55 protein-coding genes (2 of these 55 only partly in view) are annotated in these 57132 nt (G+C 64.1%); 32 read left to right on the top strand and 23 right to left on the bottom strand.

The genetic code is table 11. The features are described 5' to 3' along the window. From OSH05_RS04385 to OSH05_RS04350, 8 genes are all read left to right on the top strand, one after another. Positions 1-371, top strand: the 3' portion of a protein-coding gene (locus OSH05_RS04385) for a glycoside hydrolase family 10 protein (protein ID WP_104217399.1). 814 nt of this gene lie to the left of the window's left edge; only the last 371 of its 1185 coding nucleotides appear in the window; the start codon falls outside the window, past its left edge; the stop codon is at positions 369-371. 210 nt (positions 372-581) lie between these two features. Then, a complete protein-coding gene (locus tag OSH05_RS04380) occupies positions 582-1586 on the top strand; it encodes an ABC transporter substrate-binding protein (protein ID WP_104217400.1) in 1005 nt (334 codons plus the stop codon). 2 nt (positions 1587-1588) lie between these two features. Continuing rightward, complete coding sequence (locus OSH05_RS04375) at positions 1589-3142, top strand: sugar ABC transporter ATP-binding protein (RefSeq protein WP_104217401.1); 1554 nt, start codon at positions 1589-1591, stop codon at positions 3140-3142. After that, a complete protein-coding gene (locus OSH05_RS04370; protein WP_104217402.1) occupies positions 3132-4076 on the top strand; it encodes an ABC transporter permease in 945 nt (314 codons plus the stop codon). Before OSH05_RS04375 ends, OSH05_RS04370 begins: the two co-directional genes overlap by 11 nt. Beyond that, entirely contained in the window at positions 4073-5032 is a 960-nt protein-coding gene (locus OSH05_RS04365; RefSeq protein ID WP_104217403.1) for an ABC transporter permease, read from the top strand. The genes OSH05_RS04370 and OSH05_RS04365 overlap by 4 nt, the downstream gene beginning before the upstream one ends. Then, complete coding sequence (locus OSH05_RS04360; protein WP_104217404.1) at positions 5029-6000, top strand: phosphotriesterase family protein; 972 nt, start codon at positions 5029-5031, stop codon at positions 5998-6000. The genes OSH05_RS04365 and OSH05_RS04360 overlap by 4 nt, the downstream gene beginning before the upstream one ends. An 8-nt stretch (positions 6001-6008) precedes the next feature. Beyond that, on the top strand, positions 6009-6770 hold the full coding sequence (locus OSH05_RS04355) for a creatininase family protein (protein ID WP_207778684.1): 762 nt from the start codon (positions 6009-6011) through the stop codon (positions 6768-6770). Positions 6771-6785: 15 nt separating this feature from the next. Continuing rightward, positions 6786-7580 carry a GntR family transcriptional regulator gene (locus tag OSH05_RS04350; protein ID WP_104217405.1) on the top strand — a complete coding sequence of 265 codons (795 nt, stop codon included), beginning with the start codon at positions 6786-6788 and terminating at the stop codon, positions 7578-7580. 56 nt (positions 7581-7636) lie between these two features. Here the strand turns inward: OSH05_RS04350 and OSH05_RS04345 are convergent, their stop codons facing one another. Next, complete coding sequence (locus tag OSH05_RS04345) at positions 7637-9157, bottom strand: FGGY-family carbohydrate kinase (RefSeq protein WP_165801445.1); 1521 nt, start codon at positions 9155-9157, stop codon at positions 7637-7639. Between the two features lie 226 nt (positions 9158-9383). Here OSH05_RS04345 and OSH05_RS04340 point away from each other — a divergent pair, with 226 nt between their 5' ends. The 9 genes from OSH05_RS04340 (at position 9384) to OSH05_RS04300 (ending at position 18450) form a co-directional block, all read left to right on the top strand. Further along, positions 9384-10109, top strand: coding sequence for a class II aldolase/adducin family protein (locus tag OSH05_RS04340; protein WP_207778685.1), 726 nt, complete (start codon positions 9384-9386; stop codon positions 10107-10109). Positions 10110-10119: 10 nt separating this feature from the next. After that, positions 10120-11070 (top strand): NAD(P)-dependent oxidoreductase, encoded by a 951-nt coding sequence (locus OSH05_RS04335; protein WP_165801446.1) that lies wholly within the window; start codon positions 10120-10122, stop codon positions 11068-11070. 49 nt (positions 11071-11119) lie between these two features. Continuing rightward, on the top strand, positions 11120-11833 hold the full coding sequence (locus tag OSH05_RS04330; protein ID WP_165801447.1) for a GntR family transcriptional regulator: 714 nt from the start codon (positions 11120-11122) through the stop codon (positions 11831-11833). Positions 11834-12071: 238 nt separating this feature from the next. Continuing rightward, the gene (locus OSH05_RS04325) at positions 12072-13175 is read left to right on the top strand and encodes an ABC transporter substrate-binding protein (RefSeq protein ID WP_104217408.1); all 1104 of its coding nucleotides are present in this window, start codon (positions 12072-12074) and stop codon (positions 13173-13175) included. A gap of 63 nt (positions 13176-13238) precedes the next feature. Continuing rightward, on the top strand, positions 13239-14078 hold the full coding sequence (locus tag OSH05_RS04320; RefSeq protein WP_104217409.1) for an ABC transporter permease: 840 nt from the start codon (positions 13239-13241) through the stop codon (positions 14076-14078). Further along, the gene (locus OSH05_RS04315; RefSeq protein ID WP_104217410.1) at positions 14075-14881 is read left to right on the top strand and encodes an ABC transporter permease; all 807 of its coding nucleotides are present in this window, start codon (positions 14075-14077) and stop codon (positions 14879-14881) included. The genes OSH05_RS04320 and OSH05_RS04315 overlap by 4 nt, the downstream gene beginning before the upstream one ends. Positions 14882-14914: 33 nt before the next feature. Then, positions 14915-15955 (top strand): dimethylarginine dimethylaminohydrolase family protein, encoded by a 1041-nt coding sequence (locus OSH05_RS04310; protein WP_266352053.1) that lies wholly within the window; start codon positions 14915-14917, stop codon positions 15953-15955. A gap of 2 nt (positions 15956-15957) precedes the next feature. Continuing rightward, complete coding sequence (locus tag OSH05_RS04305) at positions 15958-17025, top strand: ABC transporter ATP-binding protein (protein WP_104217688.1); 1068 nt, start codon at positions 15958-15960, stop codon at positions 17023-17025. Between the two features lie 69 nt (positions 17026-17094). Next, positions 17095-18450: a M24 family metallopeptidase gene (locus OSH05_RS04300; protein ID WP_104217411.1), complete on the top strand. Its 1356-nt coding sequence runs from the start codon at positions 17095-17097 to the stop codon at positions 18448-18450. On the opposite strand, the gene OSH05_RS04295 is transcribed toward OSH05_RS04300, so the two are convergent. The 3 genes from OSH05_RS04295 to OSH05_RS04285 all read right to left on the bottom strand — a co-directional run bounded on the left by OSH05_RS04295 (position 18429) and on the right by OSH05_RS04285 (position 22058). Further along, positions 18429-19934: a xylulokinase gene (locus OSH05_RS04295; RefSeq protein WP_165801448.1), complete on the bottom strand. Its 1506-nt coding sequence runs from the start codon at positions 19932-19934 to the stop codon at positions 18429-18431. The genes OSH05_RS04300 and OSH05_RS04295 overlap by 22 nt on opposite strands. Positions 19935-20052: 118 nt before the next feature. Next, a complete protein-coding gene (locus tag OSH05_RS04290) occupies positions 20053-20271 on the bottom strand; it encodes a DUF4287 domain-containing protein (protein ID WP_104217413.1) in 219 nt (72 codons plus the stop codon). 1121 nt (positions 20272-21392) lie between these two features. Continuing rightward, positions 21393-22058, bottom strand: a complete 666-nt coding sequence (locus OSH05_RS04285) for a uracil-DNA glycosylase family protein (protein WP_165801449.1) — start codon at positions 22056-22058, stop codon at positions 21393-21395. Positions 22059-22151: 93 nt separating this feature from the next. Here OSH05_RS04285 and OSH05_RS04280 point away from each other — a divergent pair, with 93 nt between their 5' ends. Next, entirely contained in the window at positions 22152-22781 is a 630-nt protein-coding gene (locus tag OSH05_RS04280; RefSeq protein WP_165801450.1) for a hypothetical protein, read from the top strand. A gap of 660 nt (positions 22782-23441) precedes the next feature. Here OSH05_RS04280 and OSH05_RS04275 read toward each other — a convergent pair. The 6 genes from OSH05_RS04275 to OSH05_RS04250 all read right to left on the bottom strand — a co-directional run bounded on the left by OSH05_RS04275 (position 23442) and on the right by OSH05_RS04250 (position 28642). Next, positions 23442-23882: a lipid-binding SYLF domain-containing protein gene (locus OSH05_RS04275; RefSeq protein ID WP_104217689.1), complete on the bottom strand. Its 441-nt coding sequence runs from the start codon at positions 23880-23882 to the stop codon at positions 23442-23444. A 195-nt stretch (positions 23883-24077) separates the two neighbouring features. Further along, positions 24078-24905: a carbohydrate ABC transporter permease gene (locus tag OSH05_RS04270; protein ID WP_104217416.1), complete on the bottom strand. Its 828-nt coding sequence runs from the start codon at positions 24903-24905 to the stop codon at positions 24078-24080. Next, a complete protein-coding gene (locus OSH05_RS04265; RefSeq protein WP_104217417.1) occupies positions 24902-25798 on the bottom strand; it encodes a carbohydrate ABC transporter permease in 897 nt (298 codons plus the stop codon). Before OSH05_RS04265 ends, OSH05_RS04270 begins: the two co-directional genes overlap by 4 nt. A gap of 68 nt (positions 25799-25866) precedes the next feature. Next, positions 25867-27150, bottom strand: coding sequence for an ABC transporter substrate-binding protein (locus tag OSH05_RS04260; protein ID WP_104217418.1), 1284 nt, complete (start codon positions 27148-27150; stop codon positions 25867-25869). 26 nt (positions 27151-27176) lie between these two features. After that, the gene (locus OSH05_RS04255) at positions 27177-27905 is read right to left on the bottom strand and encodes an SIS domain-containing protein (RefSeq protein ID WP_104217419.1); all 729 of its coding nucleotides are present in this window, start codon (positions 27903-27905) and stop codon (positions 27177-27179) included. Further along, positions 27902-28642, bottom strand: a complete 741-nt coding sequence (locus OSH05_RS04250; protein WP_104217420.1) for a GntR family transcriptional regulator — start codon at positions 28640-28642, stop codon at positions 27902-27904. The genes OSH05_RS04255 and OSH05_RS04250 overlap by 4 nt, the downstream gene beginning before the upstream one ends. Before the next feature lie 110 nt (positions 28643-28752). Here OSH05_RS04250 and OSH05_RS04245 point away from each other — a divergent pair, with 110 nt between their 5' ends. After that, a complete protein-coding gene (locus OSH05_RS04245; RefSeq protein WP_104217421.1) occupies positions 28753-29739 on the top strand; it encodes a nitrilase family protein in 987 nt (328 codons plus the stop codon). Positions 29740-29744: 5 nt separating this feature from the next. Here OSH05_RS04245 and ccoS read toward each other — a convergent pair whose 3' ends face one another. The 8 genes from ccoS to ccoN form a co-directional block, all read right to left on the bottom strand. Next, positions 29745-29906 (bottom strand): cbb3-type cytochrome oxidase assembly protein CcoS, encoded by a 162-nt coding sequence (gene ccoS / locus OSH05_RS04240; RefSeq protein ID WP_104217422.1) that lies wholly within the window; start codon positions 29904-29906, stop codon positions 29745-29747. Further along, positions 29903-32209: a heavy metal translocating P-type ATPase gene (locus OSH05_RS04235; RefSeq protein ID WP_165801451.1), complete on the bottom strand. Its 2307-nt coding sequence runs from the start codon at positions 32207-32209 to the stop codon at positions 29903-29905. Before OSH05_RS04235 ends, ccoS begins: the two co-directional genes overlap by 4 nt. Positions 32210-32219: 10 nt before the next feature. After that, positions 32220-32714 carry a FixH family protein gene (locus tag OSH05_RS04230; RefSeq protein WP_104217424.1) on the bottom strand — a complete coding sequence of 165 codons (495 nt, stop codon included), beginning with the start codon at positions 32712-32714 and terminating at the stop codon, positions 32220-32222. Continuing rightward, a complete protein-coding gene (gene ccoG, locus OSH05_RS04225) occupies positions 32711-34270 on the bottom strand; it encodes a cytochrome c oxidase accessory protein CcoG (RefSeq protein WP_104217425.1) in 1560 nt (519 codons plus the stop codon). Before ccoG ends, OSH05_RS04230 begins: the two co-directional genes overlap by 4 nt. A gap of 144 nt (positions 34271-34414) precedes the next feature. Beyond that, positions 34415-35314, bottom strand: a complete 900-nt coding sequence (gene ccoP / locus OSH05_RS04220; protein ID WP_104217426.1) for a cytochrome-c oxidase, cbb3-type subunit III — start codon at positions 35312-35314, stop codon at positions 34415-34417. After that, positions 35304-35471, bottom strand: coding sequence for a cbb3-type cytochrome oxidase subunit 3 (locus OSH05_RS04215; protein WP_104217427.1), 168 nt, complete (start codon positions 35469-35471; stop codon positions 35304-35306). Before OSH05_RS04215 ends, ccoP begins: the two co-directional genes overlap by 11 nt. After that, positions 35468-36232, bottom strand: coding sequence for a cytochrome-c oxidase, cbb3-type subunit II (gene ccoO, locus OSH05_RS04210; protein WP_104217428.1), 765 nt, complete (start codon positions 36230-36232; stop codon positions 35468-35470). The genes OSH05_RS04215 and ccoO overlap by 4 nt, the downstream gene beginning before the upstream one ends. 10 nt (positions 36233-36242) lie before the next feature. Continuing rightward, positions 36243-37853, bottom strand: a complete 1611-nt coding sequence (ccoN, locus tag OSH05_RS04205) for a cytochrome-c oxidase, cbb3-type subunit I (RefSeq protein WP_104217429.1) — start codon at positions 37851-37853, stop codon at positions 36243-36245. A 267-nt stretch (positions 37854-38120) separates the two neighbouring features. Between ccoN and OSH05_RS04200 the strand changes: the two genes are divergently transcribed. The 6 genes from OSH05_RS04200 to OSH05_RS04175 all read left to right on the top strand — a co-directional run bounded on the left by OSH05_RS04200 (position 38121) and on the right by OSH05_RS04175 (position 43333). Then, positions 38121-40511, top strand: coding sequence for a phosphoketolase family protein (locus OSH05_RS04200; RefSeq protein WP_104217430.1), 2391 nt, complete (start codon positions 38121-38123; stop codon positions 40509-40511). A gap of 99 nt (positions 40512-40610) precedes the next feature. Next, complete coding sequence (locus OSH05_RS04195; protein ID WP_133163047.1) at positions 40611-41186, top strand: hypothetical protein; 576 nt, start codon at positions 40611-40613, stop codon at positions 41184-41186. A 316-nt stretch (positions 41187-41502) separates the two neighbouring features. Beyond that, on the top strand, positions 41503-41847 hold the full coding sequence (locus OSH05_RS04190) for an ArsR/SmtB family transcription factor (protein ID WP_104217432.1): 345 nt from the start codon (positions 41503-41505) through the stop codon (positions 41845-41847). 60 nt (positions 41848-41907) lie between these two features. Further along, entirely contained in the window at positions 41908-42390 is a 483-nt protein-coding gene (locus tag OSH05_RS04185; protein WP_104217433.1) for an SRPBCC family protein, read from the top strand. A gap of 36 nt (positions 42391-42426) precedes the next feature. Continuing rightward, positions 42427-42861, top strand: a complete 435-nt coding sequence (locus OSH05_RS04180; RefSeq protein ID WP_266352051.1) for a VOC family protein — start codon at positions 42427-42429, stop codon at positions 42859-42861. Positions 42862-42865: 4 nt separating this feature from the next. Further along, positions 42866-43333 carry an SRPBCC family protein gene (locus OSH05_RS04175; protein ID WP_104217690.1) on the top strand — a complete coding sequence of 156 codons (468 nt, stop codon included), beginning with the start codon at positions 42866-42868 and terminating at the stop codon, positions 43331-43333. A 526-nt stretch (positions 43334-43859) separates the two neighbouring features. Here OSH05_RS04175 and OSH05_RS04170 read toward each other — a convergent pair. Both OSH05_RS04170 and OSH05_RS04165 read right to left on the bottom strand, forming a co-directional pair. Continuing rightward, the gene (locus OSH05_RS04170; protein WP_407660345.1) at positions 43860-45029 is read right to left on the bottom strand and encodes a CaiB/BaiF CoA transferase family protein; all 1170 of its coding nucleotides are present in this window, start codon (positions 45027-45029) and stop codon (positions 43860-43862) included. Positions 45030-45041: 12 nt separating this feature from the next. Then, on the bottom strand, positions 45042-46157 hold the full coding sequence (locus OSH05_RS04165) for an acyl-CoA dehydrogenase (protein ID WP_407660344.1): 1116 nt from the start codon (positions 46155-46157) through the stop codon (positions 45042-45044). 593 nt (positions 46158-46750) lie between these two features. On the opposite strand from OSH05_RS04165, the gene OSH05_RS04160 reads away from it, so the two are divergent. From OSH05_RS04160 to OSH05_RS04140, 6 genes are all read left to right on the top strand, one after another. Beyond that, on the top strand, positions 46751-47965 hold the full coding sequence (locus OSH05_RS04160; protein WP_104217438.1) for an aminotransferase class I/II-fold pyridoxal phosphate-dependent enzyme: 1215 nt from the start codon (positions 46751-46753) through the stop codon (positions 47963-47965). Positions 47966-47974: 9 nt separating this feature from the next. Then, positions 47975-49219 carry a glycosyltransferase gene (locus OSH05_RS04155; protein ID WP_104217439.1) on the top strand — a complete coding sequence of 415 codons (1245 nt, stop codon included), beginning with the start codon at positions 47975-47977 and terminating at the stop codon, positions 49217-49219. A gap of 88 nt (positions 49220-49307) precedes the next feature. Further along, positions 49308-50462: a methyltransferase domain-containing protein gene (locus OSH05_RS04150; RefSeq protein ID WP_165801452.1), complete on the top strand. Its 1155-nt coding sequence runs from the start codon at positions 49308-49310 to the stop codon at positions 50460-50462. 5 nt (positions 50463-50467) lie between these two features. Then, complete coding sequence (locus OSH05_RS04145; protein WP_266352343.1) at positions 50468-51898, top strand: glycosyltransferase; 1431 nt, start codon at positions 50468-50470, stop codon at positions 51896-51898. A 78-nt stretch (positions 51899-51976) separates the two neighbouring features. Beyond that, positions 51977-52585, top strand: a complete 609-nt coding sequence (gene purN / locus OSH05_RS25170) for a phosphoribosylglycinamide formyltransferase (protein ID WP_407660378.1) — start codon at positions 51977-51979, stop codon at positions 52583-52585. 152 nt (positions 52586-52737) lie between these two features. Next, complete coding sequence (locus OSH05_RS04140) at positions 52738-53670, top strand: hypothetical protein (RefSeq protein ID WP_104217443.1); 933 nt, start codon at positions 52738-52740, stop codon at positions 53668-53670. Here OSH05_RS04140 and OSH05_RS04135 read toward each other — a convergent pair. The 3 genes from OSH05_RS04135 to OSH05_RS04125 form a co-directional block, all read right to left on the bottom strand. Further along, positions 53661-54911, bottom strand: a complete 1251-nt coding sequence (locus OSH05_RS04135) for an NAD(P)/FAD-dependent oxidoreductase (protein WP_104217444.1) — start codon at positions 54909-54911, stop codon at positions 53661-53663. The two genes, OSH05_RS04140 and OSH05_RS04135, sit on opposite strands and share 10 nt — an antisense overlap. Before the next feature lie 34 nt (positions 54912-54945). After that, the gene (locus tag OSH05_RS04130) at positions 54946-55275 is read right to left on the bottom strand and encodes a MocE family 2Fe-2S type ferredoxin (protein WP_104217445.1); all 330 of its coding nucleotides are present in this window, start codon (positions 55273-55275) and stop codon (positions 54946-54948) included. A gap of 65 nt (positions 55276-55340) precedes the next feature. After that, on the bottom strand, positions 55341-56420 hold the full coding sequence (locus OSH05_RS04125) for a fatty acid desaturase family protein (RefSeq protein WP_104217446.1): 1080 nt from the start codon (positions 56418-56420) through the stop codon (positions 55341-55343). Positions 56421-56575: 155 nt separating this feature from the next. Between OSH05_RS04125 and OSH05_RS04120 the strand changes: the two genes are divergently transcribed. Beyond that, positions 56576-57132: the 5' portion of a LacI family DNA-binding transcriptional regulator gene (locus tag OSH05_RS04120; protein WP_104217447.1), read on the top strand. The gene runs 481 nt beyond the window's last position; the window shows 557 of its 1038 coding nt (coding positions 1-557); its start codon is at positions 56576-56578; its stop codon lies off the right edge, out of view.

Raw genomic sequence — 57132 nt, 5'->3', positions numbered from 1 at the left:
AACTGCGCGAGTCGGCCGATCCGGCGACGAAGGTCTATCTCATCGATCTGAAGGATGGCTGGCTCGGCGGCTGCGATATCGCCGCGATCGGCAAGGTCTGCGACGGCGCGATCCTCTGCTCCTATTTCATGGAAGCGGCGGCGACCGGCGCGCTGATGCGCGAGGGCAGGGCGGCGCTCGGCCCCGACAAGTTTCTAGGCGCGGGCTTCCGCGTCTTCTATCCCGAAATGTCGGGCCCGGAGGAACTGGCGAAGCGCAGCCGCGCGGCGATCGAGGGCGGCGCCAGTGGCATCAACTACTACAATTACGGCCTGATCCCGCAAAAGCGCCTCGCTTGGGTGCGCAGCGCGGTCGAGGACTTGAGGGGCTGAACGCCCGCCGTCGCGGAGCCGGCCTCTTCTCCAACCCGCCCCTGGAGGGCGGGTTAAGGGAAGTCCGCTCCTCCTTGCCCAACAAGCAGACGCTTTCCACAACGCCCACAAATCAAGCACTGCCAACTTGACTCCTTGTATGGACAAGTTAGCATCTCGGGTGCTGAAGGCTGCCATAGGGCCGCGCGCAAACAGCTAGAGGGTTTGAAGATGAACAAGGGAATTCGGACACTCGTCTCCGCCGCCGTGCTGACGGCCGGACTGACGAGCGCGGCCTTCGCGGCCGAGAAGAAATATACGATCGGCTACGATAACTATTTCATGGGCAACAGCTGGTCGGTCCAGCTCGCGGCCGAGTTCAAGGCCGAAGCCGAGAAGCACAAGGACCAGGTCGACGTCGTCTATGTCGAATCGGCTGGCGACACGCAGAAGCAGATCGCCAATATCGAAGACCTGATCACCAAGAAGGTCGACGCGATCATCACGACGCCGACTTCGCCGACCGCGCTGATCCCGGCGCTGAAGAAGGCGCGGGCGGCCGGCATCAAGGTCATCCTGCTCGCCTCAACCATCAAGTCGCAGGACTATGACGCGCTCGTCACCGTCGACGACGTCGCCTTCGGCCGCGCCGGCGCCGAGTGGCTGGTCAAGCAGCTGAACGGCAAGGGCGACATCATCGTCCTGAACGGCATCGCTGGCCTCTCGACCAGCGACGACCGCTTCAAGGGCGCGAAGGAAGTCTTCGACAAATATCCGGACATCAAGATCGTCGCGGCCGTCAACGCGTCGTGGGATTATGCGCAGGGCAAGCAGGCCGTCTCGAACCTCCTCGCCGCCAACCCAAAGATCGACGGCGTCTGGTCGCAGGGCGGCGCGATGACGCTCGGCGCGATCGATGCCTTCGAGGCGGCGCAGCGTCCGCTCGTGCCGATGACCGGCGAGGACAATAACGGCTATCTGAAGCGCTGGAAGGCGCTCGAGGGCAAGGGTTTCGATTCGATCGGCACGTCCAAGCCGACCTGGCTCGGCTCCGAGGCGCTGATCGTCACGATCAAGCTCCTGAACGGCGAGAAGGTCGAAAAGGACATGATCCTGCCGGTTCCGACCATCACCGCGGCCGACCTCGACAAGTTCGTGAAGCCGGAACTGTCGGATTCCTTCTGGGCCGGCACGCGCCTCACCGACGACCAGGTCAAGGCGATCTTCGCCAACTGACCATGATGAAGTCCACGTCCCCGCAATCGCCGAATTCCGCCGCCGCGCTGCCGCGGCTCGCTGTCTCCGGCGTGTCGAAGTCCTTCGGCAGCAATCTGGTGCTGCGGGACGTGTCCTTTTCCGTTCGCGCCGGCGAGGTGGTTTCCCTCGTCGGCGAGAACGGCGCCGGCAAGTCGACGCTGATGCATATCTGCGCCGGCACCTTTCCGCCCGATGGCGGCTCCTTGATGCTGGACGGGGCGGCCTATCGCCCTGCCTCGCCGCGCGCTGCGAGCAAGGCCGGCGTCGCGCTCGCCCTTCAGGAAACGGCGATCCTGCCGGACCTGACCGTCGCGGAGAACCTCTTTTTCGGCAACGAACCGCGCAGCCTGCTCGGGCTCATCAGCCAGAAGCGCCTGAACTGGGACACGGAAGCGCTGCTCGCCGATCTCGGCTTTGCGCTCAAGGCCGATCGCCTCGGCGCCGAGCTCTCCGCCGCCGAACGGCAGATGCTGGAGATCGCGCGCGCTGTCCGTCAGAAGCCGCGCCTCTTAATCCTCGACGAACCCACCGCCTCGCTGTCCTCGCACGAGACCGATCTCGTGCTGAAGGCGATGGACCGCATCAAAGAGGGCGGCGGCTCGGTTATCTTTATCTCGCATCGCCTCGACGAGGTGATGCAGGCCGCCGACCACGCCGTCGTGCTGAAGGACGGCACGCTGACCCTCGACGCCGTCCGCGGCGGCTTCACCCGCGACGATCTGATCCGCGCCATGGTCGGGCGCACGCTCACCGACATATTCCCACCGCGCCCGGCGACCTTCACCGACAAGCCGGTCCGCCTCGCGCTCGAAGGCGCCGTCGCCCCGGGGCTGAAGCCGCTGACGCTGGGCGTGCGTGCCGGCGAGATCATCGGTTTCGCCGGTCTCGAAGGGCAGGGGCAGCGCCCGCTCGCCCGCGCGCTTTCCGGCATCGCGCCATTCACCAGCGGAACGATCGCGATAGACGGCAAGGCGGTGCCGATCTCGTCCGTCTCGCGCGGCATCGCCGCCGGCATCGCCTCGATCCCCGACGACCGCAAGCATGAAGGCCTCGCGCTCGACCTGCCGGTTCGCATGAATGTCAGCCTGTTCGCGCTGTCGCAGAAGAGCCGCTGGGGCTGGCTGCGTCAGCAACTCGAACAGACCTTCGCGGAGGAGGCGCGGCGCCGCTTCGCGATCCGCACCACCGGCATCGAGCAGCCCGTGCGCCAGCTCTCCGGCGGCAACCAGCAGAAGGTCGTGTTCGCGCGCTGGCTGGCCGAAACGCCCAAGGTGCTCGTGCTCTACGAGCCGACGAAGGGCGTCGATGTCGGCGCCAAGACCGAGATCTACCGCCTTGTCGGCGAACTCTCGGCGCAGGGCGTCGCCGTCATCCTGATCAGCGCCGACATGCTGGAACTGATCGGCCTCTCCGATCGCATCCAGGTTCTGTTCGAAGGCGCCGTGACCGGCACGCTGGAGCGCTCCGACTTCTCTGAAGAAGCGATCATGCGCCTCGCCGCCGGTCCCGAAGGAGTGCTCGGCCATGCTGCCTAGGGGCTCGCTCCGCATCAACCTGCTGCTCGGCCTGCCGGCGCTGCTGCTGGCCGCCGCGGTCGTCGCCGTCGCCGCGATCTGGTCGGGCGATTTCTTCGCCGCCGGCAATCTCGGCAATCTCGTCAATCGTGTGCTGCCGCTGGCGCTCACCGCGCTCGGCCAGGCCTTCGTCCTGTTCGCGGGCCGGATCGATCTCTCCGTCGGCTCGATCATCAGCCTCGCCACGGCAATCCTCGCCACCACCTCGAACGAGCTCGGCTGGCTCGCCATCCCGCTGGTGCTGGCAGCCGGCCTCGCCTGCGGTGCGGTCAATGCCGCCGGCGTGATCTGGCTGCGCATCAACCCGCTGATCATGACGCTCGCCACCGCGGCCGTCGTGAAGGGCGTCGCCATGCTGTTGCTGCCCTCGCCGGGCGGCGAGGTCGATTACGGATTCTACGATCTCTTCTACGGGCAGGACCTCCTCGTCGGGTGGCCGCTCGCCGTCATCGTCGCCGTATTCGCGCTTGCCTTCATCGTGCTCGGATTCACGCGCTTCGGCCGGCGCATCTATGCGCTCGGCTCCGACGAGCGCGCGGCCTATGCCAATGGCGTCGACGTCAGGCGCGTCGAGTGGTCGGTCTTCCTGCTCTCGGGCTTCTTCTCGGCGGCGGCGGGCGTCGCGGTCGGCATCAAGATCCTGTCCGGCGATCCGCTGATCGGCGACAGTTTCACGCTCGACGCGATCGCGGCGGCCGTGCTGGGCGGCGTGGCGCTCACCGGGGGACGCGGCGGCGTGCTCGGCGTCCTCGCCGGCTCGATCGCGCTCGTCCTCATCGCCAACGCCTTCAACCTGCTCGAACTCGATCCGAACCTGCAGCAGATCGCCAAGGGCCTGATCTTCGTCGTCGCGCTGATGCTGTTCATGCGCGGCGCAGCCCGGAGGAGCGCATGAGCGCGAATGCCTATCTCGTCCGCATGAAGCCGGCGCCGGCGAGCCTGCGCGCCCTCGCGCTTCTCGTGCTGCTGCTCATCGCCTTCTTCGTCTCGGCGCGGATCTTCTCGCCGTTGCTGCTGCTCGACAATATCCGCCAGGCGGCGCCGCTCGGCGTCGTCGTGCTCGGCCAGGCGCTGGTGCTGATGATGGGCCGGCTCGACCTTTCGGTCGGGGCGACGGCTTCGATGGCCAATATCGTGCTCTGCGCGACGTTCAATGGCGACATGGCCAACATCGTGCCGGCCATCACGCTGACGCTCGGTGCCGGTGCGCTGGTCGGCCTCGCCAACGGCCTCATGGCGACCAAGCTGAAGATCCCGGCCTTCCTCGCGACGCTCGCCACCTCGATGATCGTCGCCGGCCTCGTCGTCTTCTTCACCGGCGGCTCGCCGCGCGGTGCGGTGCCGGCCGGATTCCGCGTCGTGACCGAAGGCTGGTTCTTCGGCATCGTGCCGTATTCGGCGCTGATCTGGCTGGTCCTGCTCGTCGGGCTGATGCTGCTGGTGCACTACACCATGCTCGGCCGTAAGATGATCCTGTCCGGTGCCAATCTCGTTGCGGCCCGCCACAGCGGCATCCCTTCGGACGGGCTGATCGTGCTCTCCTTCGTGCTCTGCAGCCTGCTCGCGGCGACGGGCGGGATCCTGCTTTCGGCGATCACCGGCATGGCCTCGATCGGCGTCGGCAATGGCTTCACGCTCGATTCGATCGCGGCTGCCGTCATCGGCGGCGCGCTGTTCTCGGGCGGCGTCTTCCTGCCGCTCGGCGCCATGGCCGGCGCTCTGATCCTGTTCGTCGTGCAGAGCCTGCTTTATCTGCTGGCGCTGCCGCCGGCCGCCAAGTTCATCGTGCAGGGCGGCATCATCGTGCTCGCCCTCGCGCTCGCCAGTTTCAGGAAAGGGAGGTCCTCATGAGCTTCATCCGCACGCTCTCCGGCGACATCGACCCGAGGGATCTCGGGCTCACCTATGCGCATGACCATCTCTTCTGCATTCCCCCGCTCTGGAAGGAGAAGGGGCAGACGGATTTCCTGATCGACGACCTCGAAGCGTCGATCAAGGATGTCGAACTGTTCGTGAAGGCCGGCGGCCAGGCCGTCTATGACGCCACCGCGATCGACTATGGCCGCGATCCCGTCGCGCTGAAGGCGATCTCCGACCGGACCGGCATCAAGATCATCGCCACCGCCGGCTTCAACAAGGCGGTGATGTGGCCCGGCCACATGAAGGACGGGCGGACCTTCCAGGCCTTCATCGACGGGAAGAGCCGCGCCGAACTCGCCGCCCATATTGCAAGCGAGGTCACGACCGGCCTCGACGGCACGAACCTGAAGGGCGGCGTCGTCAAGTTCGGCACCGGCTACAACACGATCTCCGAGGCCGAGGACAAGGCGATGCGCGCGGCGCTCGACGCGCACAAGGAGACCGGCGCGCCGATCCATTCGCACACCGAGCTCGGCACGCTGATCCTGGAGCAGCTTGCGATCGTGAAGGCGGAGGGCGTCGACCCGACCCGCCTCACCATAGCCCATGTCGACCGCAACCCGGACCCGTGGGTGCATCGCAAGGCGGCGGAGACCGGCGTCTTCATGTGCTTCGACGGCATCTCGCGCATCAAGTATCACCCCGAAAGCGTGCTGATCGACTGCATCCTCAAGCTGGCCGCGCGTGGCCACGAGAAGCAGATCATGATCGGCGGCGACATCGCGCGGCGGACCATGTATCGCAACTATGGCGAAGGCGGCCTCGGCCTCGGCTATATCCTGGAGAGCTGGGTGCCGCGCTTCATCGAGGAGGCAGGCGAGGCCGGCTTCGACGGAGCCAAGCTGATCCATACCTTCATGGTCGAGAATCCGCAGCGCGCCTTCGCGTTCACGAGCTGAGGCGCATTGTGTCCGTTCCCAAAGTCGATATCGAGACCCTCAATGACACCGAGGCGCGCGCGCTGATCGCGGAGCGGCCGGTGGCGCTGCTGCCGATCGGCGCCGTCGAGGCACATGGCGATCATTTGCCCGCCGGCACCGACAATATCCTCGCCCGCCGCCTCGCCGCGGCGCTGGTCGAGCGGATCGCCGGCGCGACGCCGGTCATGCTGCTGCCGCTGCTGCCCTTCGGCCAGGTCTGGTCGCTGGCCGACCAGGCGGCGTCGATCTCGATCTCCAACGAGACCGTGTCGCGGACATTGGTCGAGATCGGGCAATCGCTGAAGGCGAAGGGCGTGGTCTCGATCGCCGTCGTGAACGCCCATTACGGCAATGTCACCGCGATCCGCGACGCGCAGCGCCGCCTCCGCGAGGAGGGGGTGACGCTGGCGCTGTTCAATTATCCCGGCGCCGCCGAGCCGACCCGCGCCGTGCGCGAGAAACCCGCCGCCCATCCCGCCTATATGCATGCCTGCGAGATCGAGACCTCCTACATGCTGCACATGGCACCGGAGGCGGTGCGCATGGACCAGGCGATCGCCAACTATCCGGCCTTCCCGGATGATTTCGCCGAGATCCCCTATCGCTGGAGCGAGTTCTCGGCGAGCCCGGTGCTCGGCGACGCGACCGCGGCGAGCGCCGAAAAGGGCAGGATAATCCTCGACGCCGTGCTCGCGCGCATGGCCGAACTCGTCGCCGCGCTCTATGCTCGCCAGTCCGAGAAGGACTAGACTGGGGGAGTTCCGTTGAAAGCCGACGTCGCCGCGCGCGATCACCGTCCGATCTACATCCAGATCGCCGAGACGCTGCGCGCGCGGATCCTTTCGGGCTACTACAAGGACAAGATCGACGGCGAGCTTAAGCTGGTCCAGGAGTTCAAGGTCTCGCGCCGCACGATCCAGCAGGCGCTGGAGATCCTGGTGCAGGAAGGGCTGCTCGGCCGCCATCAGGGCACGGGCACCTTCGTCAATCACAGCGCCGTCGCCAAGCGCTACCGCGCCATCACCTCGATCACCGACGGCATAAAGGCTCAGGGCCTCAAGGTCTCCTATCGCGTCCTCGCCAGCGGCGCCGAGCCGGCGCCCCCGGAAGCGGCGGCCTTCTTCGGCCTGCCCGAAGGTGCATCCGTCTATCGCCATGTCCGCCTCGTCATGGGCGACGAACGGCCGCTGGCGATCGCCAACACGCTGCTCAACGCGCATCTGCTCGAAGGGATCGAACTGTCGCATCTCGACCGCGGCCTCTACGACACAATCCGTCGCCGCTACGGCCGCACCGTCGTGCATGCCGAGGACAGCTACCGTCCCGTGATTGCGACCCCCGCCACGGCCGAACGGCTCGGCCTCGCCCCGGGCGCGGCGATCTTCGTCGCCGAGCGGCGCGCCTATGACCAGGAAGGCTCGCCGATCGAGCTGTCGGTCATCGAGATGCTGCCGGTCCCGCTCGACATATCGATCTCGCAGATCGGCGCCGACCGCATCGACAAACCCCAACTCCCGGCCGACCCCTGGGCCTACAGCGTCGGGTTCGGGGATTTTTAGGGGGCGATGGGAGGCTGGGAATTAGTCCGGCCCTCCAGGGGCGGGTTCAAGGCCCGCTACGCCTCCACCCGATAGCTCGGCGCGACGCGGTCGAGCAAGGCGTCGGAGGCGAGGCGGAAGCGCTGGAAGCCCTGTTCATAGGCGGCGGCTGTTGTGGCGTCCGGTTCGTGCCGGCGGCGCGTGCGATAGGTCGCGCGGCAGGCCGTGCGGATGTCGGGGAACCAGCCGATCGCGGTGGCGGCCAGGAGCGCCGCGCCCTTGGCGCCGAATTCGCTGCCCTCGGGCACTTCGACTGGCACGCCCGTAATGTCGGCGATCATCTGCGCCCAGAACGGGCTGCGCGAAGCGCCGCCGACGAGGCGGATGGCGGAGATGGGCCGGCCGATGCGTTCAAAACAGTCGCGGATCGCATAAGCGAGGCCCTCATAGACCGAACGGACGAGATCGGACCGGCCGTGATCGGGATTGAGACCGAAGAAACCGGCGCGGGCGCCGGGCTCCAGCCGCGGCGCGATGATGCCGATATGCGAGAGATACGGCACATAGCCGGCGCCGTCCGCGCCCGGCGGACTGGATGCTGCGAGCTCCGCCAGCATCTCATAGGCGTCCGGCCGGCCGGCGAGATCCGGGCAGAGCGCGGTGAGCGCCCAGTCGAGATTGGTCGTCCCGGCGACGTTCACCATCGTCTTGATCCAGAGATGGCCCGGCACGGTGAAGAGGATCCCCATGTCGCGCGGCGTGAACACCGGCGCCTCCGAGACCACGCCGTTGAGGCAGGTCGTGCCGACGACCGAACATGCGATGCCGGCATCGACGGCGCCCGCGCCGAGTACGCAGGCCGGTAGGTCGCCGGCGCCCATGGCGACGGGCGTTCCGGCGCGAAGGCCGAGCGCTTCGGCGGCGGCCGGCAGGAGCGTGCCGGCCATGGCTTCGGACGGTCTCACCTCCGGTAGCAGGCCGGCATGACACTCGATGCCGAAAAGCTCGAGCAGCGCCGGATTGAAGCCGCGCCCGCTGGCGCTGCCCGGCGCGATCGCCGCGTCGGTTTCCTCGGTGCCAACATGGCCGGTCAAACGCAGGCGCAGATAATCCTTGGCGGTCAGGATGCTATGTGCAGCGGCGACGTGATGTGGCTCGTTCTCGGCCAGCCAGGCCAGCACGGGCAGCGTGCAGCCGAGCTGCATGACCTGTCCGGAACTGTCGAAAAGCTGCGACATCAACGCCGGATTGGCGGCGACCAGACGGTCGAGCAGGCCCTGGGCGCGGCCGTCGTTCCACAGGATGCCCGGACGCAGCACCGTGTCGACGGCATCGATCAGCCAGCCACCGATCATGACGCCCGAAATGGCAAGGCCTTCGACATAGGCGGCGCCGATGCCCGTGGTCGCGAGCGCCTCGCGGCAGGCTCCGGCGGCGGCGGCGAACAGGCTCTCGGCGTCCATCTCGTACCATCCGGGATGGGGCGAGTGCACGGAAGTGCGCCGTCCGCTGGAACCGATCTCGCGTCCGTCGCGATCGAACAAGGCCGCCTTCGTCACCGACGTACCGACATCGAGCCCCAGAACATAGCCGCCCACGGCGCACCCCATTTGTTTACTTGACTCGACAAGTAGTCATGTCGAGCATGCCGGCTTTCGTCAAGTGACCCCGATCGGGCGAGAGAGGTGTCCCGGCAAGACCGGTCCGCGCGGCGTGCCCGCGTGATTGCCATCCCCTCCGCGCTCACGAACTCTGTCATACCCCGTTGCAACGCCGCGAAGTGTCCTCTATCCCTGTATACAGGGATGCAGAAAGGAATAGGGAATGAAATCCGCCGAACGCATGTCGGAGCAGGCCGTCCGCGAGGATCTGGCCGCCGTCTACAGGCTCATCGCCCGCTTCGGCATGGACGATCTCATCCACACCCATGTCTCGGCGCGGCTGCCTCAGGAGCCCGACAAGCTGCTGATCAACCGCTATGGCGATCTCTTCCGCGAGGTGACGCCGGATTCGCTGCTCGTCATCGATCATGACGGCAACCAGGTCCGCGGCACGCAGGCGCCGATCAACACTGCCGGCATCGTGATCCACACGGCGATCCACACCGCGCGACCCGACGCCATGTGCGTCGTCCATACCCATACGGTAGCCGGCGTCGCGCTGAGCTGCCTGGAGGAGGGGCTGCTGCCGCTCAATCAGACGGCGCTGCTGTTCCATGGGCGCGTCAGCTATCACGCCTTCGAGGGCATCGCGCTCGATCGCGACGAGCAGGTCCGCCTCGTCGCCGATCTCGGCGCCAACAACACCATGATCCTGCGCAATCACGGCCTGTTGACGGTCGGGCGCACGGTCGGCGAGGCGTTCGGGCTCATGTATAATCTGGAGCAGGCCTGCAAGATGCAACTCGCCGCCATGGCTTCCGGCGCCAGGCTGGTGATCCCGTCTCCGGACGTGCAGGCGCGGACGGTCGGCCAGTACGACGCCGATCCCGACGGTGCCGCCGGGCTCGAATGGCAGGCGCTGCGGCGCCTCGCCGCTTTGCCGTTCTAGGAGCGTGGGCGTGGTCCGCGTGCTCCTCGCCGACCCACTCGCTTATGGCGATGAATTCGGCGCGGCGCTGGCCGGATGGGTGCCGGATGTGGAGAGCTGGCGCTTCCCGGACGGTCCAGCGGATGGAAATTACGACGTGCTCGCGGTGTGGAAGCTGGAGGAACCTTTTCCGGACCTGCCGGAGAGCCTGAAGCTCGTCTTCTGCTTCGGTGCGGGCGCCGATCATCTCGTTGCCGATCTGCGTATTCCGGCTCATCTGCCGATCGTTCGTCTGATTGATGACGGGCAGGCGGCGGAGCTGGCCGACTACGCATGCCATGCGGCATTCGCTTTCCTACTCAATGATCAGAAATACCGTATCGACCAGGCGCACGGCATCTGGGACCCGGTTTTCGCCCGCCGCAGGACTCGGGCGGATGCGCGTGTTGCAGTGCTGGGCCTCGGCCCGATTGGCTCAACGGTCGCCACGACGCTCGCGGCTGCCGGCTTCACAGTACGGGCGTGGTCGCGTACGTCGCGCTGCCTACCAGGGGTTGAGACCTTCAGCGGACAGGCAGGCCTCGCCGATTGCGTCTACGGCGCGAATATCCTGGTCAATTTGCTGCCGCTGGCGCCGGAGACGGTCGGCATCCTGTCGGCTCCGCTGTTCGCGCGGCTCACACCCGGCGCCTATCTCGTCAATCTTGGCCGTGGCGGCCATCTCGACGAGGTGGCGCTCCAGAATGCGCTCGATGCAGGGGAAATCGGCTGCGCCTTTCTCGATGCCTTCGCGGAAGAGCCGCTGCCGCGAGCGCACTGGATTTGGTCGCATGAGCGCGTGCGCATCACGCCGCATATTGGCGGCCTGCCAACGCCGGCCGGCGCGGCCCGCTCGCTCGCTGCCGCGATCGAGGCGCTGCGCACCGCCGCACCGCTGCCGGGACTTGTGCGCGCTGCCGCCGCAACGAAGACGAGCCTATGATCGCGTTTGCCGCTTGACACAGTTCCAATCTGGACACCAGTATACAGCCATGCTGACACTAAATTCCCCCATCGATCCTGCCCAGTCCGGCAAGCGCGACACGATCTCGGCGCGGGCCTGCATCGAACTGCGGGAGGCGATCGTTACCGGCAGGCTCAAGCCGGGAACCAATATCTCCGAGACCGACGTCGCCAAGTCGATGGGCATCAGCCGCACCCCGGTGCGCGAGGCTTTCGGGCGGCTGTTCGACGAGGGGCTGATCGAGATCTCGCCGCAGAGCGGCACGCTGGTCTCGCGGATCGACATGCGGCGCGTCCACGAAGCGGTGTTCATCCGCTCGGCACTGGAAAGCGCCGTGGTGGCGCGCACCGACGTGACGCCCGATCCGGCGACGCTGGACGAGCTTGAAATGCTGCTGCGCGAGCAGGAGCGCTCGATCGACAAGAACGACCGCGCCGGCCTGCACCGCGCCGACATGCGCTTTCATTCCGGCCTGATGCGCGCCTTTGGCGTCGAGCGGGCCTGGACGGCCTGCCTGCATGTCAGCGCCGACATGATGCGGGTGCAGTTCCTGATCGGCATGCGGCGCGATCACATCGAGGCGATCGTCCTGGAGCACAAGGGCGTGCTGGAGGCGGTCAGGGGCCGTGATCCGGCGCTCGCCTCGACGCGGCTCGCCGCTCACATCCGCAATGTGAATGTCGACCAGGCCGATCTGAAGGCTTTGAACGCCGACTATTTCCGCGCCTCCGACGAGGCCTGAGGCCGGCGCGGGTATCTGCAAGACGAGACCGCCGGGGCAGCCCGGCGCCGCATGAAGGCCGAAGGGGCGAGCGCAGCATCGTCAGCGATGCCACGTCGGTCCTTCGGTCGGTCCGGCCGGAGTGCCCGATGGGCGCTGCCGGCGGACCAAAAGGCGCGAGACGGGGAACCCGCCACGCCTTCGCTCAGGGGAGACGCCGCAGACCATCGGCACGACCAGAGAACAGCAAGGGAACAACATGTCGGTAAACCGCTTTAGCAAAGACAGCGCCGAGATCGCGCTGGAGAAGTTCCGCACAGGCAAGCTCGATCGCCGCGCCTTCCTGACCGCGATGGCCGGCCTCGGCCTCGCCGTCGCCATCCGTCCGGGCTCGGCCTCGGCCGCCGCCAATGAGATCGTGATCTGCAATTGGGGCGGCGCCGCGCTGGAAGCATTCCAGAAGGCCTATGGCGCGCCGTTCACGGCAGCGACCGGCATGCCCGTTTCTGTCGATGGCGCCGGCCCGTCCACCGGCGCCATCCGCGCCATGGTCGAATCCAAGAACGTCATCTGGGACGTCACCGATGGCGGCATGGTCGATGCAGTCGTGCTCGGTACGGGTGGCTTCGTCGAACCAATCGACTATTCGATCGTCGACAAGTCCCTCGTCGGCCCGGACATGACCGCCGAGTTCGGCATCTGCAACTACACCTTCGCCAACGTCCTCGCCTATGATGTCAAGAAGACCGGCGGCAAGGTCCCGGCCGGCTGGGCCGATTTCTTCGATCTGGAGAAATTCCCTGGCAAACGCACCATGTGCAAATGGATCCAGGGCCAGCTCGAATCCGTCCTGCTCGCCGATGGCGTCAAGCCGGAGGATATGTATCCGCTCGACGTCGACCGGGCCTTCAAGAAGCTCGAGCCGCTCCTACCGCAGATCATCTTCTGGGAAGGCGGCGCGCAGAGCCAGCAGCTGTTCCGCGATGGCGAGGTCGTGATGGGCAATGTCTGGCACACCCGCGCCAATCTCCTGCGCAAGGAGAACCCGGAATTCACCTGGACCTGGGCGCAGCAATTGCTCTTCTCCAGCGCCTGGTCCGTGCCGAAGGGCAATCCGGCCGGCAAGAAGGTGTTCGACTTCATCAACTCCTCGCTGCAGCCCGAGGGCCAGGTCACGCTGCTGCGCCTGATGGGCAATGGCCCCTCCAACCCGAAGGCGCTGGATTTGATGACCGATGCCGACAAGGCGGTCTATCCGCTGGCGCCGGAGAACGTCGCTACAGCGCTGAAGATCCAGGCGGCCTATTACGCCGAGAACGAAGCCGAGCTGCAGAACCGCTTCCTCGACTTCATTTCCCGCTAGTCGAAATCGCGCCAGCCATCGACCAATGGCGGATGGCTGGCGCGGCGACACGACGAGGGCCGCATGACCCGCTTCCAGCGCTGGGCGCTCGCGCTCACCTTGCCGGCCGCCGTGCTGGCGATCGGCCTTTATGTGTTTCCCATTCTCCAGGTTCTGGCACTGAGCTTTCTTGAGCCGAAGCCTGGATTCGGGAACTATGTGAGCCTGTTCGGCAATGCCGCGATCGGCCGCGTCGTCCGCACCACGGTCATCGTCTCGGTTCTGACGACGGCGATCACGGTGGTGCTCGCCTATGTCGTCGCCTTCGCCATCGTCCAGATGCGCCGCGAACTGCGCCGCGTCGCGCTGTTCCTCGTCATGGTGCCGTTCTGGATCTCGGTGCTGGTGCGCGCTTTTTCCTGGATCACGATCCTGCGCCGCAACGGCGTCCTCAACACGGCTCTGACGCAGACCGGCCTGATCTCCGAGCCGCTGGATCTCGTCTACAACCAGTTCGGCGTCATCATCGGCATGGTGCATTACATGATGCCGTTTGCGATCCTGCTGCTCGTCGCCAATCTCGGCGATATCGACCGGCGCATTATCCAGGCGGCCCGCTCGCTGGGCGCGCAGCCGGCGACAGTGTTCTGGCGCGTCTGGCTGCCACTGAGCCTGCCGGGGATTTCGATCGCGTCGCTGTTCACCATCATCTTCTCGCTCGGCTTCCTGGTGACGCCGGCAATCCTCGGTGCCGGCCGGGTGCTGATGATCGCCGAATATATCTCAGTCCAGATTTCCTCGACGCTGCGCTGGGGCGTCGCCACGGCACTCTCGACCCTGATGCTGGTCGCCGTCGGCATCCTGGTGGCGATCGCCATGCGGCATCCGGCGATGCGCGCCGCCTTCGGGGGAGGGCGCGCATGACCCCCGTCCGCCGCCTCGCCCAGATCGGCGCGCCGAAATTCTTCGCCTGGCTGCTGCTGGCCTTCCTCTTCGTGCCGATCCTCGTCGTCATTACCGTATCGCTGACCGACCGCGACTATCTCTCGCTGCCGCAGGACGGCATCTCGTTGTCGCACTATGCCTCTCTGCTCGACTGGCGCGCCGGCTGGCTCGCCAGCATGCTGACGAGCTTCGTCATCGCGCTCATATCCAGCTTGCTGGCCACCACGGTCGCGGCTGCTTATGCCATTGGCGCCTGGGTCTATGTCGGCCGCTGGCCGTCCATGCTGCGCGTCGTGCTGCTGTCGCCGCTGATCGTGCCGCCGATCATCTACGCCGTCGGCATGGTGAAGCTCTGGTCGCGCTTCGGCCTGCTCGACAGCTGGATCGGCGTCACCATAGTTCACGTCATGCTGGCCATTCCATTGGCCGTGCTCGCGATCGGCGCCAGCCTTTCCAATCTCGATCCGCGCATGGTCCAGGCGGCGCGCTCGCTCGGCGCCCGGCCGCCGACCATCTTCCTGCGCGTCATCGTGCCCAACCTCGCCTCCGGCATCGGCGCCGGCGCCGTCCTCGCCTTCATCACCTCTTGGGACGAGATCACGGTGACGCTGTTCATTACAGGCCGCCACATCGTGACGCTGCCGCGCCGGATCTGGACCTCGATCGCCGATTCCGTCGATCCGGCGCTGGCCGCCATCGCCTCGGTGCTGCTGCTCGCCACGCTTCTTGCCCTTCTCGTCCGCGTCCTCTTCGTCGAGCGCGGCCGGGCCCCTTCCAGATAATTTCAACAAACCTCCTGCGAAAGGAACGCCCTGATGAATGCCGCCGTGAAACCCAATATGAGCGCCCATACCCCGGCGATGAGCGAGCACGAATACAAGGAAGCGAAGTTCTTCCAGACCTTCTGCTCCGTGCCGTCGCCGGCCTTCGACGATCCGGACGAGCAGACCCGCGTCTGGGGCCGCCCCTGGGGCTGCACCACCGATGTCGGCAAGCTGCGCGCCGTGCTCATGCACCGGCCGGGCGACGAATTGAACATCGTCGAGGATATGCCGATGCCGGAGATCGGAGGCTTCGGCGATCCCGAAAAGGGTTGGTACTGGATCGGCAAGACGCTGCCCGACCTCGCCGCCATGCAGGAGGCTCATGACAGGTTCACGGCGCTGCTGCGTTCCGAGGGCGTCGATGTCGTCTTGATCGACAAGGCCGCGCCCGGCGCGATGAAGCAGATCTATTGCCGCGACAGTGTCATCTCGGTAAAGGGCGGCGCCATCGTCACCCGCCTCGCCCGCAAGGTTCGTCGCGGCGAGGAACTGGCCGTCACGCAGGCGCTCGCCAAGGCCGGTTGCCCGATCCTCGGCACGCTGCATGGGGAAGCCGTGTTCGAGGGCGGCGGCTTCGCGATCCTCGATGACAAGACGGCGGTCTGTTCGGTTTCCGTCGCCTGCAATCCCGAGGGCGTGCGGCAGGTCGAGATGCTGCTCAACAGTGTCGGCGTCGAATTGATCAAGGTGCCGATGCCGGGCTACCGCATCCATATCGACGGCTCCTTCATCATGATCGATCATGACAAGGCGATCGTGAACATCAACGAGCTGCCCTACATCTTCATCCAGGAACTGGTGAAGCGCGGCATCCAGATGATCGAGCTACCGCCGGAGGACAATGCCTTCTCACTCAACTGTCTGGCGCTCGCGCCCGGCCGCGTGCTCATGCACGAGACTCGCACGCCCCGCCTCGCCGACCGGCTCGACAAGGCCGGCATCGAGGTGCTGACGATCGACTATGAATGCGTCGAGCTCGGCGGCGGCGGCATCCATTGCTCGACCGGTCCGCTCGCCCGCGACCCGGCCTGACCATGGCGTTTCTCGACATCCGCCGCCTGCGGAAAAGCTATGGCCTGGCGGTGGCGCTCGACGGCGTCGATCTCTCGGTCGAGGAGGGTGAGTTCATCACCCTTCTCGGCCCCTCCGGCTCGGGCAAGACCACGCTGCTAATGTCGATCGCCGGCTTCATCAAGCCGGACGGAGGCGGCATCGTCCTCTCCGGCACCGACGTCACCGATCTCGACCCCGAAGACCGCAATTTCGGGCTGGTCTTCCAGGGCTATGCGCTGTTTCCCCATCTGACCGTGCGTGACAATGTCGCCTTCCCGCTCAAGGTCCGCAAATGGCAGAAGCGCGCCATCGCCGAGCGCGTCGACCAGATGCTGGCGCTGGTCGGCCTCGACCAGCTCGCCGCCCGCAAGCCGCGCGAGCTTTCCGGCGGGCAGCAGCAGCGCGTCGCGCTCGCCCGTGCGCTCGCCTATAGCCCGCGCCTGCTCCTCCTCGACGAGCCGCTCTCGGCGCTCGACCGTTCGCTGCGCGGGACGATGCAGCGCGAATTGAAGCGCCTGCACCGCGAGACGGGCGTGACCTTCATCTTCGTCACCCATGACCAGGAGGAGGCCTATGCGATGTCGGATCGCATCGCCGTCTTCCAGAATGGCCGGATCGTGCAGATCGGCGCGCCGCGCGAGATCTACCGCCATCCCGCCTCGCGCTTCGTCGCCGGCTTCATCGGCGGCAACAATCTGATCCGCGCCCGCTTCTCGTCCGAGACGGGCACGCTGTCGCTGCTTGGGCGCGAGATACCGGCGCCGCCCCATTTCGACCCCGCCAGCCACAGCCGCGACGGCGAGGTCTCCGCCTGGATTCGCTCGGAGGATATCGCCATCGGCGGCGGCGAGGGACATCACCAGACCTTCGAGGTGACGGTGGTCGACCGCGCCTTCCATGGCGCTGGTGATCGCATCACGGTCAAGGCGGCAGAAGGCGAGGAACTGGCGCTGTTCCTTGCCGACGGTTCCGCCGACGCCGTCGCGATCGGCGCGCCCCTGCAATGCCGCGTCCGCCCTGACCAGATCGGCTTCCTGTTTCCGGACTAGCGCCGCTCGCCTCTTCCTTGCCGCCGGCCGCAAGCGCCGGCCTTCTCCAAACCCGCCCAGCGAGGCCCCATGTCGATTAAGCTCAGCCCCGTCACCCTTCCCGATTTCGGCACGCCGCTCGCGCGGCCCGTCATACCGGCGCAAACCTACGCGGCGCGGGTCAGCGCGGCTTATGCGGCGGCCGGCTGTGACTGGCTCGTCGTCTATGCCGATCGCGAGCACTTCGCCAACATCGTCTTCCTGACCGGCTTCGAACCGCGCTTCGAGGAGGCGCTGCTGCTGCTCGGGCCACGCGGCGAGCGCGTCATCGTCACCGGCAATGAGAACATCGATTATGCGCCGGTGGCGGGCCTTGCCGATATCGCCGTCTATCTTTGCCAGTCGCTGAGCCTGATGGGCCAGGACCGGTCGCTGAAGCCGAACCTCGCCGCCGTGCTGCGCGAGCTCGGGCTCGCCAAGGGCGAGCGCGTCGGCCTCGTGGGCTGGAAATATGTAGAGGCCAGCGAATGGGACGGCCCGAAGCCGACCTTCTTCGTCCCGGCCTATGTCGTCGACAGCCTGGCGCTCGTCGTCGGCGACATCGTCGATGCCACCCATGTGCTGATGCATCCGACGGCGGGCCTGCGCGCCGTCGTCGATGCCGACCAGATCGCCGAAGCCGAATGGGCCGCGACCCGCGCCTCGCTCGCCGTCTGGCGCATCATTTCCGGCTTTACCCTCGGCGACAACGAGCTGATGGCGGCCTCGCGCATGGGCTACGCCGGCGAGCCGATGAACTGTCATCCGATGTTCTCGACCGGCGATGCCTCCCTGCCGGTGATCGGCCTCAAGAGCCCGTCGGCGCGGCAGCCGGCGCGCGGCGACGGAGTCACCACGGCGGTCAGCTTCTGGGGCGGCCTCACCGCCCGCGGCGGCCTCGTCAGCGATCATGACGATGATTTCGTCGCGGTCGCCAGCGCCTATTTCAAAGGCCTGCTCGCCTGGTACGAGACCGCCGATATCGGCGTCGAGGGCGGCGCGATCCATGAGGCGGTGGTCTCGACGCTCGCCGAAGGCGGCCTGCGCTCTGCGCTTAATCCGGGTCATCTGACCGGACATGACGAGTGGATGAACTCGCCGATCCGCCCCGGCTCGACAGAGACGATCGCCTCCGGCATGCCGTTCCAGATCGACATCATCCCCGTGCCGATGCCGGCCGGCTGGACGCTGAATTGCGAGGACCCGGTGACCGTCGCCGATGCGAGCCTGCGGGCCGAGATCGCCGCGCGCCACCCGCAGGTCGCCGCCCGCTTCGAGGCCCGCCGCGCCTATGTGCGCGACCAGATCGGCGTCGAGGTCCGCGACAACATCCTGCTGCTTTCCTCGATCCCGCTGACCCTGCCGCCGCTGTGGCTGAAGAAGGGCTATGCGCTCGTGAAGGGCTGACCGGCCAGCAGATCCGGCCGGCGGGCGATCTTCGCCCTCTCGAAGCGACGGCGCAGTTCCGCCGTCGCCTCCGTCGGCCGTGGCTCGAAGGCCGGGCCCTTTGGCGCCACGAGCGCGCGCGCCGCCGAGAAGCTGTCGCCGAACCAGCCGATGCCGACGCCCGCGATCAGCGCGGCCCCTAGCGCCGAGGCGTCGGAGGCGCTGGCATTGACCACTGGCAGGCCGGACATATCGGCGAGCAGCTGCGGCCAGAAGGCGATGCGCGAGCCGCCGCCGGAAAAGAGGATGCGTCGGCGCGGCGCCAATCCGGCGAACAAATCGAGGCTGGCGCCGAGATCGCAGGTGACCCCCTCGACAATGGCGCGCAGCATATGCGCGCTGCCATGCTTCATGGCGAGGCCCAGAAAGGCGCCGCGCGCCGCCGGATCGAAGCTGGGGCTGCCGCCGCCTGAAAGATAGGGCAGGAAGATCAGCCCCTCGCTGCCGAGCGCGATCCCCTCCGCCGTCAGGGATACCGGCGCCAGCACGGCGGGGTCCGGCCGCTCCGCTCCCGAAAGCAGGCCGGCCAGCCAGCCGAGCGCGCCGCCGCCGCCGAAATGCGAGCCGATGGCATAGAGCTCATGCGGCGCCAGCCCCGGCTCGACATTCATCGCGCCGATCAGTGACGGCTCGACACGCGACAGGCCGGCAATGACATTGGCGCTGGTGCCGATTGTGACCGCGACGTCGCCCGCCAGGTCGACGCCTGAACCCAGCAGCATCGCCGCCATGTCGGCCGCGCCGGTGACGACCGGCAGCCCGGCGGCAAGGCCCAGCGCCTCGGCAGGGCCGGGCAGCAGCGCGCCCGCGATCTCCCCCGGTTCGCGCAATCTGGGCAACCGTGCCGCGCCGATGCCTGCCCGTTTGGCGAGATCCTCCGCCCAGTCGCGGCGCGATGCGTCAAACAGCATGGAATTGCCGGAATCGGTCGGGTCGGCGGCGATGTCGCCCGTCATCCAGAGCCGCAGATAATCCTTCGGCATTAGCACGAAGCGCGTCCGCGCAAAGATCTCGGGATGGTGCCGCTTCCACCACAGCAGCTTCGGCAGCGTCAGATGCGCGGCCGGAAAATTGCCGGTGCGCGCCGCGATGTCGGCGGTGAGCGCCGCATCGATGAGAGCAATCTCGCCCACCGAGCGCTGGTCGGCGATGGTGTGGCAGGCCGCCAGCGCCGCGCCGTCCTCGCCGAGGAGCACTGGCGCGCTCATATGGCCGGAAAACGAGATCGCTTCGACGCGCGCCTCCGCACCGGCCAACGCCGCGCGCACCGCCACGATCGCCGCGCTCTTCCAATCCTCCGGGTCCTGCTCGGACAAGCCCGGCGCCGGCTGCGCCGTCGGATAGGCCCCCCGCCCGACGCCGACGACCCGCGCTTCTGCATCGATCAGCAGCGCCTTGACGGAAGAGGTTCCGATATCGATGCCGAGAACGGCCGGGAGGGTCATCACGAGGCGATCCGGGGAGGGATGGGCTGGTGGTTTGGTAAAGGGTTTTGGGGTGGAGGGGAATTGCCAGGAGCGTCCTTCCTCGCCGCAAGGGGAGGGGAAGCCCGACCGGCCCGCCCTACGCCTTCCGGTCCTCGGCCAGCGTATCGGCCACCAGCGCATTGGCATGGCCATGACCGAGCCCATGCGTCTCCTTGAGGAAGGCAACGAGCTGCATATGCGTCAGCCCCGCCTGTCCCCGGATCAGTGCCTTCCAATGGGAAATGGGTTGGCCGTATTTCTTCTCGATCGAAGGGAAATAGCTGGCCGGTCCCTTGACCTTGTCCGTGTCGCTCATGGCGTGGCCTCCGTTTGCGTTGGTCTCAGACGGTCAACAAGCTGTACCGGCTGGCTGCCGAGAGGCAAGCGGGCGAGAACGGGGATCACCAAAGCTGAAGCGCCCGACCCGCGCTCTTCCTTGAGCCCTCCCTCAAGGGGAGGGGCTAGCTTCGGCAAGGCCGAAGCGTGCTTTTCTTCCCGACGAAGCAAGTCCCTCACCCCAACCCTCTCCCGCAAGCGGTAGAGGGAGTTCCGACTTTGTCTATGCCACGCAAAGCGCCAGAGATTGGCGCCCCCTCTCCCGCGACGCGGGAGAGGGTTGGGGTGAGGGATTTGCTTCCAAGACCCGCCACAGCCCAGCCCAAGGCGCCCCGCCGGCTTGTCGCCGCGAGGGTGAATCGAAGAGGTCGCGCGGGGCGGCCGGCTGCCGGCGCAGAGGTGGCGCGCCGGCGATGAATTCGAAGTGGGTTGCTCCGACCGCCCCTGACGGGCAGCCGGTGCCCCGCGCGGACGCGTTTTCCGGCCTCGAGCCGATGGACCGCGGGTGTTTCGTGGCTTCAGGTCACCCGCACGGCGAATCCCACGCCGCGCAAGAGCACGGCGCCGCCGCTCGGCCGCGTCCACGGCCTCGGCGCATCGATCTTCAGCCGCCGGAAGGTCAGGGCTCGTGACACCCCACCCGCCGGCCCGCCCATCCCCACCCGCAAAACGGAACGACCGGTTCGCCCTCTTCGGGGAGCGGGGATGGGAAGGAGTATGCGCCCGGTTGTGGGGGGCGGGGATAGATTATTGGATTATGGCGTATCGTCAATAGGTTACGGCAACCACAGTTACGGTCTCCCCCTTAACCCGCCCCTGGGGGCGTGTCGAACCGGCCGCCGCCGCTTGTCATTCCGCACTTCAAGCCAACGGTCGGGCATGACTGGTTGCGACCCAAGTCAGCCATTCGCGCCGAACAGCGGGGCACCCGATACCTGCCGTTTATTCCGCACCTGCTTTGGGCTCAAGCGGAGCCGCAAGCAGATGGTGCGATTAGTGACGATCAAGTCCGACTGGTGCCATTGTCCGCAGCGGCTCCGTAAATCGTGGAACTTCACACTATCCACCGGTGGGCTTCTATCGGACGCGAAATCAGTCCGATTAATTCAAGCCTGCGAGACGCTCCGCAGTGCGCGCGGTATCGCAGAACTTGGCGATATAGTCTTGGAGCGCTGCCGACTTATACTGAAGTATGTAGCGAGGATGCTCAACGACCAGCACATGCGTGAAGATCCCAAGCTCGTCGTTCAACGATTTCAGGACCTTGCTATTTTCGCCTGATCCGATGATGACGAGCACGTTGCGGTGGCCCACATCGGCCTGCCGTCGAACCTGATCCGGGATCGCCGCCATGACTTCGTCCGGCAGGTCCTTGTCATAATAATTGCAGTACTTGTCTTTTTTCAAGATCGAAAGCGGATATGCCGCGCCGGCATAATGCCTTGCATAAAATGCTTTTGGCCCACCATAGGCGTCGATAAACTGGTAAAAGAAATCAGCCGTCATCTCGCGGCTCTTGCTGAAATCGTTCGCGATACCGCACTTCTCGAGCAAGGCAAAGCCGTCGGTATAGGGCACGCCGGTCGAAGTTGGGCGAACCCGGCTAGGGTTGATCCCGAGCCAGAATATTCGGTTCTGGTCGTCATCATAATATGTACGGCAGAACGTCGCCACAGCCTTGCGACGCTGATCGTCGGCGATTGGGGATAATAGTGCAACTTCGGGGGTCGCCCAGCGAAAGCGCTCAAGCGATTCATAGAATTCCATTAGCCTAGACCCGAAAGTCAAAGTCATACCAAGATCCTTTATGTGGCCGACATTTACGCTCGTCGCCGCGACTAGTGAGAAGGAATGCTCGCGATGGATGATCTGGTCAAGGAAGAACAGCGGGAGTTTTTCAAAGACAATCGCGCCGGGTGCGCCTTTGCTGCTTTCGCGGCGAAGAACCCAATCAAATATGGATGGCGATCGGTCGTCACCGAGGTTAGCCCTGAAGCGATCGGCGTCCATCTGCGCGACGCGATCGCCAGCCCCGAAACGCAAGTGTTGTCACTAATTTTCCCGTCCGTGGAAGGTGCCACCGACGTGCTGGAGCTTACGGGTGCGTGCCTAAAAACGGAGCTATTCCTTGATGAGGGGTTCGACAGCGAGACGCTTAAGTTCATCAGGCTGCGTGCACGTGTCGGCGAGGATTTGTCGTGGGTGACGGGCTTCGGTCCATTCAAGTTCCTGCCGTTGACACGTCAGGCGCCGTATTGCGAACTAACGATTCGGGTGAAGCCGCGGCCGGACTATGAGTGGCACTTCAAGCCGCCGATCGATGGCGTAATTCATCTCGCCGACCTCGATATGGTCGATCTCAGTGAGAGGAACCTCAAGCGCCTTTGGAAGGTCTCATTCGAGAAGACGCAGGAGATCCTCGGCCATGCCCCAGATGAGGAGAGTGCGGCGAAAACCACCTTCGTGGTCCCAATTGAACGCATCATCTAGGAATGTCCTGCCTAAGCAAAGCTAGGAAGCCATCAGCCAAGTTCATCGTGACGGATCGATATGACTGGCTGAGATGAGCGCAAGCGCGAGGAACAGTCTGACTGAACGTCCCATATGGGGGCGCGTTGCTGTCGAATTGGATCAGCCAACTTAATTTCCGCTTTCCTAGGTTCGCCGTCCAAAAGCGGCTAGGCAAGAATCCACCCCTTTATTGTCATTCACCCCTTGGCCTAATCGCGACCGCTTTCGAGAAAGCCTCAAACCGACTCGAACGACCGAAATGAGGGCGCGGAGCCCAACCACTAATATTGGCAGCCGGCCGACTTCCGCTTCTGGTGCAAAGCCAAATGCCTGCCCCCAGACCGGTCGGGCGCGCGCGATCTGGAGCGGCTCATGGCTTGTCGCAATCGGGCGTCGAATACCGGTCCGGCCAAACAAAGCTCCGTCATCCCGGGCTCTTGACCCGGGATCCATTCAGCAGTGCTGCTGTTTATTGAAGCTCCCACGAATCCGGCTGCATGGATCCCGGATCAAGTCCGGGATGACGGCGGAGCGGGTTGAGTCGTCTGTGCTTCAATCAAAGCATCAACATCACTGGCCAGCCGCTCGGGAGAGCCGCGAGCCGGACAGGTTGGTAACAGCCCGACCTCCGTGCGACCCTCACTTCACCGTAATAGCCATGCCGCTGAGATCGGCGTTGACCTGGAGGCCTACCTGCTTGCCGGAAAGTTCGAGCTGGGCGCCCTTTTCGTTGGTCATGACGATGACCTGGGCTCCCTTGCCGGCCGCGCCGCCACCGCCCGCTGCCGCATAGACCCCGGACACGTCGCTCGCGCGGTTGATGTTGCGGACCGTGCCCTGGAAATAGGTCTTGGAAGCGCCGAACGCGAGACCTCCAGATAGGCCGGCGATCGAGATGGGATAGCTGCGGCCCTTGAAGGTCAGCGTGCCCTCGCCGCCGGAGCCGCCGACGAAGAAAGCAGCCTTGTAGACCGAAAAGCGGATCTTGCCGGTATCCGCCTGCGCGGCGCCGGCCGCGCTGATGGCGAGGCCGGCGATCACGGCGATGGCAGCGGAGCGAATTCGGGGCGAGATGTTCATCATGACAATTCCTCAAGAGGAGCCTCTACCGAGTGGCCGGGCTCGTCGGCATCGTATCAAAGCTACAATGGAACCGTCTCGTCACGGATTGGTTCCAAGCGCAGGTTTGGAGTTCGCAAGGAAGCGGGGAGGGCAGCGCCATGGCTCCGAAATGCCGGGCCGATGCCGCCGACATTTCGCAAGCAACAAGCGCCGCTACTTCACCGCCCCTTCCGTCAGCCCCGACACGAACCAGCGCCCGACAAAGGCGAAGAATATCACCACGGGGACGACGGAGAGCGTGGCGCCGGCCAGCAGCAGGCCCCAGTCGATCTGGTATTGGCCGATGATGCCGGAGAGGCCGACGGGGAGCGTGCGCTTGGCGTCGGAGAGGATGAGGACCGAGGCGAAGAGATATTCGGTCCAGGCTGAGACGAAGGCGAAGATGGCGATCGAGGCGAGGCCGGGGCCGAGCAGCGGGATCAAGATGTACCAGGCGGTGGCGGCGAGGCCGGCGCCGTCGATCGACGCGGCTTCCTCCAGTTCCTTCGGCAAAGAGGCGAAGAAGGTTCGCATCATCCAGATCGAGAAGGGGAGGGCGAAGGTGACGTTGACGATGACGAGCGCGGCGCGCGTATCGATCAGCCCGGCTTTCGCGAACATCAGGTAGATCGGGATCAGGATCACGATCGAGGGGAAGGCATAGGCGACCATGACGGCGCGATAGAGCGCATCGCGGCCGCGGAATTCGAGCCGGAAGAAGGCATAGCCGGCAAGCGTCGCCAGCACGACGGTCAGCAGCGCCGAGACGGACGAGACGAGGACGGAATTGCCGAAATAGGTCGGGAAGTCCGAGGTCGCGAGCAGCTTCTGGTAATGCTGGAGCGTGAAGCTCTTCGGAAACCAGCTCGGCACGCGGTTGATGATTTCGCGCGGAAGCTTGAACGAGGACGAGGCGACGAGATAGATCGGCACCAGCACCAGCGCTGCCAGAACGGCGAGGCCGGCGATGAGCGCGATCCAGCCGATCGGTCCGCGCTTCATCGTCCCGTCTCCTTCGGCGCCAGCATTTTGAGGAGCGCGAGCGCGAGGCCGATCATCAAGAGGCTGGCGATCACCGACATCGCCGCCGCCTCGCCCATGCGATAGGCCTTGAAGGCAGTCTCATAGATGAGGACGGGCAGCGTCTGCGTCGCCCCGGCCGGCCCGCCGGCGGTAAGCAGCCAGATGACGTCGAAGACATTGAAGGAGAGCAGCGTTCCCATCACTGTCAAGACCAGCAGCGTCGGCTGCAGCAGCGGCCAGGTGATCTCGCGGAAGCGCCGCAGCGGCCCGGCGCCATCGACGGCCGCCGCCTCATAGAGATCGCCGGGGATGCGCTGCAGGGCGGCCAGCAGCATGACGGCGACGAAGGGGAACCAGCGCCAGGAATTGATCGCGATCAGCGTCGAGAAAGCCATCGGCCCATTGGCGAAGAAGCCGACCGGGCGGTCGATGATGCCGAGTTGGATCAGCAGCGGGTTGATCATGCCGCCGGAGGGCGACAGCAGCCAGCGCCAGATGATGACCACCACCACGGTCGGGATGATCCAGGTCAGGATGATCCAGATCCGGGCGATCTTCACGCCGGGGAATTTCTGGTTGAGCACCAGCGCGGCGGTGAGCGCCAGCACGGTCTGGACCAGTGAATTGCCGAGTACCCAGACGACCGAGTTGCCAAGCGAGCGCCAGAAGACGGCATCGGAGAGGATGGCGACGTAATTGTCGGCGCCGGAGAAGGGGCCGTCCGAGCCGATGACGCGGATGTCATGCAGCGAGATATTCACCGCCGAGACGATCGGCAGGATCAGCGTCGCGGCCAACAGGCCGAGCGGCGCGGCGAGCAGATAGAGGGCGATCCGCCCGTCATTCCTGCCAGCGATACCCGATTTGGTCATGGGCGGCTTCCGGGCGAAACCCGGCGAGCGAAAGGCTCGCCGGGATAGACTGGGAACGATGGATCGCTTTACTTCGTCGCCTCGACCATGCGCGCCTGGCCGGCCTTGACGGCGGCGGCAGGGTCTTCGCCATTGATGACGACCTTCTGCAGCGTCTCGGCGAGGATGTTCTGCGCCGAGATCGGCCCGATCGCCGGGAAGACGCGGCCATCGGTGAAGCCGAACAGCTTGCCATTATGCGAATTGGCGATCATCTGCTCGACCTGCGACTTGTATTTCACGACCAGCGGATCGCTCCAGAAAGTCGTGGCCTTGGCGCCGTCTTCCGTGACGGGAAGAAAGAGGCCGGGCTCCATGGTCAGGAACTTGCCATAGGTCTCCGGCTCCAGCAGATAGGCGATGAACTTCTTCGCGGCATCGCGCTTCGCTGCATCCTTGGAGAGGATGATCGCCGCGTTGGAATAGGCGATCGTCGCGGAATCCGCCTCGCCATCGGCATGGGGAACCGCCGCGATGCCGAGATCGGCCGCGTCGCCGCCGCCCTGCTGGTCATAGGTCGAGATGACCGAGAACTGCAGGATCGACGCGCAGGTGTCGGAAGCAAAGCAGGCCTCGGCTTCGCCCCAGGTCCAGTTCGCCGCGTCGGGCGAGGTGAACTTGTAGAGGTCCTTGTAGAAGGCGTAGGATTCCACCGTCTTCGGATTGTCGAAGGCCAGCGTGCCGTCGGCGTTGAAGATCTCCGACGCACCATTGTTGACCATGATCGCATAGGTCGTCTGGTCGGTATAGAGCTGCTTGTTGCCCGGAAGGCCGGTACCGACGACGCCGTCCTTGGAAAGCTTCTCCGTAGCCGCCTTCCACTCGGTCCAAGTCTTCGGAACGTCCACGCCGGCGTCAGCGAAGGCTTTCTTATGATACCAGTAGTTCAGGCTCATATTGTAGAGCGGAACCGCCCAGACGCCGCCATCATAGGAATAGGGCTCGACGGTCGCCGGGATGAAATGATGCTTGCCGTCGAGTTCCTTCACGAAGTCGGCAACCGAATCGAGCTGGCCAGCCTTGCGGATGACGGTGGTGAAATCGGGAATGGCGAACAGGATATCGGGAGCATTGCCGGCTGCCATCGCCGCCGGAACCTTGGCATAGACCTCACCCCAGCTCTGCGGGTCCTGGCTGACCTTGATATCCGGGTTCGCCGCATTGAAGGCGTCGATCAGATCCTGGATCCGCTGCACCCGCTGCGGCGGCTGTTCCATGTGCCAGAGCTTGACCTCGGTCACGGCGAAGGCCGGGACGGTGGCGAGCAGCGAAAGCGTGAAAGCGCCCGAAAGCGCCAAGCGTTTGTTAAGCATCGTTCTTTCCCTCTGTTGCCGCGCCCTTAGAGGTGCGGATTGCGCGCGCCATATCGTTCCGCGAGCTTTTTGTTGCGCTCGGCCGCTCCCGGCATATTGGCGCTTCGATAGACCGGGGCGTCTTGACCTCGTGCGATGAGATTGGCCGCCGCCTGGACGAGCACGGCGTTGAGCAGGGCCGCGCCGAGCACGGTCGAAACCGGACCGGCCGAGACTTCCTGATCGAGCGCGACAATGGCGTCACCCGCTGGCGCGCCCGTGTCGAGAACTACGTCGGCGACATCGGCGAGGCGTTGGCGGCCATTCGCCGCCGCGGTGGAGTAGGCGACCGAGGTGACGCCGATGACCGGCGTGCCGCGGTCGCGGCCATAGCGCGCCGCCTCGACCGGCACGGCGTTGACGCCGCTGGTCGAGAAGACGAAGAGCGCGTCGTTCGGCGAGAGCGGGTAGCGGCTCATCACGATCTCGGCGAGGCCGCTCATCCGCTCCATCTTGGTGCTCGCCAGCGCGCCTTCGTGCAGCATGGTCGATGTCGAGAGGATCGGCACGACGCAGGCGAGCCCGCCAGCGCGGAAATGGCCTTCCTCCGCCATCAGATGCGAATGGCCGGTGCCGAAGATGTAGACGAGGCCGTCGCGGGCGATCGCCTCGGTGCAGATCGAGGCGGCGCGCTGGATCGCTTCGGCCTGGCTCGTCGCCGCCTGGGCGAGGAGGGACTGGGCGCCACGGAGATAGGCGGTGGCTGCGTTGCTCATGCGTCGGTGCTCCCGGGGGCGAGACGGACGCGCATGGTGAAGCGGTCGCCGCGATAAACGGATTGAACGAACTCGATCGCCCGCCCATCGGCGGCAAGGCTCCGGCGCGTCATGCGCAGCACCGGAGCGCCGGCGGCAAGATCGAGAATGGCGGCATCGGAAGCGCCGGCGGCGCTCGCCTCGAAGGTATTTTCCGCCTCGACGGGCAGGATGCCATAGACGCGCTTCAGCGTGGCGTAGAGCGAAGCCGAGGCAAAATCGGCGGCGTCGAGCAGTCCCGGCGCGAGGTCGGCCGGAACATGGGCGCCTTCGAGTGCAACGGGGACGCCGTCGGCCTGGCGAAGGCGGAGCAAATGATAGACCTCGGAACCGGCCGCGATCCCGAGTTCGGCCGCGACCTCGCCGGAGGCATCCATGCGCCGCGCCGCCAGAACCACGCTGGAGGGGCGCCGGCCGGTGCGCCGGACCTCCTCGGTAAAGCTCGTCAGCGTCTGCAGCCGCTGGTCGATCCGGTTCGTCGTCACGAAATAGCCGCGCGCCTCGACGCTGGCGATCACGCCCTGCTCGACCAGCGCCTTGAGCGCGCCGCGCGCGGTCATCCGGCTGACGCCGAATTCGGCGCTGAGCTCGCGCTCGGAAGGCAGGCGAAGGCCGGAAGCGAGCTTGCCCGAGCGTATCGCCGCGAGAAGCTCGTCGGCGATACGCCGGTATTGCGGTGTGGCTTGACGGTCGGACATGAATGCTCTGGTATAGACCGATTGGACCGGTATATACCACGATCGTTACGGCGACTTGTCAAGAGGCTGCCGATCTCGACGGGACCGGCCGACATTTCGGAGGAGACCTCATGCCGACCGTCCGCTCTGCCAGCGTCCAGTTTCGCCATCGAGCCAACGACAAGCCGTACAATCTCGGCGTGATGGACGGCTTCGTCGCCCGCGCGGCCGAAGCCGGCGTCGCGATCCTCGCCTTCCCGGAAATGTGCGTCACCGGCTACTGGCATATCCGCAATGCCGACCGGGCGCTGATCGACAGCCTCGCCGAGCCGGTGCCGGAGGGCCCTTCGACCCGTCATGTCTCCGCGCTGGCCCGCGCCCATGGCATGACGATCGGCTTCGGCCTGATCGAGCGCGGCGAGGATGGGCGGTTCTTCAATGCCTATGCCGTCTGCCTGCCCGACGGCACGGTGCATTGCCATCGCAAGCTGCACGCCTTCGAGAACGAGCATATCGCCAGCGGTGACCACTACACGGTGTTCGATACGCCGCATGGCGTGCGGATCGGCGTCCTCATCTGCTGGGACAACAACCTCGTCGAGAATGCCCGGGCGACCGCGCTGCTCGGCGCCGATATCCTGATCGCGCCGCACCAGACCGGCGGCTGCAACTCTCGCAGTCCGGGCGCGATGGGGCTCATCGATCCGGCTCTATGGTCAAACCGCGAGGCGGACCCGGCGGCGATCGAGGCGGAATTCCGCGGCGACAAGGGCAGGGGATGGCTGATGCGCTGGCTGCCGTCGCGCGCGCATGACAACGGCATGTTCCTGATTTTCTCCAACGGCGTTGGCGAGGATGATGGCGAGGTCCGGACCGGCAACGCGATGATCCTCGATCCCTATGGCCGCATCCTGACGGAGACCTGGAAAGCGGAGGACACGATGGTCGTCTCGGATCTCGATCTCGACCTGCTGCCGCTGAGCACGGGTCGGCGCTGGATTCGCGGCCGACGGCCGGAGCTCTACGCCCCGCTGACGGTAGCGCAGGGTTTCGAACTCGATCCCCGCGCGGCGCGTTTTTCGTCGGAGCCGACGAGGCGCCGGCCGGGCGCGTCCTGATCGCCCTACGCCTTCCGATCCGGCGGCGGAGCCTCGTCGGCGAGGATACGGAGCGCGTCGCCGTCGAGATCGTCGAACTGCCCGTTGCGATAGGCCCACAGGAACGCGGCGAGGCCGAGCGCGCCGAGGCCAAGCGCTACGGGTATCAGGAACAGGAGATTGTTCATCCGAATCGTACCTCCTGGCGCAAGGCGCGGCCTGCCGCCTTCGGCTCTTCGTCCTGTGGCTCCGCGACTGGTTGCCGGAGCTTCAGGCGCAAGCGCAGCGAATTGCCGACGACGATCATCGACGAAGTCGACATCGCGATCGCGGCACCCAGCGGCGTGACGAGGCCGATAATCGCCATTGGCACGGCGATGATGTTGTAGAGAATGGCGAGCGCCATGTTCTCCCGCACGCAGGCAAGCACGGCCTTCGAGATCAGATAACTATCGGAAACCGCGCCGAGCGAGCGGCCCGTGAAGACGAAGTCGGCGCTGGCACGGCCGACTTCCGAAGCGTCGGACGGCGTTATCGAGACATGAGCGGTACCGAGCGCCGGCGCATCATTGATGCCGTCGCCGACGAAGAGGGCCGGGCCATTGGCCGCCTGCAAAGCTTCGATCCGCTCGGCCTTGCCGGAGGGGCCGATGCGCGCGGCGATGTTGGCCTCCGAGAACCCAAGCATCGCGCCGACGGCCGCGACGCTGGCCGGTGCGTCGCCGGAGAGCAGATATCGCGGCAGGCCGCGCTGATCGAAAGCCTGCATCGTGGCCCGGCTTCCCGGTCGCAATTCCGCGCGGATCGTGAGCCGAACCGGGGCCTGGCCTTCGATGGCGAACCAGAGATCGCCATGTCGGTCGGAGGTGTATGTGGCCGCGATTTCGAGCGCCCAATCCTGTCGCCCCAGACGCGCGCGCCTGCCGGCGATCCGCCCTTCCATCCCGTAGCCGGGACGCTCGGCGAGTTCGCTCGCCGCTTCCGGGATTATGCCGCGACGGCGGGCTTCGCTGGCGACAGCGACCGAAAGTGGATGGCGACTCTGCGAGGCCAGCGCCGCGATCAGGCCGAGGTTCTCTTCCGAGAGGTCGTCATCGAGTTGCAGGGTCGGCAGCGTCAGCGTGCCGGTCTTGTCGAAGATGACCTGCTTCACTTCGGCCATGCGCTCGAAGGCCGAGCCGGTGCGGACCAAGATGCCGCGCCGCAGCAGCACGCCGGCGCCGACGACCTGCGCCACCGGGACGGCGAGCCCGAGCGCGCAGGGGCAGGTGATGATGAGAACGGCGACGGCCGCCGAGAACGCCGCATGGGCGCCATGCCCGGTGGCGATCCAGCCGACGAAGGTCAGCGCCGACGCCAGATGGACGAAGGGGGCGTAGATCGAGGAGATGCGGTCGGCGAGCCGCACATAGGAGGCCTTGCCCTGCTCGGCCGCCTCCATGAGGCGCATCATCTCGTGGATGAGGCTGTGATCGGCATCGGCGCGCGCCTCGAAGTGCACCGGAGCTGCCAGATTGAGCGCGCCGGCCTCGACCTTGTCGCCGCTGCCCACCGAGACGGGAAGGCTCTCGCCCGTGGCCAGCGATCGGTCGATGTCGGTCGCCTGGCCGTCGAGGAGCACGCCGTCGACAGGAAAGCGTTCGCCGGCGGCGATCTGCAGAACCATGCCGGGACGGATCTCCTCCACGGCGACGAAGTCGGTGCCGCCGTCCGGGCCGACACGAATGGCACCGCGTGCGGCGAGCCGGCTCAGATTGTCGATGCCGCTCCGCGCCTTCTCGCGCATCACGTGATCCAGCACGCGGCCGATCAGCAGGAAGAAGATCAGCATGACCGGCGCCTCGAACCAGGTCTCGCCGCCGCCGATGGTCGCCTCATAGACGCTGTTGCCGAGCGTCAGAAGAACGCCGATCGCGATCGGCACATCCATGTTCAGCCCGCCTCGCCGGAGCGCCGACCAGGCCGAGCGGAAGAACGGGCGGCCGGCATAGAGCACGGCGGGAACCGCGATGAGCCCGGAAATGAGCTGGAACAGCGTGCGCGTCGCATGATCCGCGCCGGCCCAGACCGAAACGGAGAGCAGCATGACGTTGGCCGCGCCGAAGCCGGCGACGACGAGCGCCCGCATCAATTGCGACAGCACCGGGTCGCGGCCGTCGCTCTCGCCGGCGCCAAGCATGGCAGGATAGCCCAGCCGTTCGATGGTGCGGACGATGTCGAAAGGGTCGGCGAGCGCCGCCGTCGTCGCGACGGCGACCCGCCGGGTCGAGAAATTGACGCGGGCCGAGCGAACGCCCGTGATGGCAGAAAGTCCGGCTTCGAGCGTCGAGATGCAGTCGGCGCAATGGATCGATGGCACGGTAACGACATAGTGGACGAGACCGGCACTGTCGGTCCGGCCGGAACGGGCGAATTCCTCGGCACGGAGCCGCCCCTCTGCGGCACGCACCGGTTCGTCATTGCCGATGGTCGGGGCGCAGCACGTGCTCATCAGCAGCGCCTCATGGCTTGGCGGCTGCGTCATCCGCGAGGATGACGCGGTGGCTGACAAGGTAGCTGTGGCCATCGTCTGCCGTAATGGTGATTGCGGCAAACCATGCGCCGGAGCCGAGCTTCGTCGGCAGGTGCACGGCGCCATCACCGCCGGCCACGGCCGTCAGGTCATGGTCGTCGCGATCGGTCGTTGGACGCGTCATCTCGACGTCGATCCGGCCGCGGATCGGGTTGCCCCTGGCGTCGCGCGCATCGACGGTGATGCCATCTTCTTTGACGAGAACATCGACGTTCCAGCCCAGCTCTGCCTGACGATGGACGGCGGCCAGCTTCTCGTTGAAATGCTGGCTCGCGACATAGGAGTTCTCGACCACCAGCCCGGCGAAGGAATGGGTTGCCGAATAGGCCATGTAGAAATTGACGACAATGATCACGCCAAAAAACGAGAGCATGATCAGGAGCATGTGCGTCCCGGTGAAACGGGGCTCGTCGGCGTTCGTCATCTTCCATTTTCCTTCGGCAGTTCGAAGACGGCGCTGCTATGGCTGGTCTCGCCAGAAGCCGCGTCGGTCGCGACAATGGTGAAGTCGATCCGCTCACGGGTGACCGGCTGCGCCGGCAGCGAAACCAGCAGGCGCAGCGTCTCCACCTGGTCGGGTGGCAGGGTGATTGTCGCTTCATTGCCCGCCACGATCCGGCCCGGCAGTGCAATGATCCCGTCGGGCAGGCCCTCGATACGCAGCTGAATATTGCGCGGCGTGTTCTCCATATTGGCGAGCTTCACAGTGTACGCGTTGCGGATGCCACCATCGGCGAGGCGCACATAGAGCGGGTTGCGGTCGTGCAGGACGGAACTCTCAAGCCGTGGCCGCGTCGCGAGCGACACGATCATGGCGACGCCGATCGCTGACCAGAGGGCCAGATAGATCAACGTGCGCAGCCGGACGAGATGGCGCCAGTTGAAATGGGCAACGCCCGGCTTCAGCGGGCCTGTGCCGCCCTCGCGCACGCGCGCCGGATCGATCGTCACGCCGTCGCCCCGCGCCAGCGCCATGTTGGCGTCGTAGTCGGCCAGCGTCGTATAGGAGATGAGCCCGTGTTCGCGGCCGATCTTGTCCATCACACCGTCGCAGGCGTCGATGCAGAGCGCGCAGGTGATGCATTCCATCTGCTGCCCGTCGCGAATGTCGATGCCCATCGGGCAGACGGCGACGCAGGCATTGCAGTCGACGCAGTCGCCGACCGATTCGCCCGCCGCCAGCGCTCTTTTCTGATGGCGCGAGCGCGGCTCGCCGCGCCAGTCATTATAGGTGACGGTGAGCGACTGCTCGTCCAGCATCGCCGCCTGGATGCGCGGCCAGGGGCACATATAGGTGCAGACCTGCTCGCGCATGAACCCGCCGAAGATGAAGGTCGTGGCGGTCAGGATCGCCACCGTCATATAGGCGACGGGCGCGGCCTGGAGCGTGAAGACTTCCTTCAGCAGCGTCGGCGCATCGGCGAAATAGAAGATCCAGGCGCCGCCCGTGGCTACGGCGATGAACAGCCAGACAGTATATTTGCTCGCCCGCTTCACGAATTTGTCGGCGGACATCGGCGCCTTGTCGAGGGCGATGCGCTTGTTGCGGTCGCCCTCGAAGAAGCGCTCGACGACGAGGAAGAGATCGACCCACACCGTCTGGGGGCAGGTATAGCCGCACCAGACGCGACCAGCGACAGAGGTGATCAGGAACAGGCCGAGGCCGGCCATGATCAGCAGCCCGGCGACATAGAAGAACTCTTGTGGCCAGATCTCGATGAAGAAGAAGTAGAAGCGTCGGCTCGCCAGATCGATCAGCACCGCCTGATCGGGCGAGTTCGGCCCCCGGTCGAACCGGATCCACGGCGTGACGTAGTAGATCGCCAGCGTCACCGCCATGATGATCCACTTCAGCCGGCGGAAGGCACCTTCCGCCCGCTTCGGATGGATCTTGGTTCTCGCGGCGAACAGCGGGCCGCGGCGGTCGGCACTATTGACCGCCTCGGCATTCAAGCGTTCGACGCTGTCCTGAAGGCTCATTCTATCCTCGGATCGATTGCGCGTGGGGTCGCAACCCTCTCAGTGAGGTTCACCCGGTTCGGATCCGGACGCCTTGATCGCAATCAAGCGCTCGGACGGAAGCGAGCGCCTCGCCGTCCTTGCGGACGGTGAGGGCTTCGTTGGTCAGTTGGTAGCCGGTGGAGCCGTGCCGCCGCCGAGCGAATAGACATAGGCGGCGAGTTCCTTGACGGCGACCGGGCCGAGCCTGGGTTCCCAGGCCGGCATGATGCCCATCTTCGGGTTGGTGATCTGCGCGATGATTGCGTTCTGGTCGGAGGAGCGAAGCCAGATGGCGTCCTTGAGGCTCGGCGCGCCGACATCCTTGTTGCCGGCACCGTCGACGCCGTGACAGCTCGCACAATTATCGGCGAACACCGTCTGTCCCTCGGCCGTGATGCCGAACCTCGGCGTCAGGCCCGACAGGGTCATGACATAGGCGGAGACATTGACGATCTGGTCGCTCTTCAGGATGCCGTCATGGCCGAAGGCGGGCATCTGCGAGACATGCGTGTCCGGATCGTCGCTGCGGATACCGTGAGCGATCGTGGTGCGGATCTGTTCCGGCGTGCCGCCCCAGAGCCAGTCGTCATCCTGCAGGTTCGGGAAGCCGACGCTGCCCTGCGCGCCAGCACCATGGCACTGGACGCAGTTCACGAGGAAGGCCGAGCGACCCGCGCGCGCCGCGAACTGGAAGAGATCCGGATTGGCAACGATCTGGTCCATCGACGCGGCGGCGATCTTGTCGCCGAAGACGGACTGCGCGGCCTGCGCCTCGGCGATCTCGGTGCGGACCTCCGCACGGGACGACCAGCCGAGCACGCCGCTCGTCGCCCTCGTCGCCATCGGGATCGCCGGATAGAGAACGACATAGACGATGGCGAACAGGATGCAGCCATAGAACGTCCACAGCCACCAGCGCGGCATCGGCGTGTCGAGTTCCTTGATCCCGTCCCAGCTATGTCCCGTCGTCGGGGTGCCGGTGAGTTCGTCGATTTCCCGGTCGGCTGTCTTCTCAGAGGCCATGGGTCTCATCCTCTCTGAACGGGATTTGGGCCGCGTCGTCGGCGAATTTCTTGGCATTGGGGCGGAATAGGGCGAACAGCGCGGCGCCTAGGAAGAAGGCGAACATGAAAGCCAATCCCCAGGAATCCGCGAATTCCCGCATGAAGTGGTAGTTCATGGGTTGTTGTCCTCTTTGGCGGTCGGGGCGGGATTGTAGGAATTCACATCCACCATCGTCCCGAGCACCTGGAGATAGGCGACGAGAGCATCCATCTCGGTGAGTTCGCCGGGATTGCCATCGAAGTCGCGGACATTGGCTTTCGGGTACCGGGACTGCAGCGCGGTCGGGTCCGTGTTCGGGTCCGCCTGAGCGCGAAGATCCGTCAGCGCATCCGCGATCATCTCGTCGGTATAGGGAACGCCGACGATGCGGTTCGTCTTCAGGTGCCCGGCGATGTTCGTCTCGTCGAGCGGCGTCTTCGCCAGGAAGCCGTAGGTCGGCATGATCGATTCCGGCACCACGGAGCGCGGATCGGTCAGATGGGCGACGTGCCATTCGTCGGAATAGCGGCCGCCGACGCGGGCGAGATCCGGGCCGGTGCGCTTCGATCCCCATTGGAAGGGATGGTCGTACATCGACTCGGCCGCCAGCGAATAATGGCCATAGCGCTCGACCTCGTCGCGGAACGGACGGATCATCTGGCTATGGCAAACATAGCAGCCTTCGCGGATGTAGACGTTCCGGCCGGCGAGCTCGAGCGGCGTATAAGGCCGCATGCCGTCGACCTTCTCGATCGTGTTCTGCAGGTAGAACAGCGGAACGATCTCGACGATGCCGCCGATCGTGACGACGGCGAAGGAGAGAACGAGCAGCAGCGTCGCGTTGCGCTCGACGACCTGATGGTTGAGGAACAGGTTCTTCGGGTTGAGGAAAGACATAGACCGGCTCCTATTCCGCCGCCACGACCGAGGCCGCGGCGGGTACGCTCTTCGCGCCGCGGACCGTCTGGATCAGGTTGTAGGCCATGACGAGCGCGCCGCTGAGGTACAGCAGGCCGCCGAAGAGGCGCATCAAATAGTAGGGATGCAGGGCCGCCACGGTCTCCGCGAAGGAGTAGACGAGGTATCCCTGCGCATCGAATTCGCGCCACATCAGGCCCTGCGTGATGCCCGAGACCCACATCGACGCCGCGTAGATCACGATGCCGATCGTCGCCAGCCAGAAGTGCCAGGAGACGAGGCGCAGGCTGTAGAGGCGATCGCGGTTCCACAATCTCGGGAAGAGATAGTAGAGCGCGCCGAAGGTGATCATGCCGTTCCAGCCGAGCGCGCCGGAATGCACGTGCCCGATCGTCCAGTCGGTGTAGTGGCTGAGCGAGTTGACCGTCTTGATCGACATCATCGGGCCTTCGAAGGTCGACATGCCGTAGAAGGCGATCGCGAGGATCATCATGCGCACGACGGGATCGGTGCGGAGCTTGTCCCAGGCGCCGGAGAGCGTCATCAGGCCGTTGATCATGCCGCCCCAGGAGGGCATCCACAGCATGACCGAGAACACCATGCCGAGCGTCTGCGCCCAGTCGGGCAGGGCCGTGTAGTGCAGGTGATGCGGGCCGGCCCAGATATAGAGGAAGATCAGCGACCAGAAGTGGATGATCGACAGGCGATAGGAATAGATCGGCCGGTTCACCTGCTTCGGCACGAAATAATACATCATGCCGAGGAAGCCAGCGGTCAGGAAGAAGCCGACCGCGTTATGGCCGTACCACCACTGGGTCAGCGCGTCCTGCACGCCGGAGAAGACGGAATAGGACTTGGCACCGAGGAAGCTGACGGGGATGGAGAGGTTGTTGACCACGTGCAGCATCGCCACGGTGACGATGAAGGATAGATAGAACCAGTTGGCCACATAGATATGCGGCTCGTTCCGTTTGAAGATCGTGCCGAGATAGACAATCAGATAGGCCACCCAGACGACCGTCAGCAGAAGGTCGACATACCATTCGGGCTCGGCGTATTCGCGGCTCTCGGTGATGCCGAGCAGGTAGCCGGTGGCGGCGAGCACGATGAAGAGCTGGTAGCCCCAGAACACCCACCAGGCGAGGTCGCCGCCGAAGAGGCGAGCACGGCAGGTGCGCTGCACGACATAGAAGGACGTCGCCAGCAACGCATTGCCGCCAAAGGCGAAGATCACGGCCGAGGTATGCAGGGGGCGGATCCGGCCGAAGTTGAGCCACGGCTCAAAGTTCAGATGGGGAAAGGCAAGCTGCGCGGCGATCAGCGCGCCGACGAGGAAGCCGACAATACCCCAGAACATCGTCGCGATCGCGCCAGCGCGGATCACGCCGTCACTATAGGGACCGTCGTCGGACGCGCCGAAGATCGACACCGTGCGGCCTTCGCCGACTTCCGCCTTCAGCAGGAAGATCGTCGCCGTGCCAAACACGATGAACAGGATATAGGCGTGAGCCCGAAAAGCGGCGTCCGCTGCGAAGCCGGCGCCGAGAAGTGCGAGGAACGCGCCGAAGCCGACGACGATCGCCTGCATCCCGAATTTCATCGAAGACCCCCATCAAGGTGCGAATGCGGATTCGCCGCCCCTTTTCGGCGATCCCGTATGGCGGTCTTAGAAAGGGGGGAGGGGCGCCGCTTTGATATGTGTCAAAACTGTGCCCGTCCAAAACGTCGCGCCGTCCGATGCAAGGCGGAGGCGTGCGCCGTTGATTGGTGTCAACACGCCGAGATATCAGTCCGCTATTGATGCACTATCGGGTGGAACGGATCGGTTCCGGCGAAGGTTGGAAGCCCAGCGAGAGGAAAGCGCATCATGGAAAACGGGTCCGGGCTGCCGGCTGGAACCGACGCCGAGGAGTTTGACAGGATCGACCGCTATTGGCGGGCAGCCAATTATCTATCGGTCGGCCAGATCTATCTCATGGGCAATCCGCTCCTGAAGCAGCCGCTTCAGTTCGAGGATGTGAAGCCTCGCCTCCTTGGGCATTGGGGAACCACGCCTGGCCTCAACTTCATCTACGTCCATTTGAACCGGGTGATCCGCGCCCGCGACGTCGACGTTATCTATATCTGCGGACCCGGCCATGGTGGCCCGGGCATCGTCGCCAATACATGGCTTGAAGGAACCTATAGCGAAGTCTATCCGAACATCAGCGAGGACGAGGAGGGCATGCGGAAACTCTTCCGGCAGTTCTCTTTTCCCGGCGGCATTCCAAGCCACGTGGCGCCGGAAACGCCCGGCTCCATTCATGAGGGTGGCGAACTCGGCTATGCGCTGGTGCATGCCTTCGGTGCGGCCTTCGACAATCCCGACCTGATCGTCGCCTGCGTCGTTGGCGATGGCGAGGCCGAAACGGGGCCGCTGGCCGCGTCCTGGCACTCCAACAAGTTCCTGAATCCCGTCCATGACGGCGCGGTTCTGCCGATCCTGCATCTCAACGGCTACAAGATCGCCAATCCGACCATTCTCGGCCGCATGAGCGACGAGGAAGTGAAGAGCCTCTTCATCGGCTATGGCTATGAGCCGTTCTTCGTCGAGGGAAGCGAACCCGAGACGATGCACCGCGACATGGCAGCGACCCTGGACATGGCGTTTGATCGTATTCGCGCCATCCAGTCGGAAGCTCGCTCAGGAGCCGGCGCGCCGGAGCGGCCCCGTTGGCCGATGATCATCTTGCGCTCGCCCAAGGGCTGGACCGGCCCGAAAGAGGTCGACGGCAAGATGGTCGAGAATTTCTGGCGCTCACACCAGGTTCCGATCGCCACGGTGCGCGGCAATGAGGGCCATCTGAAACTGCTCGAATCGTGGATGCGTTCCTATAAGGCCGAGGAGCTTTTCGACGAGACCGGACGCCTCATTCCGGAGCTTCGGGCGCTGGCGCCCGCCGGGGCAAAGCGCATGAGCGCGAATCCTCACGCCAATGGCGGTATCCTGAAGCGCGACCTGCGCCTGCCGGACTACCGCACGCACGCCGTGGACGTTCCAGCGCCGGGCGCGGCGACCGCAGAGGCGACGCGGTCGATGGGGAACTTCCTGCGCGACGTGATGAGCCTCAACGCGGCGAGCCGCAATTTCCGCCTGATGGGGCCGGACGAGACGGCGTCGAACCGCCTCGACGGCGTTTTCGACGTGACCGACCGCGTCTGGATGGAGCGGATCGAACCCTATGACGTGCATTTGGCGCCCGACGGCCGGGTGATGGAGGTTTTGTCCGAGCATCTGTGCCAAGGCTGGCTGGAGGGCTATCTGCTCACCGGCCGCCACGGCTTCTTCTCCTGCTACGAAGCGTTCATCCACATCGTCGATTCAATGTTCAACCAGCACGCCAAATGGCTGAAGGTGACGCGGAACCTGCCATGGCGGCGGCCGATCGCCTCGCTCAACTATCTGCTCACCTCGCATGTCTGGCGCCAGGACCATAATGGCTTCAGCCATCAGGATCCGGGCTTCGTCGATCTCGTCGCCAACAAGAAGGCCGACGTGGTCCGCCTCTATTTCCCGCCGGATGCCAACACCCTGCTTTGGGTCACCGACCACTGCCTCAAGACCTATAACCGCATCAACGTCATTGTCGCGGGCAAGCAGCCGGCGCCGCAATGGCTGACCATGGACCAGGCGGAATCGCACTGCGAGATCGGCCTCGGCATCTGGGAGTGGGCCGGCAACGAGCCGGAGGACAGCGAGCCGGACGTGGTGATGGCCTGCGCCGGGGACGTTCCGACGCTGGAGACGCTGGCTGCCGTCGACCTTCTGCGCAAGGCTCTACCGGATCTGAAGATCCGCGTCGTCAATGTCGTCGACCTGATGGCGCTGCAGCCGGAGGACCGGCATCCGCATGGCCTCTCCGATCGGGACTTCGAGAGCATTTTCACGCCCGACAAGACGGTGATCTTCGCCTATCACGGCTATCCCTATCTGATCCACCGCCTGACCTATCGCCGGGCCAATCACGACAACATCCATGTCCACGGGTTCCAGGAAGAGGGCACGACGACGACGCCCTTCGACATGGCGGTCCTGAACGAGATCGACCGCTACCATCTGGCGATCGCGGTCATCGACCGCGTGCCAGGTCTGGGCGCCGCCGCTGCGAAGGTGAAGCAGCACTTCCGCGACAAGCTGATCGAGCACAAGCGCTACATCCGCGAGCATGGCGAGGACATGCCCGAGATCGCCGAATGGAAATGGCCCTATGGCGCGTGATCCAGGGCGAACAGGTGCAATCCGCGAACCCGGCGATCCGGCCTTGAAGGTCGAACGTAGAAGCCAGGAAGCGACCTTGGCGCGGGATTGGGAGCGGTTATGGCAGCGATCGGGAAAGCGAGCCGATTGCGGACGGTCTGGCGAGACATAGAGCGCTACGCCAGCCACCCGGACCCGCAAGCTGCCGCGTGCAACAGGATCGCGTTGATCGTTGCGTCCAACCAGCCGCTCTATCCCCTGTTCGTCCAGTGGGCAGCCGGCAATGGCGGCCAGGCGGCGATGCTGACGTGGTTGTCAACGCCACTGTTCCTGGCCGTTCCGGCCGTGGCGCGGTCCCATTCGCCGGCAGGACGAAGCCTGCTGACACTCGCCGGGCTGGCGAACACGCTGCTGGCCCTGGCGCTTCTGGGACCCGGCACCGGCGCCGCTCTCTTCCTGGCACCCTGCCTTGTGCTCGCGGGAATTGCCTTCCGGTCGGATGAGCGGTCATGGGCCCTGCCGCTGACAGCCTCCGCGGCGGTTGCCTGCCTCGTCGCGCGCTATTGGCCGTTTCCGCCGGTTGTCTCATTCGAACCCGGGGCGCAGGCGGCCTTGCTGGATCTCAACGTCATGGGCGCCGGCTCGCTGCTGATCCTCATCGGGTTTACTTTCGCGGCCGGCCGGCCGGCTTCATGAGATCGTCACCCATGCCATCGACGAATTCGCCGCGCTGATCGTCCCCTGGCGCGTGGCGCTCCATTTTATGCCCTGGCCCGGCTGTGACATCCTGAAGGAGCGTCGTCTTGCGGGCGAAGGGGCTCCGCGATGTCGATCCGACTGGCTTCGGCGGCTTCCGGCCGCGACCGTGCCGGCGGAGTAGCCCTGATCGCCAGAGGAGCGCTGGCAGGAAGGCCCGCCGAGCGATCGGCGGGCCTTCTCGCATGGACGGCCTTGATTCGAGGATCCAATCCCTATAATAAACCAACTCGTTACTTAACCTGATGGTTCATAAATGTCGGCCGATCCGCTCAGCACCACCCTCTCTGCCCTCGCAGACCCGACGCGTCGCGCCATCCTGGCGCGGCTGACGCTGGGTGAGGCCACGGTGACGGAGCTTGCCGAGCCTTTCGCCATGAGCCTGCCGGCTGTTTCGAAACATCTGAAAGTGTTGGAGCGCGCCGGGTTGATCACACGAGGCCGCGAGGCACAATGGCGCCCTTGCCGGCTCGACGCCGCGCCGCTCAAGGATGTTTCCGGCTGGCTCGAGAATTATCGCCGGTTCTGGGAAGCGAGCTTCGATCGGCTGGATCTCTATCTCCAGGAAATCCAGAAGGGAAATCCGGACGAGCGGCACTAGCGGGCAAAACCCGACGCGCCGCGTCGAGTGAAACATCAACGTCAGCGAAGGGAGGAACGCATGGCTGCCCTGGAATCGTTGCTGCCGCCGGTAGAGCGGGACCTCGTGATCACACGTCTTTTCGATGCCCCGCCGGAACTGGTCTTCAGGCTCTGGACCGATCCGGTGCATGCGCTGCGCTGGTGGGGACCACGAGACTATCCCCTGACCCGGATCGAGATGGACGTCCGACCCGGCGGACTATGGCGCGGATGCTTGACCTCCGTCGAGGATGGGGAAGAGCTCTGGCAGGGCGGCAAGCTGCTGGAGATCGAACCGCCACGCCGCCTCGTCTTTACCTTTGCCTGGGACGCGGATGGCGAGCGCGGCATAGAGACCGTCGTCAGCCTCGATTTCCTGCCTGAAGAGGGCAAGACGCGAATGCACTTCCGGCAGACGCCGTTCCAGTCCATGGCTGAGCACGACGGCCACAAGGGTGGCTGGTCGAGCACCTTCGACCGGCTGGACGATTTCCTGGCCGAGGTTCAGCGTGGCTCAAGCTAGGCGATATCGAACCGGCTACCCCACGGCCGCTTGATCATGACACGTCTCTGGAGTGACGCGATGCGCACCAATCCCTATCTGATCTTCAACGGAAATTGTCGCGAGGCGTTCGAGTTTTACGCCGGGCTGTTCGGCGGCCGAATCGAGGCGATCTCGACCTTTGCCGGCACGCCGGCCGAAAGCTACGTGCCGCCGGACTGGAAGGACAAGATCCTGCATGTCGAGCTTCGCTATGGCGACAATGTGCTCTTCGGCTCGGATGCGGGCGATCAGAACTTCCAGAAGGCGCAGGGCTTCGGCATCGCGATCGTGCTCGACGACATCGCTGAGGGCGAGCGGCTGTTCAACGGCCTCGCCGAGGGCGGCACGGTCAAGATGCCCTTCGGCGCCACCTTCTGGGCCAAACGCTTCGGAATGGTCGATGACCGCTTTGGCACGCCCTGGATGGTGAATTGTGGCCAGCCGGAGTGATGCGGTGCCGAACGTGCTGGATCGCCGCGAACTGACCATAACGCGCCTCTTCGACGCGCCTCGCCGGCTCGTGTTCGCCTGCTGGACCGAGCCGGAACGCCTCGCGATCTGGTGGGGTCCGGCCGGCTTCAGCAATCCAGTCTGCAGGGTCGATGCCCGGGCCGGCGGCGAAATCGATATCGTCATGCAGGCCCCGGACGGGCAGGAATTCCCGATGAGCGGCAGCTTCCGGGAGGTCGTGCCACCGGAGCGGCTGGTTTTCATCAGCCGGGCGCTCGGTCCAAACGGCGAGCCTCTCCTCGAAGGTTTGACGACGGTCACCCTGGAGGAGGTCAACGGAAAGACGAAGATGACGCTCCACACCGAAGCGACGGCGATCGCACCGATCGCGATCGGAATGCTCCAGGGCATGGAGGCCGGCTGGACGCAGAGCATCGAAAAACTGGCGGGGCTGGTAGCTTCTTCGAGCTAACTCCGGCCGGAGAGCCGGCCGAGGCGTCCTGTGCGCGACGGAGGTTGACGTGAACCACGTCGGCCTTCATTCGAGCCACGCGGCCGGCGAAGATATGGCGATCGACCGACATCGCCTGGGGATGTCGGTAGGCCTTAATCCGGACGAATTCAGTCTCATCCTGCTGAATTAGGGACTGCCGGATTGCGGTCGCATAATCCGCTACAATTGGAGTTACGGACGCGATGGCCAAAGAGGAGAGAGGCTTCTACTGGGCACTTCTCGTCATAGCGTATCCGGTATCCCTGTTGTCGGTGTTTGGTGTCTATGACTGGGTAAATGATATAGTTACGGGGGAGCAAATAAGAAAGCAAGTTGATCTATTTCTTTTATTGTCAGTACCGATAGCTTACGCACTTTCTTTATCTCTTTCGACGCTTTGTTTCGTTCGGGGAACGGCGACAATAAGGGTCGCGTCGGCGATATGCCTGATCTTGAGCGCTCTTTCGATTGCGGGGCTTGTGGGTCTATTCGCCTTTGACCGGGCCTACCTCGATTTCGGGCCGGATTGATCCTCGTGCTCGGCGATCTCGGCCCGAATCTCGTCGCCATGCTCGCCAAGACGAGGCGCCCGGCGGTCGAGATCGAGGTCCCCCGCCGATAGCTGGATCGGCGTGCGCACGCCGGGGATCCCGTCCGGATCGATTCGCATGCCGCGTGCCAATACCTGCGGATCGGCGAAGACGTCGGCGACGCTGTTGATCGGACCAGCCGGAACGCCGACCGCCTCCAGCGCCGAGAGCAGCGCGTCGCGGGTCCATTCGCGGGTCCGCCCGGCGATCCGCTCCGACAATTCAGGACGGTTGGCGACCCGAGCCGCATTGGTCGAGAAGCGTGGATCGCCGGCGAGCGCTTCTTCGCCGATCACCGCACAGAAACGCGCGAACTGCCCGTCATTGCCGACCGCCAGGATGAAATGGCCGTCGCTGACCGCGAAGGTTTGGTAGGGCGCGATATTGGGATGCGCATTGCCGAGCCGCTTCGGCGAGAGACCTGTCGTCAGGAAGTTCATCGCCTGATTGGCGAGCACGCCGGTCATGCTGTCGAGCAGCGACATGTCGATCTGCTGGCCGAGGCCGGTGCGCTCGCGCTGTGCCAGCGCCGCCTGGATGGCGATCACGCCGTAAAGGCCGGTAAAGATGTCGGCGAAGGCGACGCCGATCTTCTGCGGCTCGCCTTCAGGCTCGCCGGTCAGATCCATGATGCCGGACATGCCCTGGATCAGGAAATCATAGCCGGCGCGTTCGCGATAGGGCCCGGTATGGCCGAAGCCGGTGATGGAGCAATAGACGAGCCGCGGATTGCTGGCGCGCACGCTCTCATAATCGAGCCCGTATTTTTCGAGGCCGCCGAACTTGAAATTCTCGATGACGACGTCGGCGCCCGCGATCAGCTGCCGGACGGTCTCCAGATCCGCTTCCGCGCGGAAGTCTGCGACGATCGACCGCTTGCCACGATTGCAGGCATGAAAATAGGCCGCCGTCGTCTCGCCGCCATGTTCGATGAAGGGTGGCCCCCAGCGGCGCGTATCGTCGCCTTCGGGGCTCTCGACCTTGATCACGTCGGCGCCGAGATCGGCCAGCGTCTGACCGATCCAGGGCCCGGCAAGGATGCGGGCGAGTTCGATGACGCGCAGCCCGGCGAGCGGAGCCTCCATGATGTCCCCGCCCTAGAAGAACGCCTGCAGGCCGGTCTGCGCCCGGCCGAGGATCAGCGCATGCACGTCGTGCGTCCCCTCATAGGTATTCACCGTCTCGAGGTTCTGCGCGTGGCGCATCACGTGATATTCGATCTGGATGCCATTGCCGCCATGCATGTCGCGCGCCTCGCGGGCGATGGCGAGCGCCTTGCCGCAGTTGTTGCGTTTGATCAGCGAGATCATCTCGGGCGCCGCCTCGCCGGCATCGAGCAGGCGGCCGACCCGCAGTGAAGCCTGCAGTCCCAGCGCGATCTCGGTCTGCATTTCGGCGAGCTTCTTCTGGTAGAGCTGCATGCCGGCGAGCGGCTTGCCGAACTGCTTGCGGTCGAGGCCATATTGGCGTGCCCGCCGCCAGCAATCCTCGGCCGCGCCAAGCACCCCCCAGGAAATGCCGTAGCGCGCGCGATTGAGGCAGCCGAACGGGCCCTTGAGGCCCGAGACGCCCGGAAGCAGCGCGTCCTCGCCAACCTCGACATCCTCCAGAACGATCTCGCCGGTGATCGAGGCGCGTAGCGAGAGCTTGCCGCCGATCTTCGGTGCTGACAGACCCTTCGTGCCTTTCTCCAGGATGAAGCCGCGAATGGCGCCGTCATGCGCCGACGACTTCGCCCAGACAATGAAGACATCGGCGATCGGGCTGTTGGAAATCCAGGTCTTGGCGCCGTTCAGGCGGTAGCCACCGTCGATCTCGTCCGCGCGGGTGGTCATTCCGCCCGGATCGGAACCGGCATCGGGCTCCGTCAGGCCGAAGCAGCCGATCCACTCGCCGCGGGCGAGCTTCGGCAGGTAGCGCTGCCGCTGCGCTTCCGAGCCATAGGCGTAGATCGGATACATGACGAGCGAGGACTGCACGCTCATCATCGAGCGATAGCCGGAATCGACGCGTTCGATCTCGCGGGCGACGAGGCCATACGAGACATAGGAGGCGCCGGCCCCGCCATATTCCTCCGGAACGGTGACGCCGAGGAGGCCCGTCTCGCCCATTTCGCGAAAGATGTCGGGATCCGTCTGCTCTTCGAGATAGGCAGCCTCGATCCGCGGCGCGAGCCGGTCGGCCGCAAAGGCGGCGGCGGCATCACGGATCATCGTCTCTTCTTCATCGATCTGCGAACCGAACCGGAAAGGATCTTCCCAATCGAACCGCGAAAGGTCAGGCCTGTCCTTGGGCCGGAGGGAAGGGGAGAGGGGAGGGGAAGCGGCAGATTCGCTCATATCCAAGCTCGATTGGTGTAAATCCACGAGTGTCCATGAAGGACCGAATGTCGTTCGATCACCTATGACCCGATCATGGCCAATGCGCAACAATCGCGACCGCTCTGTGAGGGTTGGTCCTGCCCCGCTGCGAACGATGGACCAGGCCGTTTCTAGCGACGCTCTACCACTGTCAAAATTGCGCGAGGATGACTTGCCGGCTCTGCCGCGTGGAAATATTTCCCGCGTAAATATCCGTGTTGACAGAGACCTGCGCATTGGCGCCCCAGGCGGGCTATCTGCGCAACTTTCTGTGAGATTCCGTGTAAATATTGCAATTATCCTTTGGTTGTTTGAACCAGAACGTTACCAAGTTGTCCAAGCTGCGGATGGCTTTCAATGCATACGGCCTTGCGCCAGCCTTGGGTGCTGTACGGAGTGTTTCGCCGGGGGGCGATGTGGGAAGCACTGAAGAGAGGGGAAGGCGCATGCATAAGCGCCAGCTCGACGATCTTGCGTTGTTTGGCGGAAAGCCGCTGTTCGGGGAATTGCGCCATGTCGGCCGGCCGAACATCGGCGACCGCGACCGCTTCATGCAGCGGGTAGAGGAGATGTTCGATCGGCGCTGGCTGACGAATAATGGTCCCAACGTCGTCGAATTCGAAGAGAAAATAGCCGCTCTCACGGGCGTGCCGCATGTTATCGCCGTTTGTAACGCGACGATCGGGCTGGAGCTTGTCTTCCGCGCGCTTGGCCTGAAGGGCGAGGTGATCGTTCCGGCCTTCACTTTCGTTGCGACGGCGCACGCCTTGAACTGGCTGGGTATCGAGCCGGTGTTCTGCGACATCGATCCGTCCACACATACGATTGACCCGGCCGCAGTCGAGAAACTCATTACCCCGCAGACGACGGCTATCGTTGGGGTTCATACATGGGGCCGCGTCTGCGATACCGAGGCACTCGCTGAAGTGGCGGGGAGGCGCGGGCTGCGGCTTGTGTACGACGCGGCTCATGCTTTTGCCTGCGGGCATGATGGCGTGATGGTCGGCTCGTTCGGCGACGCGGAAGTTTTCAGCTTCCACGCGACCAAGTTCATGAACTCGTTCGAGGGTGGCGCGATTACGACTCGCGATCCAGTGCTGGCAGACAGGATTCGCCGAATGCGGAACTTCGGTTTCTCCGGCCTCGATAGCGTTGCAAGCGCGGGAACCAACGGCAAAATGACCGAGATCTCCGCGGCGATGGGGATCACTTCGCTGGAGAGCATCGACACCTTCATCAGCGTCAATAAGCGCAATTACGATCAGTACAGCGAGGCTGTCGCCTCAGTGGACGGATTGAAGCTGTATGAGCTGCCGCTGGAGGGCCTCACGAACTACCAGTATGTGGTGATTGAGGTCGACAAGGCGCGGACGGGCCTCAGTCGTGACGAGATCACCGAAATTCTATTCTCCGAGGGCGTGATCGCCCGCCGCTATTTCTTTCCGGGCGTCCACAATATGGAGCCCTACAAATCCCGTTCGGCCGGCAATGCCCCCCGTCTGCCGATTACGGATGCGTTGGTAGGAAAGGTACTGCAATTGCCCACCGGGACGGCGATGTCCGAAGCCGACATTGCTGCGACAACGGATCTTCTACGGTACATTATCGAAAATCATGCCCCGATAGCGGACCGACTTCGTGTCAGACATATGGCTTCGTAAGAACCGATCATGAGCACCAGCTCTTCCCCCATGGTCAGCGTTATATTGCTGACTTACAATCACGAGAAATTTGTCCGTCAGGCGCTCGACAGCATAGAGTCACAGAGGGTCAATTTCGAAACGGAGTTGATAATATCCGAGGATTGTTCGACTGACGCGACGCGCAGCGTTATTGATACGTTCCTGAAGGAATATAAAGGCAAGGTCACTCTTCTCTATTCAGACGTCAATCTTCACAGTGCGTTTGTCGGAACCAGAGCGCTGGATGCGGCTTCTGGAAAATATGTGGCCTATCTAGACGGCGACGACTACTGGGCGTCGGACTATAAACTCCAGCGCCAGGTCGAATTCATGGAGCTCCATCCGGATTGCGCCCTGTCGCATCACGATGTCGCTCGGGTGGACCCAAGCGGAGCGGTACTGCGCCTGATGCCCGGGGTGCAGCGGACGGCAACAATCGATGATCTGATCGAGGGCAACTTCATCCAGAGCTGCTCGTCGATGATTCGCCGTTCGGCGGTCGAAAGGCTCCCGGATTGGCTCGTCGGCTTGCCGGTTCTGGATTGGCCACTTTATATGCTCGCTGCGGAACACGGCACGATCGGTTGGATCGAGGGGGTTCTGGCGCATTATCGTATTCACGACGGCTCGGTGTGGGCGACGACGACGTTGGCGCGCCAATGGGCGGGATCCATCGCCTTGCTGGAAGTTCTCGAAGCGCATTTCGGCGAGGGCCGAAGGTCTGCGTTTGCTGCCAGCCGCGCCAATTTGGTTCGTCAACTGCAGGACGCTTTGGCCCATGACGAGGGACGCGGCGTCGGCGAAATGGTCGCACGGGAGCGAGAGCTCGCTGCAGTCGAGAGGGCTGAAACAGCCGTCGCAGCTTCCAGATCCGCAGCGGCCGAGGCCGAGCAGCGCGCTTTGATGGCGCTGGGTCGGGAAGCTGCGGCTCTGGCTCTGGTCGTACAGAAAGAACACCATACTCTACAGTTACAATATCAATTTTCTCAACAAGAACAACGTTATGTCGAGCGCGAGCAGCAGCTGCAGCGGCAGCACGCCGATTGGGTGCGAAGATCGGACGACGAGCGCATGGTCTGGCGCGGCGAGACGGATCGCCTTGTGGCGCTGCTGAGCGAAAACAGTCACCTCCTGCGACGTGAACGTCGAACCGGGAGGCGCCTTCTCGGGATCGGCGTGGCTCTCCTCGCGGTGCTCAGCGTGGCGGTGATGTGGCTCGCTTTTGTCTCATAATGTCTCTTGTTTCGCTGCCATCGATGATGATAGCGCCAGTCTGGTTGAGATGACCGGCAGGGCGAATCCCACCAGGAGACAATTTCAGATGAACAAGCATGGACTCTCTGCTGAGGCGCAACTGCTGGGTAAGCTCATGGTGACATCGGCGACCGAGTCCGAGTTTGTCGCTCGATTTGTAACAAGAGGATTCGGTGCTGAGAGCGAAGCAAGGCGGATGTTCCAGGCTGCGGTGGCGTCCGGCCTGATCGCGCCGATCGGCGCAAACGTTCAGCCAAATGACTATTCCGAGACCTACGCAACGTGGCGGTCTCAGCGAGGCATGATATCCGATCACGCCCGCACGACCACATTTCGACGGGGTATCGAAGCCCTTTGCACTCCCGATACAGTGGTCATTGACGTCGGTTCAGGGTCGGGCATCTTATCGCTATTCGCGGCTCGGGCGGGCGCCAAGCAGGTCTATGCTCTTGAACTTACAGGCATGATCGAAGACGCAAAGCAGATCGCCGCGGACAACGGTTACGCAGATACGATACAATTCATTCGCGGCGATGCATCCGAATTTCAGTGTCCTGAGCCCGCGACTCTCGTCTTGGGCGAATGGGCCGGCATGTTCCTGATCGATGAGCATAGGCATTATGATGCTTTTTGCTCCGTCAGAGATCGGTGCCTAGCTCCAGGCGGAGCGGTGCTGCCCGGCCGCGCGTCGATGTTTCTGGCGCCAATCGACAACTCCCAGCTCAGTATCGAACGCGGTTTCGGCTTCTGGAAGAACCCGATCCATGGCTTTGATTTCTCGGTTGCGGCGCGTCGGTTGGCGGAGTCGTCACGGCGCATTATCGCGGAAGTGCGATCAAGCACCCTCCTGGGCGAATATCAGATCGCATCGATAGACTGCACCAAAGGAGATTCTCGCGACTTTTTCTTTGAGACGGAATTTGAGCATCACTTCACCGCACCGTCGGCCTGCCAGGGGTTCGCGGGCTATTTCAATCTGGAGCTTGCTCCGGGCATTTTGGTTGATACCTCTCCATACGCCAAGTTTACTCACTGGCAGCAGTCATATTTCCCGATCGAAGAGCTATTTCTGTCTCGCGGGGAAACGCTGGTTGTCAGGGTCAAGACGTTTCTGGATCCGATACTCTCTACGGTCATGATGGAGCTAAAAATCTTCATTCCCACGAGGGATACGGGGCCAGTTCAGTCTTACACATATCCGATCAACAATATCTATTCGTGATCGTGATGGAAAGTCTTTGTGTCGTCGACGAGCTCGTCGCAAGAGATGATGCCGTCATAAATGGCGGCATAGGAATTACTGTTGTTCTCGTGACTTATAATCACGAGAATTATATTGATCAGGCATTAGCTGGTATTTTTTCTCAGGAATTGGACGTTGAGTTCGATGTTGTCATTTCTGACGACCTATCGACTGACGGTACCAGGACCGTAATACAGAAATACATAGATCGTTATCCAGGCCGGATCGAATTAATTGTCTCAGACAAAAATTTGAACGATCAGGAAGTTAGTACGCGAGCTATCAAGGCTGCAAAAGGAAAGTATATTGCGTTCCTGGACGGGGATGACTACTGGATCTCCAGCGAGAAACTGCGTCGCCAGTTCGATTTCATGGAGGCCAATCCCGATTGTGCTATCTGCTACCATGATGTCGCGCGCGTAACGGACGATGGCGAAATCGTGCGGGTCATGGCAGGAACGCCGGGGCGTGCGTCGATCGATGATATCATCATGGGAAATTTCATTCCCAGTTGCTCGAGTTTCATTCGTCGGTCGACGATAGCCCACACGCCTGATTGGATCCGTGAATTAGATGCGGGCGATTGGGCCTATCATGTCGTTGCCGCTGAATCGGGCTGGATCGGGCACGTAGAGGGCGTGCTGGCGCATTATCGGATCCACGATGGTGCGGCATGGTCCACGTTGCCGCTGATCGAGCAGTGGGTTCGCACGCTTTCGATGTTGACGCGGATGGAACGACATCTGGGGGAGCGCCACCGCGACGCCTTTTTCCACAGCAGGATCAATTTGGTATCGCATATTGTCGCTTCGCTCGATCGCGACCGTCACCTCTCCAGTTCTGAGGTCCAGCGCTTCGAGGCGGATCAAGCCAGGCTGCAGGAAGAGTCTGCCCGTGCGGCGCATATGCAGTTCGAGGTCTCGGAAGCAAACCAGCGTCTGAAGACGGCACTCGACCTCCTTCGAGAGATGACGCTGGAGGGCTCTCGTCGCGTGGACCGTGCTGTCGATGTGGCGCGGTTGGTGACTGAACACGCCAATCGGCTCACAAGCGAGGTGCAGGCGAGGGAGCTAGCGGCTGATGAGCGGGAGCGAGCGGCGAGGGAAGCGTTACGAGATGTCGAAATCCGCAGGCTCAAAGAGGCCGAAGCTGCCGAGGAGCGCGTCTCGCATTTGCTTCAACAGATGTCGGTGATGGGTGAACAGGTTCATAGATTGGAGGCTGATCGCTACTCGCTCGCGACTCAGCATTCGCAGCTGGCGGGTCAACTTGGTGCGGCTATGGCGGATGCTGCTGGTATGCAGCGGTCCGTTCGACGCATCAGGCGTCGCGAGCGCGCGGTTGTTGCGGCTGCAATGTTCTTCGCACTTATGCTTCTGATCGAGGCGGTTTTGCGGTCTGGCTTGTTTACGTAGTGTCGTTGCGTCGAGCGTGATTTCTCTGACGAGGATATCTTGATTAGGATAGGAATTATCGCATCGACAAATGGCTCAGTGTATCGAACGGCTTGCCGCTTACCCTATGTTCGTGAACGCATTGCTATCGTTGTATCGGATCGCGAATGTGGCGCCACTCAGTTTGCTGCGCAGATCGGGCACGAGACGCAAATTGTCCCTCATCGGGGTGGGGAGCTATTTTCCGATGCGGTTCTTGATTTGCTCGTTGCCAGTCAGATTGATCTCGCTATCAGCTTCTACACGCGTCTTTTTAGGGGCCGATTGCTCGATGCCTATGAAGGCCGGTTAGTCAATTTCCATCCTTCGATTCTACCGGCCGCAGCGGGGACTGACGGCTTCGGCGACACCATTCGCTCCGGTTCACGCTTCATTGGCAGTACCGTGCATCTGGTCGACGCGGGGATCGACACGGGGCTTCCAGTGCTTCAAGCCGCGGTGCCAAATGATCCATCCGTATCTCTGGTTCGTAGAAGGCACATAGTATTTTTGCAGCAGTGCAAGTCACTTGTGCAGATAGTCCGGTGGTACGAAGAGGGACGAGTGCGTAGCGATGGCGGACAAGTGCTTGTGGACGGCGCCCGATACGAGCCATCGGAATTCTCACCGAACCTGGATTTCGCAGAGGCTCTCGAGTTCTCGGCCTAGCAATAATCAGGCGCCGAGTTGCCGAAAGGCGACGAAATGTCTTCTCGCTTTCCGCATCGCCGATAGCCACTGTTTCAAGGGTCGGCCGAGGCGTATCTTCACCCGTAAATTTGGCAAACCAGTCGGTCCCCTGGCGCGAATGTGTGGGACAGATGTGCGACGGTGACCAGGTCGAGGCATTCGGGTACCGCTCCCACTCCTACGCGCGATCTTTTGGCGAGGCATCCGAGATCATCGCTTTGCCTCGATCAGGAGGTCATCTGATCGCGCGCTCCGTTGGACCCGGCCTTGCGGATCTTGCCAGCGTCTACCCCATCTTCTGCTGTCAGGATTGGAGCGGCCTCGCTGACGATATTCGTGCGCTAAAGGGATCTTTCGTCTCCGCTACCATCGTCACCGATCCATTTTCCGCACCGGACTTGCCCGATCTGCTTGAGGGGTTCGACATCGTCCGGCTGCTGCACGAGCATTACGTGGTGGATCTTAAAGCTGGGGACTCGGCCTATCCCAGCCGTCATCATCGTAGAAAGCTCAGATCCTTCTGTGGGGAAAATGATATTCGTATAGAAAATTCGCGCTTGGATTCTGATTATCTAGATCGATGGGTCCTGCTGTATCAGTTCTTGGTCGATAGAAAACAGATAACTGATGTTCGAACGTTCTCTCGCGATGTCTTTGAGCGACAGATGGGCGTGCCGGGTCTGACGGTTTTTTCAGCGTGGCGCGACAATGATTTGCTTGGATCCGACTGGTATTTCCAGGACGGCGATAATGTCTACGCACATTTGTCAGCGTATTCGGATGCGGGGTATGAGCGAGCTGTATCCTATCCGCTGATGCAGGCGGCGATCGAATATTTTCGTCCGATCGCCAAATTTCTCACGTTAGGCGGGGTTCCTGCCGGTGCGGCAACGAACGGGTTGGCCTATTTCAAAGCGGGTTGGGCGACTCGCGTTCTTCCGACCTATCTGTGTGGCGCGGTGCTTTGCGAGGCGGAATTCCTACGGCTCAATGGAGGCATTTCGCCTATCGCCGACGGCTATTTTCCTCGATACAGGCAGGGCGAATTTGCGGGTCAGGATTGACCGGCAGGCGCTAGGAACAACGTTTTCAGCTTCACGTTGGGATCCCCAAGCGCCCCCCGATCCGGCTTCGCCCGCCTCGCGATCATCATCTCCGCGAGCCGAATATCCTTCGCAATCTTGCCGTTCGGCCCGATCGCGCTGGCCGCGAGCAGACGGCCGTCGGGGGCGAGACGGAAGCGTATTTCGCTTGAGTCGCCAAGATCGCGGATGATCGTTTCACTGCCTTCGTCGGGGAGACCGGCGATCTGCAGCGTGAGGTCGTACTGGTCCGACCAGAACCAGGGTACGGCGTCATAGGGTTCGCTGGCGCCTAGCATGGATCGCGCGGCGTGGTTGCCCTGGTCCTGCGCGTTGCGCCATGCCTCAAGGCGGATGCGCCGGCCGCCATAGAGGGCGAGCGGGAAGGAGCAGCAATCGCCGGCAGCGAAGATGTCGGGATCGCTGGTCTGGAGGCGCTCGTCGGCCTTGATCCCGTTCTCGATCGCGAGCCCCGCCGCCTCGGCGAGCTCCGTCTCGGGCACGGCGCCGATGCCCGCGATGATGCCATCGCACGGGACGCGCTCCCCATCCGAGAGAAGGACGGCGTGACCTGTGATGTCGCCTTCGATCCGCTCGATGCCAGCACCGAGGATCAGCCGCACTCCGGCCGCCTCATGCCGGGCTGCGATCCGGGCGGCCATGTCGGCCGGTACCGCGCGGGCGAGCAGGCGCGGTGCCATCTCGATCACCGTGACGTCGCAGCCGCGCAGGCGCGCCGCCGCGGCAAGCTCGAGCCCGATGAAGCCGCCGCCGATCAGGACGAGCCGGCTTCCGGGCATCAGGCGGCTGCGGAGCGCCAGCGCCTCCCTGAAGGTGCGCAGATAGAGGACATTGTCGGGACCCGCGCCGTCGAGGCGCAGACGCCGCGCCTTGGCGCCGGTCGCCAGCAGAAGCCGGTCATAGGGGAAGATCGCGCCGTTCGCCGTCGTGACGGTGTGGCCGGCGCGGTCGATGGAGGTGGCCTCGGTTCCATGGACAATGGCGATGTCCTGTTCCGCCAGGCGAGCCTCGGTATGGATGAACGGGGCCGCCGGCTCGGACTCGGCAGCCAGAACGGACTTGGAAAGCGGCGGCCGCTCATAGGGCAGGTGCGGCTCGTCGCCGATGATGGTGACGGTTCCGGCAAAGCCGTTCTCGCGCAGCGCCATCGCCGCGCGGGCGCCAGCCTCGCCGGCACCGATGATCAGCATTCTCCCGGTCATGACGACGCCGCGTTGGAGGGCTGGGATCCGTGCTTCAATCGATGCCGATCCAAACCCGGCCATCCTCGACCTTGACCGGATAGGTTCTGAGGTTGACGCAGACCGGCGCGCCCTTGGCCTCGCCCGTGCGATAGTCGAAGCGGCCATTGTGCTTCGGGCATTCGATGATGTTGTCCATCACCAGCCCATCGGCGAGATGGACCTTCTCATGCGTGCAGAGCCCGTCCGTGGCAAAGTAGGCATCATCCGGCGAGCGATAGAGCGCGAAGGTGCGGCCGTCATGGTCGAAGCGGATCACGTCCTCCTCGTCGATATCGTCGCGGTCGCAGGCGTCGATCCATTGCGATGCTGTGGGGGCAGCCATGGGATTCCTTGAGTTTGTCGCGAAGATGCGCCGGCACCCCGAACAGGGCCGGGGGCGGCATAGGGCTATTCAGCGGCGATCAGCCCTGGCGGCGGCGAACCGAGCGGCTCGACATGGCCGGGGAGGGGGCGCTTCACATACCAGCCGGGCTCCCGACGCTGCCGCAACAAGGCGGGGACGATTTCCTTGTAGGCGTCCCAGCAACTCGTATAGGGCGGCGGGCAGTCGGCCTTGATCGCCGCGTGCAGCCTCGGCAGAGCGTGATAGGGCACCATGGGGAACATGTGGTGCTCCACATGGTAGTTCATGTTGAGATACAGGAAGCGGAATACCGGGTTCATGTAGACCGTGCGGCTGTTGAGCCGATGGTCGAGCACATCCTCGTCGAGGCCGGCATGCTGCGTCAGGCCGAAGAATACCCCCATGAAGCAGCCATAGAGCGTCGGAAGACCGATGAACATCGCCGGCAGGATGCTGCCGATCGCGAAGCACCAGACGATCACGGCCGCGAAAATGGCGAGATAGATCCGGGCAACGCCATAGACCTTGTGCTGTTCGGACTCCGGAATGAACGTCTTCTCTTCCTCGGTCAGCCGTCCGGTCGCATGGATGAACAGCTTCTTCATCGTCGCCCAGGTGCTCTTGACCGCAAAGAACTGGACGAGGATGCCGAGAATGTCCGGCGGGCGCTGAACGCCAATTTCCGGGTCGCGGCCGACGATGATCGTGTCGGTGTGGTGGCGCGTATGGCTCCAGCGCCAGACCGTCGGCTCGCGCAGGATCATGAAGCAGGCGATCTGATAGACGGCGTCGTTCATCCATCGCGTCTTGAAGGCGGTGCCGTGGCCGCATTCATGCCAGCGTGAATCGGATGCCGAGCCGTAGAGGACGCCATAGACGATGAAGAACGGCACGGCCCACCAGGTGCCCCAGAACCAGTAGCCGCCGAAGCCGGAGGCGGCCAGCAGGGCGAACCAGAGCAGCGTGTCGCGGATCGCCGGGCCGTCGGAGCGCTTCATGAACTCCTTCATGGTCTTGCGGTCGACCGGACATTTGTACCATTCGGCGGTCGCAAGGCCCCGCTCCACCGCCCGGCGGGAATCGAGACCTATCAGCGAATAATCGCGCAATGCCGGCTGGGCCATTGATTCTCCATCCCTTCCTCTGCCGGCTCGTCGTATCGACGGTCGGTCTCGTTTGGAGGAAGTGTAGTCAGTGATCCTCCTGTACTCAATCGGGGTGTGATAGAACCTATCAAGCCAGATCAAGGCAGACAGAAGCGGGATTGATAGAATCCATCATGGATCGAGGTTCCAGGCGTCCGACGATCGCCGACGTCGCACGGACCGCCGGCGTCGGCATTGCCACGGTTGACCGCGTCCTCAACCGGCGCGCCGAGGTGCGCCGCGACACGGCCGAGCGCGTGCTCGCCGCCGCGGAGGCGATCGGCTATCACGGCGCCGGCCTGCTGCGGCGGCGGATCGAGGAGACGGTCGAGAGCCGCACCTTCGGCTTCCTGCTGCAGCGAAAGGGCGACGCGTTCTATCGGCAATTGGCGGCCGCGCTTGTCGAGGCGGCGCGCGCGCTTCCCTCCTTTCGTGGCAAACCGCTGGTCGAGTTCGTCGACGATATCTCGGCCGAGACGGTTGCCGCTGGCCTCCTGTCGCTCGGCGGCCGCTGCGATGCCGTGGCAGTGGTTGCTGCCGATCACCCAAAGGTCGCCGCGGCGGTCGCCTCGCTAGGCGCCAGAGGCGTCAGGGTCGTCACCATGCTGTCCGAACTGTCGGGCGGCGTGACGTTCGGCCATGTCGGTATCGACCACAGGAAGTCCGGTCGGACCGCTGCCTGGGTCATTTC

It is taken from the genome of Kaistia algarum (assembly GCF_026343945.1).
Classification (GTDB): domain Bacteria; phylum Pseudomonadota; class Alphaproteobacteria; order Rhizobiales; family Kaistiaceae; genus Kaistia; species Kaistia algarum.
This window is presented reverse-complemented; position numbering and strand designations above follow the sequence as displayed.

Coding starts and splice junctions, on each gene's coding strand:
- OSH05_RS04370 (WP_104217402.1), top strand. CDS start 3,132: ATGCTGCCTAGGGGCTCGCTCCGCATCAACCTGCTGCTCGGCCTGCCG.
- OSH05_RS04150 (WP_165801452.1), top strand. CDS start 49,308: ATGAACAAGCATGGACTCTCTGCTGAGGCGCAACTGCTGGGTAAGCTC.
- OSH05_RS04310 (WP_266352053.1), top strand. CDS start 14,915: ATGAATGCCGCCGTGAAACCCAATATGAGCGCCCATACCCCGGCGATG.
- OSH05_RS04130 (WP_104217445.1), bottom strand. CDS start 55,275: ATGGCTGCCCCCACAGCATCGCAATGGATCGACGCCTGCGACCGCGAC.
- OSH05_RS04250 (WP_104217420.1), bottom strand. CDS start 28,642: ATGTCCGACCGTCAAGCCACACCGCAATACCGGCGTATCGCCGACGAG.
- OSH05_RS04160 (WP_104217438.1), top strand. CDS start 46,751: ATGCATAAGCGCCAGCTCGACGATCTTGCGTTGTTTGGCGGAAAGCCG.
- OSH05_RS04360 (WP_104217404.1), top strand. CDS start 5,029: ATGAGCTTCATCCGCACGCTCTCCGGCGACATCGACCCGAGGGATCTC.
- OSH05_RS04260 (WP_104217418.1), bottom strand. CDS start 27,150: ATGCTTAACAAACGCTTGGCGCTTTCGGGCGCTTTCACGCTTTCGCTG.
- OSH05_RS04200 (WP_104217430.1), top strand. CDS start 38,121: ATGGAAAACGGGTCCGGGCTGCCGGCTGGAACCGACGCCGAGGAGTTT.
- ccoG (WP_104217425.1), bottom strand. CDS start 34,270: ATGAGCCTTCAGGACAGCGTCGAACGCTTGAATGCCGAGGCGGTCAAT.
- OSH05_RS04280 (WP_165801450.1), top strand. CDS start 22,152: ATGGATGATCTGGTCAAGGAAGAACAGCGGGAGTTTTTCAAAGACAAT.
- OSH05_RS04215 (WP_104217427.1), bottom strand. CDS start 35,471: ATGAACTACCACTTCATGCGGGAATTCGCGGATTCCTGGGGATTGGCT.
- OSH05_RS04180 (WP_266352051.1), top strand. CDS start 42,427: ATGACACGTCTCTGGAGTGACGCGATGCGCACCAATCCCTATCTGATC.
- OSH05_RS04165 (WP_407660344.1), bottom strand. CDS start 46,157: ATGATCCGTGATGCCGCCGCCGCCTTTGCGGCCGACCGGCTCGCGCCG.
- OSH05_RS04325 (WP_104217408.1), top strand. CDS start 12,072: ATGTCGGTAAACCGCTTTAGCAAAGACAGCGCCGAGATCGCGCTGGAG.
- OSH05_RS04255 (WP_104217419.1), bottom strand. CDS start 27,905: ATGAGCAACGCAGCCACCGCCTATCTCCGTGGCGCCCAGTCCCTCCTC.
- ccoS (WP_104217422.1), bottom strand. CDS start 29,906: ATGAACAATCTCCTGTTCCTGATACCCGTAGCGCTTGGCCTCGGCGCG.
- OSH05_RS04235 (WP_165801451.1), bottom strand. CDS start 32,209: ATGAGCACGTGCTGCGCCCCGACCATCGGCAATGACGAACCGGTGCGT.
- OSH05_RS04315 (WP_104217410.1), top strand. CDS start 14,075: ATGACCCCCGTCCGCCGCCTCGCCCAGATCGGCGCGCCGAAATTCTTC.
- OSH05_RS04245 (WP_104217421.1), top strand. CDS start 28,753: ATGCCGACCGTCCGCTCTGCCAGCGTCCAGTTTCGCCATCGAGCCAAC.
- OSH05_RS04320 (WP_104217409.1), top strand. CDS start 13,239: ATGACCCGCTTCCAGCGCTGGGCGCTCGCGCTCACCTTGCCGGCCGCC.
- ccoN (WP_104217429.1), bottom strand. CDS start 37,853: ATGAAATTCGGGATGCAGGCGATCGTCGTCGGCTTCGGCGCGTTCCTC.
- OSH05_RS04145 (WP_266352343.1), top strand. CDS start 50,468: ATGGAAAGTCTTTGTGTCGTCGACGAGCTCGTCGCAAGAGATGATGCC.
- OSH05_RS04270 (WP_104217416.1), bottom strand. CDS start 24,905: ATGAAGCGCGGACCGATCGGCTGGATCGCGCTCATCGCCGGCCTCGCC.
- OSH05_RS04295 (WP_165801448.1), bottom strand. CDS start 19,934: ATGACCCTCCCGGCCGTTCTCGGCATCGATATCGGAACCTCTTCCGTC.
- OSH05_RS04380 (WP_104217400.1), top strand. CDS start 582: ATGAACAAGGGAATTCGGACACTCGTCTCCGCCGCCGTGCTGACGGCC.
- OSH05_RS04330 (WP_165801447.1), top strand. CDS start 11,120: ATGCTGACACTAAATTCCCCCATCGATCCTGCCCAGTCCGGCAAGCGC.
- OSH05_RS04365 (WP_104217403.1), top strand. CDS start 4,073: ATGAGCGCGAATGCCTATCTCGTCCGCATGAAGCCGGCGCCGGCGAGC.
- OSH05_RS04290 (WP_104217413.1), bottom strand. CDS start 20,271: ATGAGCGACACGGACAAGGTCAAGGGACCGGCCAGCTATTTCCCTTCG.
- ccoP (WP_104217426.1), bottom strand. CDS start 35,314: ATGGCCTCTGAGAAGACAGCCGACCGGGAAATCGACGAACTCACCGGC.
- OSH05_RS04300 (WP_104217411.1), top strand. CDS start 17,095: ATGTCGATTAAGCTCAGCCCCGTCACCCTTCCCGATTTCGGCACGCCG.
- OSH05_RS04285 (WP_165801449.1), bottom strand. CDS start 22,058: ATGGAATTCTATGAATCGCTTGAGCGCTTTCGCTGGGCGACCCCCGAA.
- OSH05_RS04340 (WP_207778685.1), top strand. CDS start 9,384: ATGAAATCCGCCGAACGCATGTCGGAGCAGGCCGTCCGCGAGGATCTG.
- OSH05_RS04185 (WP_104217433.1), top strand. CDS start 41,908: ATGGCTGCCCTGGAATCGTTGCTGCCGCCGGTAGAGCGGGACCTCGTG.
- ccoO (WP_104217428.1), bottom strand. CDS start 36,232: ATGTCTTTCCTCAACCCGAAGAACCTGTTCCTCAACCATCAGGTCGTC.
- OSH05_RS04375 (WP_104217401.1), top strand. CDS start 1,589: ATGATGAAGTCCACGTCCCCGCAATCGCCGAATTCCGCCGCCGCGCTG.
- OSH05_RS04305 (WP_104217688.1), top strand. CDS start 15,958: ATGGCGTTTCTCGACATCCGCCGCCTGCGGAAAAGCTATGGCCTGGCG.
- OSH05_RS04170 (WP_407660345.1), bottom strand. CDS start 45,029: ATGGAGGCTCCGCTCGCCGGGCTGCGCGTCATCGAACTCGCCCGCATC.
- OSH05_RS04155 (WP_104217439.1), top strand. CDS start 47,975: ATGAGCACCAGCTCTTCCCCCATGGTCAGCGTTATATTGCTGACTTAC.
- OSH05_RS04140 (WP_104217443.1), top strand. CDS start 52,738: ATGTGCGACGGTGACCAGGTCGAGGCATTCGGGTACCGCTCCCACTCC.
- OSH05_RS04265 (WP_104217417.1), bottom strand. CDS start 25,798: ATGACCAAATCGGGTATCGCTGGCAGGAATGACGGGCGGATCGCCCTC.
- OSH05_RS04230 (WP_104217424.1), bottom strand. CDS start 32,714: ATGACGAACGCCGACGAGCCCCGTTTCACCGGGACGCACATGCTCCTG.
- OSH05_RS04275 (WP_104217689.1), bottom strand. CDS start 23,882: ATGAACATCTCGCCCCGAATTCGCTCCGCTGCCATCGCCGTGATCGCC.
- OSH05_RS04195 (WP_133163047.1), top strand. CDS start 40,611: ATGGCAGCGATCGGGAAAGCGAGCCGATTGCGGACGGTCTGGCGAGAC.
- OSH05_RS04190 (WP_104217432.1), top strand. CDS start 41,503: ATGTCGGCCGATCCGCTCAGCACCACCCTCTCTGCCCTCGCAGACCCG.
- OSH05_RS04125 (WP_104217446.1), bottom strand. CDS start 56,420: ATGGCCCAGCCGGCATTGCGCGATTATTCGCTGATAGGTCTCGATTCC.
- OSH05_RS04135 (WP_104217444.1), bottom strand. CDS start 54,911: ATGACCGGGAGAATGCTGATCATCGGTGCCGGCGAGGCTGGCGCCCGC.